The sequence below is a fragment of the Paenarthrobacter sp. CC6 genome (assembly GCF_040560085.1).
Lineage (GTDB): Bacteria > Actinomycetota > Actinomycetes > Actinomycetales > Micrococcaceae > Arthrobacter > Arthrobacter nicotinovorans.
Genome location: NZ_JARDAN010000011.1, coordinates 111,353 through 157,065 on the forward strand (window position 1 = coordinate 111,353; position 45,713 = coordinate 157,065).

Here is a 45,713-nt window from a genome sequence, read left to right on the forward strand (position 1 = left end):
GGAGATGAATCAAACTCCTTAAGTGCACGCCGATGAACCGACTGTGCGAAGGAGTTGTCATTCAATGATGTACCAAGAAGATCCGATAACTGTCTGATCGTCTCAGTCAGCACGTGCTCTCGGAGGTCGGCAAGTGTAGTGCTAGAACCAAAGTCGATGTAGACGGTAAATGCCTGGGAAAAGAGTTCCACCGCGTCCACGTGTACCAGCCGTTGTATGAACGTGCTCTTACCGACGCCAACATCGCCGAGGAGGACGATAGGCCGACGGTTGGTTGCTGTGGCCAGCATGTCCCGGGTTAGCTGAGGAGCTAATCCCCTTTTTCCTTGAGCTGGGACGGCTTCTGTTGTGCCCTCATAGTCGAGCGCGGCGTATCTACTTTCGAGGATGTTTTTACTGATCGACGCATGTTGCGACAGAGCACCGCTGGTGGCATAGCAGTCCCGAAGGAACTGGTCTCGCATGTCCCCAATCTTTGCCAAGTCCTCAAGGAATAAATCCCCAAGTATTTCCAGGTCAGCCTGCAGCTCGTTCCTTCGCTTCATTCCTGGATAAACCGGAAGACGCGCCGACAGAGGCAGCGGGGGTTGGCTGACGGTCGTTACGAGGCGTTGAAGGAGTGTTCGATTGTCGATGCCCTCTGGGCTGGCAGCATCCCATAAAGCCCGAAAGTTCGTCCGCATGTCCTCGAGGCTCGTAAACACCAACGCCTTGCCATCGGACTGCGGGACACCGTCGACCCTGGCTCCGATGAACAATATGAGTTGATGTCCGTTGGAGACACCGGCGATTTGTATGCCGTTAGAACTGGCATACTCCATCGCCTGCTGCACGGCATCAGAAAGTGCTTTGGCTTCCGCTCCATGTGTCAGGGATTTCAAGCTATGCACGCCGTGCTTTACCCCGGCAGGAAGACTGAAGGTTATGTTCTCCCGCTTTGCTTCTATAAGAAATTGCCGTGCAGGAAACCCCAGCGCATAGTCGATACGCCCAGTGCCAGCTTTGTCTTCGCACACCACCGCATGATCGTCCCAAGTCAGGACATCCCGGACGATGGTGTCGATTACTTGGTAGCGAGTGGTTGCTTCATTTCGATCCGTGGCTTGGCGCTCGTTCTCAGCATCAATGAGCGCGGTCAGAGCCTCAAGGCCAGCGTCAAACTTGTCGGACACTATTTATCCCCAATTTTTAGGTCGAGCGGTGATGTCGCTCCAACCAACCCGGAAGAAGGTTGTTCCCAGCTAATCCGTTGGATCCTAGCATTGAAGCTTGCGCCTGCCGTTGAATCAGGCGAGAGAACCGAAAGCCACGTCTGGCATCCAAGGAAGGTGAAACTGCAAGTCATTTGCCGAGTTGCAGTTGGGGGACCTCCACCACCTGATCAGTCGTGCGGGGCTTTCGGGCTCCTCGACTCCTACCCGGGCATGGGCAAGTGCCCGAAATACCTGCGCCCGTTGATCGACCCCCTTTCGCGCTGAACGATGCGCCAAACAGCGCCGCAAAAACACCGCCATTTATCGCCGCGAGTCACAATGGAACACAACACCCCGGACACCGATGCGGTCCGGGGTGTTGTGTTGTGAACGGCCGTTATCGGACGGAGCGGCGCAACTAGCCTCACTTGGACAAGTAGCGAGCGTATGAACTGCTTAGGCTAGAGATTTGCTGCTTCGGTCATCCGCGAGATCTTTGCCTTCGTTTCTCGGTAGAGGTCGATGTTTCCGGGGTTTGGTACCGGGATCCAAGGAATGTTCTCACGCGCCGCTATGCGCAGAGCTACAGCCTCCGCTTCCTTGATCTGGTAGGTGACGCTCTTTCGTTCCGGCTCGGTGATTTTGAAGAGTGCCCGCTTGTTCTCGTATCCCCAGCTCCAGGTGAGCATCTTCTTGTCCTCCAACTGGTCCAAGAAGTCTCCCAAGTGCATTTGCCGGTGGACTCTGTACGGATCCTTCAGCGCCATGTTCTGCTCCATCGTTTGGTTGCTCCGCCACCGCATTGTGTCGGTCGCGCTCTGCCAGCGTATCGACCGGCAGCCGTGGCCTGTTGCCCGGATACGCAGTCTCCGTGCCGTTCGTGGCCGCGCCGGCACGCAGAGAATCAGGGATTCAGATGCAGCGGGGTGTCCCATCGCTCGTAGCCCTCATCTACTGAGCCCTGCGCATATAGGGTGCTGCGCTTGGGGATTTTCCTTCTGAGCCTGTCCCACAAGCCATGTTCTTTGTACACAATGGTGATTGTCTCAACGCTGCTGGAAGGGCTAACGGAGACGAGTTCTGTGTCCCCCCTGCGATACACCTTCATAGGAAAGCCGGCTGCACTTGCAACTCCAAACTGGAGCCCAGAGCACATCTGGCCGTACTCAAATCGCCGTATCTGCGCTGGCTTTCGGTGGATGCGCTCCAGTCTCCAGTAGCCTCCGCCGACGGCCGTAAACGTCCATGGCGATTCCATACCGACTTGACGCCAGTCGAGATAGGCCACCGCCAGAGCAGTAAGGGCGATTCCGGTTCCGAAAATGCTCACGATCAGCGCCCACAGCGCGAGAATGTCTCCAGTGTCTGTCACAGTTCAAGCGATTCCATGTTGGTTCCTATCCATCATTGCCATGACCGATGTCTACCTAACTCCAGCGTTCTAGGTGGGCGCTCACGGTCGGCGCTCCTTTTGCCAGAGCGGTTCGGTAGTCGAGAGCCTTATCGCGTTGCAGTCTCCCGAGTACAACCACTGGATGAACGCCTATCCGCTGCGCAGTGGAATCGATCCACCCCCTACGCACGGCTGCTGGCGGGGCAGGGAGCCCTCCTGGAATTTGCCATTCGCCAGCTTTCTCGTCGGCCGCCAGCTCCGTCGGTTCCCTGGATGACTCTTCGTCAATTACGAGGTGTTCGGGTGTCACATGCCCTAGGACGATGTGTGCCACCTCGTGAAGCAAAGTGAAGAGGACGACATCGAGTCGTTTTCCTCGGCCTGATAGAGCGATTACCGGTTGTCGGTTGTCGTCGTCAAGAAGAAAAGAGGCACCGTTCAGCTTGCTTCCAGGGAATGCTTCGACGTAGACGAGACGTACTCCAACGGCAGCGAATTCAGCAGGAAGTTTTGCGAAATTATCTGGGACCGAAACCAAGGCGGACACTCGTTCGGCCAGCTTCGTGAGTCCTTCTGCGTCGTATTCGCTGACCGCAAGCTTTTGCGCATGCTTTCGAGCACAGGCCAGCCATGCCTTTTGAGTCGGGGTGGGTTCTTCATCGCGGTTAGAACGACGTGCTGCTGCAAGAAAGCGCGGAGTGTCTTCAATGTGTTCGATCTGGAACAGATCGATCAGTTCACTTTGCTGCTCGGCCAAAGATCTGCCAGTCAGGATGCCGCGCTTAAGAAGTAGAGACACCGGGGCCAGTTCGTTCATCCGAGCACGGAGCTTTACCTCATCCAAGTCCTTGCGGGTGGCGACATTCTGAGACTGACTCCACAGAAGATATGAATTCTGAAGGTTTAGCCAGTACTCCGGGCCAGTGCCAAGAGCTGCCCCGATCTGAGCCGCAGACTCTCGGGTGATTTCCTTCTTGCCGGCAATTATCTCCGAAACGAACTGCGCCGGGCGTCCGAGAATTTGGGCGAAGTCGTTCTGGGACCAATGACGTGCTTCAAGCTCCTCGGAAAGAAAATCCCCAGGAGGGAAAGCTTCAATTAGCTCGGGGGCCATAGCTATCAGTCCTTCAGTGGTAGTCAACGGCTTCAATGACGATGGCTATTCGCCCGCCATCCTGCGTCTGGAACCGAAGAATAAGCCGGTACTGCGTGTCTATTCGAATCGACCATGTTCCAGCACGGTCACCCTTCAGCTTCTCTAGGTGGAGGGACTTCAGTGCTCTCAGATCTTGATCAGTGACCGCCGCATGCAGCTGTTGAATCCGTCGCCTATAAGCCTTCGTAACGTTTGGGGCCCAACGTGTAGTGCGGTGGTCTGGCTCGTAAGCGAGTCTCCGGAGATCCTCGTCCTCGTAGTCCACCTGCATTCCGTAAGCCGTCCTTCACCCCTGATGTGAATAACACCCTACAGGAAGTGCTTAACTCGTAAACAACACTATACTCCACTTCTCGACACAGCACATCACCCTTGCGCCCTAAGAGTGATGCGACTAGGCTAATTTTTGTCGGATAGCCCGACACGTGAAAGGGCGGACCCGTAACAGCGGATCCGCCCAGCAACTCGAGGTCAGGACCGCAAGCTCCATGGTTAGTGGTAGTAGCGATTCTAACGGAGTCCACGGCAGCCAAGAATGGCGGCCCTCCCCCTCGGATGAGTGTTCTGAGGAGGACACCATGGCACGATCAGTTAGCCGCAGCGCCCGGACCGGACGGTTTGTCACGAAAGCTGCTGCCGCACGATCTCCGCGCACGACAACGACGGAGAGGGTAGGCAGCGGAACAGGGAATGGACGCAGCGTGAATCGCTCGGCCGCAACGGGCAGGTTCGTCACCGACGCAACTGTGCGACGGAACCCCAGCGGAACGATCACACAGCAGGTCTGACGCCCAGGGGCGGAATTCGGCATTCCGCCCCTGCTTGCCCCCGCGCTAAGTGGCTCGGGAAGTACGCACGCGAAACACCCGACAAAACTAGGAGTAAAGCCATGGCGGTAAGAATCACCCACGTACGCATTGAGGGATTCCCGGAAGATCACCAGCACATCACCAGCTACAAGTGGATAAACGAAGCGGACAACGGCACTGGGACCAGTAACAAGCCGACGATGGTCGAATGGATTGACGTGAAAAAGGGCCGGGCATATGTAGGGACCGGCTCCTCGAAGGTGGAAGTGGGTGTGGTCCGCCCCGAAAACGCGGCTCCATACCTACGTACCTATGCCGATCGCCAATGGAACAACAACCTGCTGGCCCTGCCCAGGTTCTAGATACCCCGCGAGCCACACTTGTGAGGTCGCTGCGTCATTGACGCAGCGACCTCACCTTCTTGCGCCATGGCATCTGGCAGGGTGCACCATCTGCGCCAGCCCCAGAGGTCGCCGGGCGTCCCAATCTCCCGATTGAGGATCCATACGAGATACCAGCGATACCAGACAAGCACATGAACCGTGTCCTCTAGCTATGTATGGGATGCGCCCGTTGCGCAACGGAAGCATGACTACCGTCAGTGAGACGCCGGAACCTCTAGGCAAACCGCGGCCGAAGGATAACCCTTCTCTCCCTGGCCGGGTGCTTCTCCTGCAACAAAAGTTCGGGGTGGTTCCTCGGTGGTGTAAAGGGTATTGAGTTGGCGATAGAGGGTACGGGCGATGTAGCGCTTGAGGGATCTGCGGATTTCGCGGTAGCTGCGACCCTCTTGGGTGCGTTTGGCAACGTAGTCCCTTGTTCCGGGGTCGTGGACCATCCTGGTCATGGTGATGGTGTGCAAGGCTCGGTTTAATCGTCTATCACCGCCCCTGTTGAGCCTGTGCCGGACGGTGTTACCGCTTGAGGCAGGCAAGGGATTCACCCCTGCCAGAGACGCGAAAGCGGCTTCGCTGCGTACCCTCCCTGGATGCGACCAAGCTGTCAGGACGGTCGCGACCGTGACAGCGCCAGCCCCCACTATCTCCAACAACGGCGCAGCGGGGCTTTGCTGGATCAGCTCTGTCATGCGCTTCTGGTTCGCAGAGAGCTGAGTGGTCACCTCGAGAACGCGGCGCGCCAACCGGACTGCTTCCTCGCGCGCAATCGATAGTTCAATCGGTTCGTCCCGTTCCCGCCATCTACTGATCGAGGCGATCTGGGCGGAAACCAAAGGTTTACGAGCGTCGGTTCCAAGGTCATGTGCCCGGAGTAAGGCGATGAGTGCATTGACGTTCACTGTTCGGTCCCGGGTCAGCTGATCCCGGGCCGCGTTCAGGATCCTAAGCCCTGCACGGATTCCTTCATCCCTGCGCGGAGTCCGGAGCTGGGAGACCTCAAGGCCCAGGACTGCGGTTCCGATGGCGGCGGCGTCCAGCGGGTCGGATTTGCCGATCCCACGGCGAACTCGGGCGTTCATCCGTGGAGCTTCGGCGACATCGTAGCCGGCGTCGGTTACCGCTTTGGCCAAACGTGCCCCATAGGAGCCGATGCCCTCGACGGCCCATAAACACGCCATATCGCCATCTGTCCTTCGTCCTACCCAGGCAAGTGCGCGCGAGATCCCTCCCGGGGTGGTCGGGAACTGCTCGCATGCGACCTGGCGCTTGGTGTTGGCCTCGATGATGGCGTAAGTGTGTGTGCGGGCGTGACAGTCCACGCCAATAACGAACGGGCGGGTCTGCGTAACGAAAGTCAACGCGGCCACCCTCCTTCCTTTCGAACGGGCAAGACAGGCCGCTTCACGACCGGCATTGAACCTGGGAAGAGTCACCTCGAGGCAAAACTGTGATGAGCCACAACCAAAAAGGCTGGGCAAGCTTCTAATCAAGCCATCGACGTGGGACAGATCAACGCCGGCCGCTCCACCCGGCGCGGACAAATCGGGGGAAACGCACCCACCAGGGGCAATTGTTTTTTCGAGTCACACGCCAGGCAGAACGACCGGCACCAACACTGCCAGCTAGTCCCAGACCAACCATTGCAAGACTCACAGTTGTTTTTTGGCTGCTGGCGAAGCCTGCGGAGCTGTGGCCGACGGAGGCCTGTCTACCCGCAGGGCAAGGGGCGGGAAATTCCCGGAGGAAATAAGCGACGCAGGAGCGCCGGAGGGACATTTCCTGCGCCGCAGGCCCCGGAGCCTGCGGAGGGGCTAGACGGGGTGGAGCGGACACGTACAATCCGAAGGACAGCAGCCAAAAAACGTCGTAGACACAAAAGGGCCAGGGTGTCCGGAGCTCTGCGACGGCGCGCCCTGGACCCAACAGCCGGCCATGGAGCGAAGCGGAATGGACGCCCAAAAGGGGTGCGAGCCCTGCGAGCATGCTTGTTCCCTGAGGCTTGTCCGGCTGGGTTGGTACGGTAGGCATGTCCCGCCTGGTTTCTCCCAATCCCAGGCGGGACACTTGTGTCAGAAGGAGTGGTGGCAGTGGGACTGAGAAACTTTCTGGGCAGGCGCCGCACAACGGCGGACTCTTCCGACCTGCAGGCGGCGTGGGCTGAGCTGCGGCAGACTGTCGATGAGTCCAAGGTGACGTCGTTCCAGGCTTGCAGCCGCAACGGACGCTCTTGGGTCGAAGACCCGGAAGCGGTGCGGGCGATTGCTGAGACGATCGGGCGCATCATGAAGGACACGGCTGACGGTCCGAAGGACACCCCGGCCCGGTAGGGCGGGCCGCCGTGTGGCAGCCCGCCCCGGATCCGGCTAGCTGCCGTCTTCCTTGGGGACTTTGGAGGTGGCGCGGTACGCCCATGATCGAAGCGCCCAGTGCTGTGAGTGAGAGAACGAAGTTCACGATGGTCAGCGGTTCCATGAGGTTTCCTTATCGGTGAGTAGGACTTAGTCTGAGAAGGAGCCGGTGGCCGCAACCAAAGCGGTCACGACCACCGGGTTTCGTAGCTACACCTACTTCCTTGCTTTACGCTTACGCTTCCGAGTTGCACCTCGGGAGCGTTTGCTTGTTAAGCGCTCGTTCCGCATGGAGAGTAGAGCGATGACAGCTGTCATCAAGCTCACGACCGAAGTCGCGAGCTTGATCGCTTCGTCGATGCTCATGTAGCCACCTCCTTCCTGCCCCGCCGTGCGAGGCCCCCACTGGTCCAGCCGGTCGAGGGTGGCCCCCGGACGGCTACGATCAGTGGCCTTGCACGGAGAACAACCCAGCCACATGTAAGGCAAAAAGAGGCTTTTGCAGTCGTCCGCGGAGCGGACGCCCGTTGTGGTCCTTGGTGCTGACGTCGAACTGCCACCGCATCTCAAGCAGGTAACCCTGCCCGTCGCGTGGACGGGTTGTGCCCACTGGGGGCAAGGTGGAGCCCTCCGCACAGCTCAAAGCTGTCCCCGATTGGTGTGCAAGCCGTCCACGCCGCCCTTGGGCAGTACTGGCGGACCTCCATGTAGCATTCCAACGAATGGATCGGATTTCACGGTTGCGCAGAGGCTGGTTTGTGGAAGACTCTGAGCGTCCGGCGTCACGAGTCAGCGGACCACATGCGGTACGGGAGCATATGTTGAGCCGATCGCATCGAGGACGTGCTCGGCGTCGTTTCCTACGCCGCGCAACGTTGCGGACGCGAACGTTCGTTGGTGTTCCATCCCGACGTAACCAAGGCCCGGGATGGTGGTGGACACGCCACGGGAATGATGTGGGAACCCCGCCGGGTCCACTGCCTCTGCTGGCAGGAAGGGCGTATCGGGCACGAATCCTGTGGCGAGGACGATGGTGTCTACGTGCTCGTGCGACCCGTCAGCCCAGATGACACCGTCGTTAGTGATATGCGTGAACATGTGCCTGCGATCGGGCCTACCGGCGCGTACCGCTGCCCGGTACCTGCCGTCGTCAACGACGGGCGTTCCGCGTTGTGTCAGGAGCAGCCCGGCCCGGGAGCGGTCGAGGCCGGAGCGATCCAGCCACCAGTGGAAGTCTTGTCCCAGGATCCGCTGGGCCTGCCACCGCAGTGAGCGCCGGGTTGCGAGGCTGACTGTAGCTGTTGCAGCCAGCTCGACGGCGATCTGAACGGCCGAGTTCCCACCGCCGACCACGATGACCCGGTCACCGGCGACGTCGTCCGGTCGAAGGTAGTCGGCGCTATGGAGGATTTGTCCGGTGAATTCGTGCAGTCCGGGCAGGGTGGGGATAAAAGGTTTCCCGAAGCCTCCGGTGGCGACGATGATCTTCTCAGTCATGAACGTCGCTCCGTTGGCCGTCTCCACCGCAAAGCCTTCATCGTTTGTGGCGAGGGTCTGGACGCGTTCGTTGTGTCGGATCTCGGCGTCGAGGTCTCGGGCGTAGGTAGCCAGATAGGCGGCCGCTTCGTCGCGCGAGGGGTAACGGTCGGGGTCACCGGGGAAGGGCGTGCCTGGCAGGGCCGAGTACCTGGCCGGGGAGAAAAGTTTCAGGCTCTCGTAGTAGTTCGGCCAGGAGCCGCCAGGCCCTGTGGAGGCGTCCAGGATGAGAGGGTGCAGACCCATGGCCAGCGCATGGTGTGCGGTGGCCAATCCGGCTTGTCCGCCGCCGATGATGATCAACTCTGCCGTGTTCATGCCCTGAACATATCGTCATATCGCGATATTAAGAAATGACACGGTAGGCTGGATTCATGACCGAGTCGACAGCACTCAACGATGGCACCCAGCGCTTCCTGAAAGCCTTGGCCAGCGAGACCCGCCAGCAGATCATGCTCGTGTTTGCTGGCGGGGAATCACTGACGGTTGGCGAGGTCGCGACCCGGTGTGGCTTGGGACAGTCGACGGCGTCCGAGCAGCTAAGTCTTCTGCGTCAGGGCGGGCTGCTGACGGCGGTCAGACAGGGCAAGAGTGTTTACTACCGGGCAGATACTGAGGCCATCCGGGCGACTCTGGAGGATCTGCAGGGCTATCTGGGGAGATGCTGCTGATCCAGCCCTCGGGTCAGCGGACCAGGGAGGACCTGCGTTCGAGGAGAATGGTGTCGCGCCAGTGCCCCGCGGCGGGCCCATGGTCCATGCGGGCGATCCGGGTCCTGCGTCCGATGACCGTGAAGCCAGCGGTTTCGTGGATGCTGAGGCTGGAATGGTTTTCCGGGAAAACGCTGGACTGGATCGTCCAGATTCCTGAATTTTCGGTGGACTCGATGAGCGCCTGCAGGAGTGCTTTGCCCAGACCGAGCCCGCGGGCTTCGGCAGCAACATAAACGGAGTGTTCGACCACCCCGGCGTAGGCAGGCCGGGAAGACACCGCGGAAACGGCCGCCCATCCCAGAACGCCATGCTCGGGCGTTGCGGCAACCAGACGGTGACCTGGCAGCCTGGTTTGATTGAACGTCTCCCAGTCGGGCGCCCTTGTCTCAAAGGTCGCATGCCCGGTGTCGATGCCTTCCTGGAAGATACGCTGCACGGCGGGCCAGTCGGCCGGCTGCATGGGTCGAATGTCGAACGTGGTGGTCACAGGGCGGCCAGGATTCCGGCGACCTCATCCAGAGCGCCTGGAATGAGTGAGTAGTAGGCCCAGGTTCCGCGCTTCTCGCGGTGCAGCAGACCTGCTTCGACGAGGATCTTCAGGTGGTGGGAGACCGTTGGCTGGCTCAAGTCCAGGGGTTCGGTGAGGTCACAGACGCAGGACTCCCCCGACTCCCCGGCTTTGACGATGGACAGCAGGCGGAGCCGGTTCGGATCGGCCAAAGCTTTGAAGACGAGGGCTTGCTGTTGCGCTTCCTCGGCACCCAATGCCGGCTTCTCGGCCGGCACGCAGCAGGAAGCGTCCACTTCGGGCTCAAGAGTTTGCAGAGAGTTCATGTCTCCCATTATGCACGCAAATTGACAACCATCGATATAGCTGGGAATACTTCATATCGATCCTCATCAATTTACCGCCGAGATTCACAGGAGACCCGTGAGCACCCGGACCGATACACCCCTGCTCCGTCAGGACGCTGCAGTCGTTGGCAAACTTTCCACCCTCGACCGGTTTCTGCCGGTGTGGATCATCGCCGCCATGGCCCTGGGTCTGCTTCTGGGCAGCCTGATCCCTGGGCTGAACACCGCCTTGGAGGCGGTGAAGATCGGCGAGGTGTCGCTGCCGATCGCCGTCGGACTGTTGGTGATGATGTACCCGGTCCTGGCGAAAGTCCGCTTCGACCAGGCGCACCGGGTTCTGGCCGACCGGAAGCTGATGATCACTTCGCTGGTGATCAACTGGGTTCTGGCGCCGGCGTTCATGTTCGCTCTGGCATGGATTTTTATCCCGGACCTACCCGAATACCGGACCGGTTTGATCATCGTGGGCCTGGCCCGCTGCATTGCCATGGTGATGATCTGGAACGACCTGGCCTGCGGGGACCGCGAATCCGCCGCTGTTCTGGTGTTCATCAACTCCGTGTTCCAGGTCGTCGCATTCGGCGCCCTGGGTTGGTTCTACCTTCAGTGGCTGCCATCCCTCCTGGGCCTGCCTACCACCAGCGCGGACTTCTCCTTCTGGGCCATCACGCTCTCGGTCCTGATCTTCCTGGGCATCCCGTTGCTGGCCGGCTTCCTCACCCGCACCATTGGCGAGAAAGCCAAGGGCCGGGACTGGTACGAGAACAAACTCCTGCCAAAACTTGGCCCTTGGGCTCTCTACGGCCTCCTGTTCACCATCACACTCCTCTTCGCCCTGCAGGGCGGGACCATCACATCGCGGCCACTGGACGTGGTCCGCATCGCGGTGCCGCTGCTGGTCTACTTCCTCGTGGTCTTCGGTGTGGGCATGGTCCTTGGAAAGCTCCTCAACCTTGGGTACGCAAAGACGACGACACTGGCATTCACCGCGGCCGGCAACAACTTCGAGCTAGCCATCGCCGTTGCCATCGGCACCTTCGGCGTCACGTCCGGACAGGCCCTCGCAGGCGTCGTGGGTCCGCTGATCGAGGTCCCGGTCCTCGTCGCACTGGTATACGCCGCACTCTGGGCCCGCAAGCGCTTCTTCACCCACGACGTCACTGAAAATGTTTAACCGGCACAAGGGATAATCAGGTTGACTAGGTGATTTAGTTCAGTCAAGATTGACTCAATGAATATTGAGCAAGATAAGACGTTTCAGGCCAGAGTCGCCAGGTACGCCGCCCTCGCCGACCCCGCACGGCTGCGCATCGTGGACCTGCTGACTTTGGGGGACTTGTCCCCGAAGGAGCTGCAGTCGGAACTGGGAATTCCTTCGAATTTGCTGTCGCATCACCTGCGGACCCTGGAAGGGGCCGGGCTGGCGGTGCGGCAGCGTTCCGAAGCTGACAAGCGGCGCAGCTACTTCCGACTGGCGCCCGCAGCCCTCGAAGGACTGGTCCCCGGTCGCGAATACGATGCACGGCGGATCCTGTTTATCTGCACCCGCAACAGCGCCAGATCCCAACTGGCAGCCGCACTGTGGCGCAACGTCAGCGACATCCCCTCAGCATCGGCCGGAACGCACCCCGCGGAGCATGTGGCCAAGGGCGCCATTGAGGTAGCGCGCCGCAATGGCCTCGATCTCGACGGAACCCTGCCCCGCCAGATCAACCAAGTAGCCCTCGATGAAGACCTCGTGGTCACCGTCTGCGACAACGCCCACGAGGAACTCCCGGGCCTACGCGGCATCCACTGGTCGGTGCCGGATCCACTCCGGCTGGACAGTGAAGATGCCTTCGAGAACGCCTTTGCGGACATTTCGCGCCGCGTGCTCGATCTGGCCCCCCGCCTCCGGGCAGCCTAACCTCCACGAAATATTGACAATCATCAATCTATAAGCCGATACTCAATACATCGATGAAGATCAATGTGATTCATCCCGGTATTGGTTCGGTACGACCATCCAGACCAAGCAACTGATTCAGGAGCACCCGTGAGCACCGAAACCGCCAAGAAGCCTTCCGTCCTGTTCGTCTGCGTCCACAACGCCGGACGTTCCCAGATGGCCGCAGCGTTTCTGACAACCCTGTCCGAAGGGGCCATCGAGGTCCGCTCCGCCGGCTCGCAGCCCGCAGACAAGGTCAATCCGGCCGCCGTTGAGGCCATGGCCGAGCTCGGCATCGACATGTCCGCCGAGATCCCGAAGGTCCTGACCACCGAAGCCGTCAAGGAATCCGACGTCGTGATCACCATGGGCTGCGGCGATGAATGCCCGTACTTCCCCGGCAAGCGCTACGAGGACTGGGTCCTTGAAGACCCCGCCGGCCAGGGCGTGGACGCTGTCCGTCCGATCCGCGATGAGATCAAGACCCGCATCGAGGCCCTGATCGCTTCGCTGGTCCCGGCCGCCAAGTAACCCATCTTTTTTCGAGCACCAGGAGAGACTTCCGTGAGCACCGACGTCCAGACAGAACAGCTGATCATCATCGGCTCCGGCCCGGCCGGTTACACGGCCTCGATTTATGCAGCCCGGGCCGGGTTGAACCCGTTGGTCCTGGCCGGTTCGGTCACCGCCGGGGGTGCGTTGATGAACACCACCGAGGTGGAGAACTTCCCGGGCTTCCCGGGCGGCGTTCAGGGCCCTGAGCTGATGGATGGGCTCCAGGAACAGGCCGAGAAGTTCGGCGCCCGGATCGTGTTCGACGACGTCACCGAGGTTGATCTGACGGGTCGCCTCAAGCGCGTGGTCACCGGCGCCGGCGAGACTCACGAGGCACCTGCGGTTATCCTCGCCACCGGCTCGGCCTACAAGGAGCTGGGCTTGCCGGAAGAGAAGAAGCTCAGCGGCCACGGCGTGTCCTGGTGTGCCACCTGCGACGGGTTCTTCTTCCGCGAGCAGGACATCATCGTCGTCGGCGGCGGCGACTCAGCCATGGAGGAAGCGACCTTCCTGACCCGCTTCGCCAGGACCGTCACCGTGGTCGTCCGCAAGGACGAACTCCGCGCCTCCCGGATCATGGCCCAGCGCGCCAAGGACAACCCCAAGATCACCTTCGCCTGGAACTCCGCCATCACCAAGATCCACGGTGAGACCAAGGTCACCGGCGTGACCCTGACGGACACCCGCACTGGGGAAACCCGCGAACAGGCCGCCACCGGCATCTTCGTCGCCATCGGGCACGTGCCCCGCACCGAACTGGTCACCGGGCAGCTCGATCTGGACGCTGAGGGCTACATCAAGGTCGACTCACCCACCACGGTCACCAACCTCTCGGGTGTCTTCGCCTGCGGTGATGCGGTGGATCACCGCTACCGGCAGGCCATCACCGCCGCGGGCACCGGCTGCGCCGCCGCGTTGGACGCCGAACGGTTCCTGGCAGCGTTGGAGGATGCCGACAGCATCGCCACCGCCTTGGTTGAAGAACCAGCCCACGCCTAACCACTCAGTAACGGGGAGGGGTGAACCGGATGCTGCACCGACACGGGCTGCTGCGACGAGGACGATCTGGACTGCTGCTGAACAGCACGACCCCCGGCCTGCCGGCCCCACAAGGACCGGCAGGCACCCCCGCAACCAACCGCACAAACGGACAAGAACAGAGGACAGCATGGATTCAGTGAAGAACCTTCCCGTCGCCGTGATCGGCGCAGGACCCATCGGTTTGGCCACCGCGGCACATTTGCTTGAGCGCGGCCTCGAACCGGTCATCTTCGAAGCCGGACCCACCGCCGGTGCCGCCATTGAACAATGGCGCCACATCCGGCTGTTCTCCCCGTGGCGGTTCAACCTCGACGACGCCGCCGTGCGCCTGCTCGAACCCACCGGCTGGAAGTCCCCCCGCCCCACGGCACTGCCCTACGGCGGCGAACTCATCGACAACTACCTCACCCCGCTGGCCGCCACCCCGGCAATCGGCTCCCGGCTCCAGACCGGCGCCCGCGTCCTTGCCGTCACCCGGCAGGGTATGGACAAAACCCATGTCCGGGACCGCGACACCACCCCGTTCGTCGTCCGCGTTGAACACGACAGCGGCGAAGTTCGGGACCACGTGGTCGGTGCTGTCATCGACGCATCCGGGACCTGGTCCACGCGCAACCCGCTCGGCACCTCCGGTCTGCCCGCCATCGGCGAGACCACCGCAGCTGACCGGATCTCCTCACCGTTGCCCGACGTCGTTGGGCGGGACCGTGCCGCGTTCGCTGGCCGCCGCGTCCTCGTCGTCGGTGCTGGCCACTCGGCTGCGAACACCCTGATCAACCTCGCCGACCTGGCCAAGGAAGAACCCACCACCACCATCCTGTGGGCGGTGCGTGGCGGGTCAGCGGAAAAGGTCTACGGCGGCGGTGACGCCGACGGCCTGCCCGCACGCGGCCAGCTCGGATCCCGGCTCCGCCGCCTCGTTGAAGCCGGAACCATCGAACTGCACACCAGCTTCGGCATCGCCGCCCTGAAAACCCTCGACACGCACGTCACGGTCGAAGCCGTGGACGGGCGCACCGTCGAGGCCGACGTCATCGTGCCCTGCACCGGGTTCCGGCCTGACCTCGATGTCCTGCGCGAACTGCGCCTGAACCTGGACCCGGCAGTGGAAGCACCCACCGAATTGGGGCCGCTGATCGACCCTGAGTTCCACTCCTGCGGAACCGTCCCAGCGCACGGCGCTAAGGTTCTGGCCCACCCGGAGAAGGACTTCTACATCGTCGGGATGAAGTCCTACGGCCGCGCCCCGACCTTCCTGCTGGCCACAGGCTACGAACAGGTCCGGTCCGTGGCCGCCGCTCTCGCCGGCGACCAAGCAGCAGCAGACACCGTCCACCTGGAACTGCCCGAAACCGGGGTTTGCTCCGCGGACGCCGGCACGAGCTGCGACGTCCCCGCCGCAGCCACCACCCCTAAGACATCGCAGGAGCCTGAGTCCCAGGGTGGCTGCTGCGCCGCGCCGGAACCAGCGTTCATCGGGTTCCCGACCGGGCTAGCCCACGGCCGCTCCTCCGACAACTAACCCACCCAACCCACAGCGCCAGTCATCATCGAGCCGGACCCACCCCTAGGGAGTACTGCCATGACCGATCACCAGGAAACGACGCTGGGACTGCAGGACAACACCGAAGTCCTGCACCGGATCAGCAACCGCCTCGCCGACCGCTACGCGGGAACGTTCGCGGCCGAAACGGTCGAACGCTACGTCTTCGAGTCCTACACCGCCCTGGCCAGGACCGCGAAGATCAGCGCCTACCTGCCCGCGACCACTGAGCATTTCGCCAATGACAGGCTCCACGCCCTGGCCAAGTCCAAGGGCGCCATCGTCTCGGACGTTCCCGAAGTGTTGTTCGTCTGCGTCCAGAACGCCGGCCGGTCCCAAATGGCCGCGGCGCTGCTGAACGTCGAGGCCAAGGGCAGGATCCGGGTCCGCTCCGCCGGCTCCCTCCCGGCCTCTGAACTGGACCCGACCGTCGTTGCCGTGATGAACGAGATGGGCCTGGACCTGGGCAAGGAATACCCCAAACCCCTCACCGATGATGTCGTGCGGGCTTCCGATGTCGTCATCACCATGGGCTGCGGTGACTCCTGCCCGATCTACCCCGGAAAACGCTACGAAGACTGGGAACTGACAGACCCCTCCGGCCAGTCCCTGGAGACCGTTCGGGACATCCGCGACCAGATCCACGACCGGGTGAAAACCCTGGTCGCCTCCCTCACGAAAGAAGCAGCACTCTAATGACAACCGAACACCCCGCGGTCCTCTTCGTCTGCAGCAAGAACGGCGGCAAGTCCCAACTCGCCGCCGGTCTCATGCGCGACCTCGCCGGGGACAACATCACCGTCTACTCCGCCGGCACCAAACCCGCCGAGTCCTTGAACGGCCAAGCCGTGGAATCACTGACGGAGCTGGGAATCGACGTCACCGGTGAATACCCCAAACCCGTCACCGACGAGGTCCTGAACCTCGTGGACGCCGTCATCGTCCTCGGCACCGAGGCCAAGCTCGACGCACCTGCCGGGAAACGCTTCGAGATCTGGGAAACCGACGAACCCTCCACCCGCGGCATCGAAGGCATGGAACGCATGCGCCTGGTCCGGGACGACATCAAGACCCGCGTGCAAGCCCTCTACACCGACCTCACCGACGGCACGAACTGATCCACTCCGCAAACATAGAGGCGTTGGCCAGCGGAGCGTATGCCCCGGGAACAGCATGATAGCGAGGCATGCCCTTGTTCCGTGTTGGAAACTTGCCGGGTAGCTTTTGAACGAATAGCCCCGTCGCATTTTGTTGCCTGATGCAAGAGACATCGCACGGTCAGCCCGGCCGGTGTCTCTTATAAATCCTCTTGATCAGCCTGGGTTCAGGTGCTGGTGGCGTCCAGTACTTCACCGCGAGGTTGTCAGAGGTAGCTGCAGATGCGTCCAGGGTCGCAGGTTTCATTTCTCCCGGCAGCGGCGACGGCGTGGAGCCCGGCGACGACGGACCGAAGCGCCACCAACTCGGCGATCTGGTTATCAATGGCGGCCAACTGCCCAGCGAGTAGATCCTGAACGTGGGCGCAGGGCGCGTCTCCGGCCTCGCGGACGGCCAGAATCTGCCCAATCTGTGCGAGAGTCAGACCCGCTGTGCGCCCGCGGCGGATAAAATCAAGCCTTGTCACGGACTCCTGGTTGTAATCCCGGTATCCGTTGCCGGAACGCTTTGCCGCAGGCAGCAGCCCGCTTTCTTCATAGAAACGCAGAGTCTTCGCCGTCATGCCGGCCGCTGCCGCAGCCTCACCAATACGCAATTTGAACCTCTGTCCGTGGAACAGCGAACCTGCCTGCCCGCCTTGACATTCCAGTGTAGGGGAAGGTTGAGAATGAGAGGCAATCATCTGATCTAGTGAGCAGCCCGGGGCAGAGCCCTACTTCGCTGGGGCTGCTGCATTGAGGACAAATGGAGGTTTCATGACCGGGGAATCGGTTCTTGATTATGATCTGGCCATCATCGGTTCCGGAGGCGGGGCGTTCGCCGCGGCGATACGCGCTACGAACCTGGGCAAGCGGGTGTTGATGGTCGAACGCGACACGATCGGAGGGACATGTGTGAACACGGGCTGCATTCCCTCCAAAGCTCTGCTGGCCGCAGCCGAGGCCCGGCATGTCTCCTTGGACGCGTCCAGGCGCTTCGCAGGCATCCGCACTTCCGCCGCACCAGTGGAGATGGCCGATCTGATCGAAGCCAAGAGGTCCCTGGTGGAGACCATGCGGGCGGAAAAGTACGTGGATCTGGCCGCCGATTACGGTTGGGAGATCCGGCAGGGCACGGCCGTGTTCGCCGGCACCCCGTCCGATCCTGTCCTGGAGATCAACGGACCCGAGGGTGCCGGCACGCGGGTGAGCGCCGAAAACTATTTGGTGGCCACCGGCTCAGCCCCCTGGATCCCTTCGGTCCAGGGGCTGGCGGATGTGGAGTACCTGACGTCCACCAGTGCCATGGAACTGGATGAGGTGCCCGCATCCATGCTGATTGTTGGCGGCGGGTACGTGGCGCTGGAACAGGCTCAGCTTTTTGCCCGGTTGGGAACGAAAGTGACCATGTTGGTTCGTTCCAGGCTGGCCTCGGCCGAGGAACCCGAAGCAGCCCATGCCCTGATGGGGGTTTTCACTGATGAGGGAATCCGGGTCGTCCCCGGGGCAACCGTGTCCTCCATCCGTGTCGACCCCGCCAGCGGGGACGTGGTCGCGGCCGCTGCCGTATCCGGAGGACAGGAGGAATTCCGTGCCGCCCGGGTGCTCATCGCGACAGGGCGGCGTCCGGTCACCGGGGCCCTGAACCTGGACGCCGTCGGCGTCCGGACCGGGGACCGCGGCGAGATCCTGGTCCAGGCCACGCTTCGCAGCACCAACCCCAGGATCTGGGCCGCCGGGGACGTTGTCGGCCACCGTGAGTTTGTTTACGTCGCCGCCGCCCATGGAACTCTGATGGTGGAAAATGCTTTTCGAGGTGCCGGCCGTGAGGTGGACTACCGGCACCTGCCCCGGGTCACGTTCACCGGCCCCGCCCTAGCGGCCGTGGGGATGACCGACAAGGAAGCGAACCAGGCAGGCATCCGGTGCATGTGCCGGGTTCTGCCGCTCAAATTTGTCCCTCGGGCCTTGGTGAACCGTGACACCCGCGGCTTCATCAAGATCGTCGCGGACGCGGACACTGACCGGATCGTAGGGATCACTGCCGTGGGTAAGGAAGCCGGGGACATTGCTGCCGCCGGGGTCTACATCCTCGAGGCTGGCATGACTGTGGAGCAGGTCGCGAACCTGTGGAGTCCCTATTTGACCATGGCCGAAGGCATCAAGATTGCCGCGCAGTCGTTCAACACCGACGTCTCCAAACTTTCCTGCTGCGCTGCGTGACCTTTGGCTGAGCTGGGCGGGACGCTTGACCCGGACAGAGACCTTTTGCTCACGGACCCGGCAGGTTCGGTCAGGTCCATCCATCCCCTAGCGCCCAGTCTGGGCGAGGGGGTGGCGGCGAGCAGAAACGTGGGGTGCTGGGGTTAGTCGTGGGTGGGTTCACCGGTGACCTGGTGGTCGGCGTGGTTGATGGTCTCCTGGATGAGGCGGAGCAGGTGCCCGTCGTGGAGGGAGTAGATGACGTGCCGGCCGTCTTTGCGGGTGTCGACCAGTCCGCTGAGCCTGAGTTTGGCCAGGTGCTGGCTGACGACCGTTCGGGGAACGAGTGCTTCGTCGACGAGTTCGGTGACGGTCTTCGGGCCTTGGGCGAGCTGCCAGAGCAGGTGTAGGCGGGTCGGTTCGGCCAGCATCCGCAATGTTCCGGCAGCGCTCTCGAGCAGCTCGGGGCCGGGGGTGACGGGGTGGAACAGGGAACGCGTCCCAGGAGCGTCAGGGAACGGGCTGCGCGGTTGGCTGCTCAACGCTTGGCTCCTTCATGTCGGGTTGCCCGGCGCCAGCGGGGGCGTGCCGGGGCCAGGACAGAAATGCTCCTGCACTGCCTAGTATCGCAAGAATTGTCAGCGCTGCCGCCGCCCAGCCCAAACCTGCCGCGGCTCCGAGCCACCCAGCCAAGGGGTAGGCAACGATGTAGCAGGCGTGCGAGAGCGAAAACTGTGCCGTGAACACATAGGGCTGGGTTTGGTCGGTGGAGGCGTCCCGCAGCAACCGTGAGGATGGAGTGAGAATAGTGGAGTTGCCTGCGCCGAGCAGCAGCCACAGCCCCAGCAGCCACCACCAACCGGACTCCGGTGCAGCAAGGATAATTACAGCCGTTGCGCCGGCGAGGGCCGCCGGGATCAGCGCCGCGCCGGTGAGCATCACCGCCCGGTCCCCGAACCGTTCCAGTACCCGCGGAACCGAGATGGCCACGATCATGGACCCAATCCCGAAACAGACCAGAGCCAGGGCAAGGTCGGTCTCTGGCCGGTGGAGAACTTCGCGGACGTAGACCACTGAGTTGACGAGCACGAGCGCGGTCGGGGCGGCCACCACCACGTTCAAGGCGAGCAGGGACCGCAGGCGGCGGTTGCTCCAGAAAATCCGGACACCCAAGGTGGTGCGGTGCCGGAGCGACCCCGCCGTTCCCGCGCCCGTGGCGGTCTGGGGAAGGGCGGTGATGGCAACGACGCCGGCCGAGAACAAGAACCCGAAAACGGTGCCCAGGAACAGATTGTTGTAACTGACCACTGTGAGCAACATCGCCGCGGCTGCGGGACTGACCAGCGCCTCCATGTCATAAGCCAGCCGGGACAAGGACAACGCTTGTGTATAGTCCCGTTCGTTCTTGAGCACCGTGGGGATCAGGGACTGGAACGCGGGAGTGAACGTCGCGGACGCCGACTGCAGCAGGAAAATCACCACGTAAATCTGCCAGGTCTCCGTGATGAACGGCAGACACAAAGCCATGGCCGCCCTGACCAGGTCCGCGGCGATCAGGACCGGCTTCTTCGGCAACCGCGCGACAAGGGCGTTGATCACCGGGGCGAAGCCCACATACGCAAGCATCTTGATCGTCAGCGCCGTTCCCATCACCGCACCCGCGTTGCTGCCAGCCAGATCAAACGACAAGAGACCCAGCGCGACCGTCAACAAGCCCGTCCCCGTCAAGGCCACAACCTGGGCGGAGAACAGTCGCCGGTACGACTTGTCCCGCAATACTGACAGCATGTCCAAAACACATCTCTCCCTATAAGTGCATATGTGCATGCATCTGCACCTAAAGACTATACATGCTCCCGTTACGCCCCGCTACGGGTCCTGTTGCTGTCAGACCGGGCCCTCAAGCCCGTTGTGCAACTCCGACAGAGCCTTTCAACGGCCGGCGCGACCCTGAATGGTTGCAGACGCGGAAGGCTCCTTCCCCAGCTGGCCGCTGCGGCGTTGTAGGCCCGTGCGCCGATTGACCGGCCTTGGAGAGGACTGGGAAACAACCACCGAGTGTCCTCGGTCCGATCGCCGACCCTTGTAACGATTCTGCTCTCGACAGCCTGGCGGGCATACTCTTCAAGTTCGGGGTAGCGCAGGGAGGCATGACCCAGACTCCGGCGGCGTCAGCCACGATGCCGGACACGGGCGAGACCGCAATTAATGGCTTCTGAATCCGTAGATGACGACCAGCCCGGAAGCCACGCGTAACCCTGGTCCGAACTTCTGATTCGGATCAAGAATCCGTCCAAGAGCGGCCAGCCTGTCGTTCTCCGGAATGAGGAAGACCGTGACCACCGGGTTGGCTACTGGCATCCATCAGCTAGTGCGAGCTGACTTGTGCCGCTCCGCCGTCCAGGCGCATGTGGGAACGGATCCGGGAGGAGTTCACCTTGCCGGCCCTGGTCAGTTCAGGGAACGGCGTTCTGCCGTGCACGATGATCCCGAACCGATCATGCGGCAATTTGGTCTGCGTCTTCTCGATGAGGTGACGTACCGTCCTGGTTTCCACATCCAGCCTGATCTGTCCCTCAACTTCGTCATTGTGGATCTGGCGGCATTGAAACGCTCCTTGGCGGCGTTGCGGTCTGGGGATACGGGCGGCCAATGTGAACTTGGCCGTAGAAGCCGACGACGACCAGTCACGTCGACGCCGAAGGCGACACGTACGAGAGATAAAGACAAGCCGCCGCCGGAGCCTTGATCCTCAAGGCTCGAAAGCAATCGCAATCCGCACAGCACCGGGCGGCAGCCAACCCTATGTAGGTTCAAGAACCTTGGATTGCAATTGGACATTTCCGTCTCACCCTCCCCCTCCCCGCGCTGGGTGGCTGCACCCGGTCGCGGTCGGGTGTCGGCTGGCACACGCTTGGGCGGCCCGGACGGTTGCTGGTTCAGTGCCCGGGAGCCGTGCACCGTAAAGTTCAACGGGTGAGGTTGAACTTTTGATGGGCCATGGACATAGCCACTCCCCTGCCGAGCCGGATCCGACGCCTGAAGCCAAGGCCCTTCGGCGGCGCGCAAATCGGTTGTTATTGGCTGTTCTGGTACCTCTGACTCTGCTGACGCTGACCGCCATGGTCTTGATGTGGCCCTCGGACGCCAGGGACGGCATCACCCTTACCAGCCCATATTCCGGCGCGCCAGGTGCGACCTTTGAGAGCGGAAAGATCCAGAGCGTAGTTCAGGAAAGCTGTACGCAGGGGGCGAGCCAGAACACCCAGGGACCGGGAGCCCCCGACTGCTCTTTTGCGTTCACCGAACCGGATAAAGGCGGCAGCCCAGTCAAGGTGATCATCAATCCGGACGTCGCAAAGTCCCATCGGATTAAAGCCGGAGACAAGATCAGTTATTTGGATTTGGCTGCATCCCCGGGCGCTGCAGCCAGCCAAACGACACCCCAATACATCTTCGTGGACTTCGTCCGTACAGTGCCAATCTTGCTGCTGGCCATCCTGTATTCCGTGGTGGTGATCGCCGTCGCCCGCTGGCGTGGGCTCCGGGCACTCATCGGGCTCGTAGGTGCCTTTGCCGTGTTGGCCGGATTCGTGCTTCCCGGTTTAGTGGAAGGCAAACCCCCGCTGCTATTGGCACTCGTGGGATCCACAGTGATCATGATCGGCATGCTGTACTTCGCACACGGTTTTTCCGCCCGCACATCCACGGCCCTGCTGGGCACCATGTTCGGGCTGGGCATCACGGCGGTGTTGGCAGCCTGGTCCACCGATGCCGCGAATCTTTGGGGCGCCGGGAGCTCCGAAGCCTCGACCCTGTCCAACATTTCGGGCAACATCTCCATCTCGGGCATCATCCTGTGCGGGCTCGTCATATCCGGACTCGGGGTGCTGAACGACGTGACCATTGCGCAATCATCGTCCGTGTGGGAACTCTACGAACTCGCACCCGAATCATCCGCGCGCAAACTCTTTACTTCTGCCATGCGTATAGGCCGCGACCACATCGCTTCCACGGTCTACACGATCGCGTTCGCCTACGCGGGCGCCGCTTTGCCGATCATGATCCTCGTAATGCTTCACAACCGGCCCCTGGGGGAGGCGCTGACCAGTGCCGAAATGTCGGAAGAGGTGGTTCGGACCTTGGTCGGCTCCGTAGGACTGGTACTCGCCATCCCTGTCACAACCTTCCTCGCCGTGCTGGTTGTCAAAGCAACCGGCACCCGCAACCCTGTCCTGCCTGCCGCTCCCAAAGGCATAACCGGGCCCTGATCGCAGAGGCCGCTACACCCCTGCCCGAACAGAGCGACACGCGTCCAGGGCCCTCATGAGCACCCATCCGGCTTCGCTGAACGAGCCGGATGTGGTCGAGGTGTTACCGACGTCGAGTAGTCCGGCAGGTCGCGGGCGACCACCTTCTCTTCTACGCACATGTTCCGGGATTGGACCCAAACGAGTCTCGTCCCCGTGTAGAGCGAGATGAACTTCTCAGTGGGAGTGCCCAACGTCGTGGTGGTCATGGCCGCCGGAAATTCCTGCTCTTGACGCAAGATGAATCCAGCCCGCGTCGCTTAGCGCGTGGTAGGCGATATGGAGTTCCTTCGCTGGATCAGCGACAGCGCTGATGTCCCGCCGTTCCAGGGCGGCGATAAGTTCTTCGGCAGCCGCGGTAAATCTATCGGCGGCGGGCCGGAGGTCCTCCGGCCAAGCAGTAACAGCTACGGCGATGCGGGCATTACGTATTAAGGCCGCCCAGTTCCGGTCAATCTTCGGCTCGGCCCCGGTGAGAGTTGTGGCGATGCCATGGAACCCGACCGTGTCGATGTGGGTCATCGCCGCGAGAATCCCGGCAAGTTCCGGTTCCTTGCCTAAGTCCAGATGCTCCACCCGTGCCTCCCCTTCAAGTCTTCTCCGTCGTTTCTTCGACTGCTTCAAGAGTGACCCTCCCCGCCATCCTGTTCAAGATCTCTCCCGTTCAGATTTTGAAGCTGTAGACCCTGACCTACTTGCCTAATATACCCCCCGGGGGTATATTAGGGGTGTTGTCAGTGAGTGGTATGTCGCGGAGGTCCATTTGGTTCCCTCTTTACAACCGTTCAACCACAGCACCATCTCATCCTCTTCAATGAATGGAACTGACATGCAAACACCATCACGCACCGAGCTGCCCTTGACTGATTCCTCGTCCGGATGCGGTTGCTGCTCCACCGAAGCCAACCCCACTCCGCCCACCGAAGCGGGCGTTGAGTACGGCGTGGAGGGGCTGACCTGCGGTGGCTGCGTGGCCAACGTTGAACGGGCCGTCAAGGCCGTTGACGGCGTCGACACCGCGGCCGTTGGACTTGTCCCCGGCGGGGTCTCCCGCCTGATCATCACCGGTTCTGCGGGGCCTTCTGCGGTCCGGGATGCCGTCACGTCGGCTGGATACAGCCTGACCAGCAGCTAGTCCAAGCACGTTCGGAGCCGCGGCGCCTCGGGCGATGCCGCGGGCCGCACCTGGAGGAGCACACCATGACAGAGCACACACATCACCACGATCATCAGCCTTCGCCGGTCACTGAGGCAGACCCCAACCAGGGAGCATCTCACCGGCCTCCCGCCACACCGGCATCAGCAGATCAGCACCACGCTCCCGCTCAGGGGCACGACGACGATCACGCCGTGCACAGCCACGGCCAGCACGCCGGACACAGCACTGTCATGTTTAAGGACAGGTTCTGGCTAACTCTGGCCTTGTCGGTCCCGGTCGTGTACTTCAGCCCGATGTTCGGGCACCTTCTGGGGTACACGCCGTTAGAGTTCCCGGGCTCGGCCTGGATCCCGCCCATCTTGGGCACCGTGATCTTCCTCTACGGGGGCATGCCCTTCCTCAAAGGCGGCCTGAACGAACTGAAGTCCCGGCAGCCGGGCATGATGCTGCTGATCAGCATGGCCATCACCGTCGCGTTCGCCGCGTCCTGGGCCACCAGCCTGCGGATCGGGAACTTCGATCTGGACTTCTGGTGGGAACTGGCGCTCCTGGTGGCCATTATGTTGCTCGGCCACTGGATCGAAATGCGCGCTCTCGGCTCAGCCCAAGGCGCCCTCGACGCCTTGGCGGCCCTGTTGCCGGACGAGGCCGAACGAGTCACAGACACCGGCGTCGAAACGGTGCCCGTCACCGAACTGCGCTCCGGGGATATTGTTCTGGTCCGGTCCGGGGCCCGGATGCCCGCCGACGGCACCATCACCGATGGGCAGGCCGAGTTCGATGAATCCATGATCACCGGTGAATCCAAAACGGTGCTCCGCGCCGTGGGTGACCCGGTCGTGGCTGGAACTGTGGCCACCGACAACACCGTTCGCGTCACCGTGACGGCCGTCGGAGACGACACGGCCTTGGCCGGTATCCAGCGTCTGGTCGCCGAAGCGCAGGCCTCATCCTCGAAGGCCCAAGCCCTCGCGGACCGGGCGGCTGCCTTCCTGTTCTACTTCGCCACCATCGCCGGTGTCATCACCTTCATCGCCTGGATCCTGTTGGGCAGCCTGCCCGAAGCCGTCACCCGCACGGTGACGGTCCTGGTGATCGCCTGCCCTCACGCCCTTGGGCTGGCCATTCCTTTGGTGATCGCAATCTCCACCGAACAGGCTGCCCGGGCCGGGGTGCTGATCAAGAACCGCATCGCTCTGGAACGCATGCGCACCGTCGACGTCGTGCTGTTCGATAAAACCGGAACCCTGACCAAAGGCGAACCCGAACTGAGGGACGCCTCAGCCGTGCAAGGGACCAACGCGGAGACGCTGCTGGCGCTGGCAGCAGCGGTAGAGTCAGACAGTGAACACCCCGTGGCCCGGGCCATCGTCCGGGCAGCACAGGGCCAAGGCCTCAAGCTCCCGCAGGCGACGGGTTTCACGTCCATGACCGGCAGAGGTGTGCGCGCCACGGTCAATGGCCGGACCGTTCAGGTCGGCGGCCCGGCACTGCTGCGCGAACTCGGACTCGCCGAACCCGAAGCCCTGGCCGACTCGACCCGGGAATGGATGGGCCGCGGCGCTGCCGTGCTGCATGTCATCGACGGGGACCGTGTCCTGGGAGCGGTCAGCCTGGAGGATGCCATCCGGCCCGAATCCCGGCAGGCCGTGGCAGCCCTGCAAAGCAGGGGCATTAAGGTCGCCATGATCACCGGGGACGCCACTCAGGTAGCCAAAGCCGTGGGTGCAGAGCTGAACATCGATGAGGTGTTCGCCGAAGTGCTGCCCGCGGACAAGGACAAGAAAGTCGCCGAGTTGCAGGCACGCGGCCTGAAGGTTGCGATGGTCGGGGACGGGGTCAACGACTCCCCGGCGCTGGCCCGGGCGGAGGTCGGCATCGCCATCGGCGCCGGGACTGATGTGGCTATGGAATCGGCCGGGGTGATCCTGGCCGGTAGCGACCCGAGGGCTGTGCTGTCCATGGTTGACCTGTCTAGGGCGAGCTATGCCAAGATGTGGCAGAACCTGGTGTGGGCCACCGGATACAACGTCATCGCCGTGCCCTTGGCCGCGGGCGTGCTGGCGTTCGCGGGGATCGTTCTGTCACCCGCCGCGGGTGCGGTCCTGATGTCGGTTTCCACGATCGTGGTTGCCCTCAACGCCCAGTTGCTCCGCCGGGTGAAACTGAACCCCTCGAAGGATCGTTGACCATCTGAGGCCAATCGGTGCCGGCTCAACGCATCCCTTGATGCCGCGCCGGTGTCAGTGTCTGGGACAGCGCAGCGTGCAGGGGCGAGAACGTCATTACAGCGCCAGGGGCGGAGCCGCCAGGCCAACACTGTCGGGCACTGGTGCGGTTAGCCAGCCCAAGTCACTTCATGGGTCTAGGACTGGTCCCGTTGCCTTCTTTGGGAGAAGAAGAATCCGGCACCGGCAATGAGCAGGATCGCCGCGACGATCGCGGCGACCAAAGGGGCATTGCCGTCGTCCGGCCCGATGCTTTCCGGAGCTGCTGGCTGTGATGCGGTGCTTGGCTGCGGTGACGGAGGAGTCGTCATCTGGGTGAGCCTCCGATCGCTGAACACTCCCCTCTGGCTCTCAGCTGGTTCAGCGAGGCTCAGGCTGGCTGAGTCGGGGAGTAGGGGCGCCGTCCGGTGCAAAGCTATGGTGACGATGGTCTCCTGTGCCGTCACCATGCTCTGCGGCGGGTAACCCGCTTGGGCTGGAGACGCTGCCAGGGCGGGAAACAGCGCTGCGGCGGCGAGGGCGAGGGAGAGGCTGACCCGTCGGGTTTTGATAGTCCTGGTGGGGGTGGGCTTGTGCATGTCGGCTCCGGTAGATGGGGATGGAGGGGGCGGGTGGCGGGCTTGACCGGTGGTGTCTATTTCACCGCTTCCGCTAGGAGCTGGCGGAGCTGTTCTTTGGTCTCCAGCGGGATCTTCGTACCGTTGAGGAAGAACGTCGGTGTGCCGGTGACTCCAAGGGCGGTACCGTCTGCGATGTCTTCTTTGACCCGTTCTTTGGTCCTGTCATCGGTCACGGTGTCGTCGTAGGCCGCCAGGTCCAGACCGAGCTCCTGGGCGAACGTGCGGAACACCAGGGCTTGGGACTCTTGCTTGTTGCCCCATTGCGGCTCGGTTTCGAACATCTTCGTATACATCTGCTGGTACTTTCCCTGCTGGGCTGCGGCTTCGACGGCGAGGGCGGCTGCGGCGGAGTTTCGATGCGCAGGCAGAGGGAAGTAGCGGTGGATGAAGGTGACCCGGTCTCCGTATTCCTTCTCCAGTTCCTCAATGATCGGCTGCGCGGTGCGGCAGGCTTCGCATTCAAAGTCCAGGAACTCGACCAGTTGGGCCTTTTCCGTGACCGGTGAGGTGGTGCGGTGGCTGTCCTCTCGGACCAGTTGGGCCTCCGCGGCCGGTCGGTCGGCCGTGGGCGCGGGTTTGCCGAGCGTGAATACGCTGTACCAGATCAGGCCAAGGCCGATGAGGACTGTTAACAAGACCCAGATGAAGATCCGGGTCTTTTTGGCGGTGTCGGGAAGTGAAGGGGGAATACCGGGGCGCGTCTTCGGTGGTTGTTGCTTTCTTGCCATGGGGTGCGCTCGATTCTGCGGTGGCTTCTTTGACTATGAGTGTGCGTTCCGGGCCCTTGAAGAACCGCTCCCGCCGGGCCACGGCGACCTTGGGTGGGAACCGCAGTCACCTGTGGTCGGTAGCCTGAAGGACGCGAGTGATTCAAGGGAAGACGACGGGCTATCGGCCGCTTTCGTCTCCGAAGTGGGTCAGCCAGGATGGTCTTTGTTGTTCTCAACGGTGACCGGGTTGCGCGCAGGCTGATGGCATGTACGAATGTCCGGGGAAAGCACCGGGCTATGGTTCGGCCGCTGCGCCGGCGACGAGGGATTTGAGGATGCTCTGGTCGGCCAGGCCCAGGATCCGTGCCGCTACCCGTCCTTGCTTGTCGATCACGAGCGTTGAGGGAACGGCTTGCGGTGGAATGTACTGGGTCAAGGCCAGCAGGATGCCTCCGTCCTTGTCCTGCATGCTGGGGTAGGTGACGCCGAAGGTCCGTTCGAAGGCGACAGCTGTTGCTTCTTCATCGCGGACGTTGACGCCGTAGAACTGGACCCCCTTGGCTTTGAACTCTTGCGCGGCGGTTTCGAGCCGCGGGGCTTCAAGCCGGCACGGAGCGCAGGCGGCGTACCAGAAGTTCAGGACGATGACCTTGCCCGGCCAGTCGCTGGAGTCAACTGCCGTGCCGTCGTACAGCTTTCCCTTCAGGATCACCGGTTGTTTCCGGTCGGCGGCTGCGTATTCGGTGACAGATCCATCACCTGCGACGTAGTTTTTGTTATCACCGGCCTTGGCCTGCTGTGCCAGGGTGTCGCCGGTTCCGCATCCTGTTAGGGCAAGCGCACCCAGCCCGCCCATAAGCGCCGAGGTGATGAGCCGGCGGCGCGAAAGGGGCGAGTGTGGTGGACCGGCTTCTCCGGTTGCCGGGATCCGGGGCGCGTGCTGGGGCATGGGAATCCTTAGATAACGAAATTGTAACTTTTTGATTTTTTGGTTAGGGTTGGTGCGTACATACCCGTTCGGGGTATGCGTTGACCGCTCCGCCAAACCCCGTCGGCGGTCATGAGTATCCAGTTTCAGGCGGGGGCGGAGGACCCAACAACGGTGCATGCTGCGCCTTGGGGTGAAGCCGGCCCTGCGACGCCCAATCTTGGGGTCAGAAGCGGGGCGGGCCGGACAGTCCACTCGTCCGAATCCGACAGCTAACTTCGCCGGCGCCGAGAGGACCCCCACCTTGCCTTCCCAACCCCAGCACGGCCGTCGCCGCGCCTTCCCCACGTCAGACACGGCCAAGCGCCGCCCTAAATCGGTCTTTCCTCCGACTCCACTACGGGAACGGAGCCCACGTTTTGGTGCGGCCGCCGCCGTCACCGGGCTGATCGCCATGAGCGTCCTGTCAGCCGCCCAAGCGGATCCAGGTCGTGCAGGAGGGGGCCAGAACCTTGCCCCCACAGCGCAGGCCCCGGTCGCTGCCCAGCCGGTGATCAACGCCGAGGCCGGCGCTTCTCTTGCCTTTGACCGGCCCGTGGTCGGGTCGAAGGCGGCCCCGCCGGTCACCGTGGCTCCGCCGGCCGCAGCTGCCGCGTCAGCGGTAAAGACCAAAACAGAAGCGGTGGTCCCTCCTGCTCCGGTTGAGACGACACCCGGCCTGAAGGCTCCCATGGCGTCGATCAACGTCAGCTCGCCCTTTGGGCTCAGGGTGAACCCCTTGACCGGGGCAACTGGGGAATGGCACACCGGGATCGACCTGACCGGGGCCTGCAGCACTCCGGTTTTCGCGGCCGGTTCCGGCACCGTTGTGGAGGCCGGGTGGAGCCAGTACGGTGGCGGAAACAGGATCGTCGTTGACCACGGCAATGGCCTAAAGACCACGTACAACCACCTGGCCAGCATCGGCGTTGCCGTTGGACAGGCCGTGGCGAAGGGAGCCCAGATCGCAGGAGTAGGATCGACGGGCAACTCGACAGGATGCCATCTGCATTTCGAGGTCATGGTGAACGACAAGACGGTGGATCCGGCCACCTTTATCTGAGACGCACGGCGTGTGCCGGGTCCTGTGTGGTGTGCGAGTGATTGCTTAAGCATCAGGCACCCGGCCATGGGGGCCTTGGAGGTGTTCCCGGTTCAGGGCCTCCAGTTCCTCGTCGGTGAGTTCATCGAAGGAGCGGGCTTCGCGGCGGTCGCTGCGGGCGAAACGGACAAACATCAGGATGATCAGTGGCAGGTCCACGATCTCGGCGAGGAACCACAGCAGGTCCCCGGCCAGTTGCTGGTCCCGGAGCGGGTTCGGCAGCCAGGATGGGTGGCCGGTCAGGGCCAGAGTCGCCCCATCCAGGACCTGCGGGCTGATGCGCATCAGCACTCCGGGCACGGCGTCGGCGACCAGTTCAATGAAGACGTAAATGAACTCCACCACGATCAGGGACGTCACGTCTTTGGTTGAGCCGTCCTCAATGATGGGCACGGCCATCAGCATCCCCGCCAAGGGGACGAGGACTGTCAGTGCCGCGTCCCATAACGGGTCCGTTCGCAGCGGGTAAAACAAGGGGGTCAGGAACAGCGTAAACATGGCCAGGCCCAGCAAAGCAGCGACCACCGTGTTGCTCAGCGACCTGATCACCCGGTGGTCCAGGAAGGCCTGAAGCCGTTCCTGCCCCGCTCTCCCCAATACGGACCGTGCCAGCGTCAGGGGCCGGCCGGCTGCGACGAGCAGCGGGACGATGAAGAGGTACGAGGTGACTTTCAAGGTGAAGGCCCAGCGAAGATCGTGGCTGTACACGCCCGTGAACCCGAAGCTGAGCACGGCGAAGCTGCCCAAGCCAAGAAGATAGAACGTCGCCGACCGCCACCACGGCCATGCGACGCCCCGGCGCGAGGCCGCGTGCAGGCCCCGGCCGTAGAGGATGCCTGCTGTTGCCACGATGGCCGCGGCCGGCATGTTCAGTGTCCAGGAGGACAAGACGGCGTCCCAGGGAGGCATTGTCAGCGCTTCTTGGTCTCGGTCCGGCCGGCCAAAAAAGCTCCGGCCAGGAACAGCAGCCCTGCGGTGGGGTATCCGGCGTAGAGGTCCAGGGCAAGGCTGGGGGCCTGCCCTGCCGGTGCCAGGTGCAGGATCCAGTGCCAGATGCCAATCGCCGCCCCTGCGGCCATGATTACCTGTCCGATGCGGACCAGCCGACGGTGCCTGCGGTGGCGGGCCTCGGGATCTTCTTTGTCTTTGGGCTTGTCGTTCTTCATGGGGATGTCCTTCGGTGGTTCGGTGGTCTTAGCCGTTGCTTCCGCCGGTGCACGCGGCGCCGGGTTCAGGGGCTTTCGTGGATTGGGCGTAGGCGCTGACGAACGTGGGGATGCGGGAGTCCTCGGCGTCCTGCACGGCCAGCTGGGCTCCCCAGGCTGTGGCGGTGACCGGTTCGTTCTGGTTGGCGTCCGGGCTGAGCAGGATATAGGGGTTGGCCTTGGCCAGAGCGGTGAGTTGGTTGACTTCGGCCGCGGGCAGGTCTGGTTTGTAGCTCAGCCACACGGCTCCGTGTTCCAGGGAGTGAACGGCCCGTTCTTCACTGACAGGTTGGGTGTAGACACCGCAGTTGGCCCAGACGGCGGCGTGGTCGCCTCCGACGCCTGGTTCCTGGGGATAGGAGACCGGCGTTTGGACGTGGTTGCGGGAGAGCCCGGAGTAGATCTGGACGCCGTCGATGGGTTTCTTTGCGGCCTCGGCCGCGGCGTTCTTTTCCTGGACGGCTCCGGTGACCACCACGGCGACGGCCGTGGTGATGGCAGCCAGCAGGAGGCCGAAGCCTCCGTAGACGAGGATGTTCCATTTGCGTTGTTTGGCCTTTTGCCGTGCCCTGATTTCGGCGAGGACAGCCTCGTGCTCGGCACGGCGTTTGTTGGCGTTGCTCATGAGGTTTCTTCTGTACGTGGGAGGGGACGGGCATCGGTTGGGGTTTGGCCGGTCAGGACGAAGGAGCGTGGCCCGGAGCGGAGGATCAGGAACAGCAGTACCCCTGCAATGAGGAGAAGCCCGGAAACCCAGGTGTTTACCCGCAGGCCAAGGATGGTGTTGGCCGGGTCCGAGCGCATCAGTTCGAAGGCGAACCGGCCGCTGGTGTACAAGACGATGTAGGCGGCGAAGACCGACCCGGCGCCGAGCTGGTATTTACGGTCCAGGAACATCAGCAACGAGGCTGCTGCCAGACACCAGAGCGATTCATACAGGAAAGTGGGCTGGAAGTAGCCCAACACCTCCGGCGTTCCATCAGCGTTGGCCACGGCTTGGCCGGTGACGGGGTTCATGGCATGGATCTGCAGTTTCCATGGCAGGTCCGATGGTGCGCCGTAGAGTTCGTTGTTGAACCAGTTGCCCCACCGGCCCAGTCCTTGGGCGATCAGCAAACCCGGGGCTGCGGCGTCGGCAAAGACTGTCAGGCTGATCCCGGCCCGCCGGGCGCCGATCCCGGCCCCGACCAGGCCCAGGGCGACTGCACCCCAGATTCCCAGGCCGCCCTCCCAGATCCGGAAAGCACCCCAAGGGTCTTTGCCCGGTCCGAAGTACAGCTGGTTATCGGTAATCACGTGGTAGAGCCGGCCTCCGACGATCCCGAAGGGAACCGCCCACATCACGGTGTCTAGGGCCTGGGCGGTGGTGCCGCCACGGGCGCGGAGGCGTCGGGCGGTTAGCCAGACGCCGAAGATGATCCCGGCAAGGATGCATAGGGCGTAGAAGCGGATAGTCAGCGGCCCCAGTTGAAGGGCACTGACCGTAGGCGAGGGGATGAAAAACTCCGTGGGGGGCAGGGTTCGCACGGCGGGGCTCACTTAATGTAGGAGAAGAGGGCCATCATGCCCCGCTCGGCGTGGAAGGCGTTGTGGCAATGGACAAGCCACTGGCCCGGGTTGTCCGCATCGAAGAACACCCTCACGCTCTGTTTCGGGCGGACGATGACGGTGTCTTTGCGGGCCCCATCGGCACCGACTTGGAAGGTGTGTCCGTGCAGGTGCATTGGATGCCACATGTCGGTGTCGTTGACGAAGTCAACCTGGACGCGTTCGCCGGCCTTGATCTCGAAGGCGTGCTCGAACGGTTTGTCCATGGCGAAACTGTTCCCGTTGATCCCCCAGTCGTATTTGTCCATCCCGCCGGTGAGTTTGAGCTCGTGGGTACGATCAGGGGCCTTGACCGAGAGCGTGACGGCGGGGTCTGCTTTGAGTTGGCCGCCGTCCATGACGGTTCCGCCCAGACTGTCCGGCAGGACGGCCGGCAAGGGTTTCTTGCCGGTGCCGGTGCCGATGAATCCGAGGGCTTTGCCGGTTTTGCCTTCGGGCAGGGCCAAGACGGGGGTGAATCCCTCGCCTACGGTGACCAGGGCATCGATGCGTTCGCCCATGCCAAGGACGACGGCGTCGACGTCCTGATGTTGGACCGGGAAGCCGTCGGTGTGGATGAGGGTGAGCTTTCGTCGTGGAATGCCGACCCGGTAGGCGGTGTCTCCGGCTGCGTTGATGATCCGCAGCCGGACAACTTCCCCGGCGGTGGCTGCAAAGACCTCAGCGTCGTCGGGGGCCTTGGCGTTGAACAGGTGGAACGGGTAGCTGACGTCTCCGGCGTCCCCGCCCAGGAAGTCGCTGCGGGAACCCATGAGCATGTGCTTCATTCCCATGCCCATGGCCCCGCCCGAAGGCCCGGGCGAGGAACCCATCGAGCCGTGGTCCATGCCGCCCATGGACATGCCCTGGGACAGTTCGGCCAGCACGTCCTCGGGGGTCCCGGTGATTCCGTCCATCCAGTCATCGAGGATGATCACCCAGTCCTTATCGTAGGTGAGCGGCTCCTCCGGGTCCTCCACGATCAGCGCCCCGTACAGGGCGCGTTCGCGTTGGAGTTCCACGTGGGAGTGGTACCAGTACGTCCCGGGATGGGCGAGTCGGAAGTCGTAGCTGAAAACGGCACCGGCAGCTACCGGATCCTGGGTGATGTGTTGGACTCCGTCCTGGTCGTTGCGCAGGGCCAAGCCGTGCCAGTGGATGGAGGTCTCCTCCGGCAGGCCATTGGCCAGGTCCACGTTCAAGCGGTCCCCGGACCGGGCACGGATGACCGGGCCGGCCAGCATCGCGTTGAAGCCCCAGGTCGTGACAGTTTTACCGGCCACCGTTGCGGTGAGGGAAGCTGCGTTCAGTGCCTGCTTCACGGTGCTACCGGAGTCGGGACGTTGGGATTCGGTCTCGGCGACCGCGGGGTCGGTGGGCAGGAGGCGTTCGGGTCCCGTTGCTGCGGGGTCGGGGGTGGTGCATGCTGCCAGCGCAGCGGCTGCGGCACCGGCGACCGACAGTGCCAGGAAGTGGCGTCTGTTCAGTTGGTTGTTCATGGGAAATATCCTTTTGGTCTGCGGAGCAAGGGTCCGGCAGGTATCAGATGGGAGTGAGGAAGGTTCCGGAGAGGTTCTGCAGCTGGTAAATCCACTGCACCCAGACCCCTGTGACCATGAGAACGCCGAGGATGATGAGCATGGCTGCCCCGGCGATGTTGACGATCCGGATGTGCCGGCGTACCAGGGCCAGGGCGGAACTGACCCACCCCAGGCCCATCGCCGTCAACGCGAATGGAATACCCAACCCGAGACAGTAGGCGAAGGCCAGCAGTGCACCGCGTCCGGCGCTGCCGGTCGTGACGCTCAGAGACAACACGGCGCTGAGCGTCGGGCCCATGCAAGGTGTCCAGCCCAGCCCGAAGACAACGCCCAGCAGCGGTGCGCCGCTCAGCCCGGTCCGGCGTGCGAGGCTGACCTTCCGGGTCTGCTGCAGCCAGGGCACCAGCCCCAGCAGTGCCGCGCCCATGAGGATCACAACAATTCCAAGACCGCGCATGAGAGCGTCCTGCCAGCGCAGCAGCCAGGAGCCGATCGCCCCGAACGCGGCCCCGTAGAGGGTGAACACCGCGGCGAAGCCCAGCACGAACAACCCAACACCGGCCAGGACCCGGCGCCGGTTACGTGGCTGGCCGGGGTCGGTGAGCCCGGACACGTAGCCCAGATATCCCGGGACGAGCGGAAGGATGCACGGGGAGAGGAATGAGACCAGCCCAGCTGCCATGGCCATCGGGATGGCGATGAGCAGGGCGCCGGAGATCACGGTGGAGGCGAAGAAACCACCAACGTCCATGGCCTTAGTCCGCGTCGGCGGGACGGAACGTGACCCCGCCATCGGTGGATACGGCCAGCCCTGTGGTGGTGGCCGCCCAAATCCAGGGCCTGCCCTCGGCTCCTTCGGAGGCAGCGATGGCCTGGATTTCACCGTCGATGGTGCCGGTCTTGTTCCACACCGTGCCCGCGTCCGAGGAGATGTACACGGTTCCGTCCGGTGTGACACCCACGGCTTCGGTGGCGGTGGCGAACGCTGCAAACTGGAGGACCGGCGCCCCCACATTCAGAGCCCAGGTCTTCCCGGCATCGGCCGAGCGCTGGAGTCCCTGCGGTGTGGTGGCCAGGACGGTGTCGCTGTAGGGGTTTCCTGCCAGGACTGCGGGTACGAAACCGGCAGTTGCTGTTTGCCAGCTCTTCCCGTCGGTGCTGGTTTGCAGGGTTCCGTCGTAGGCGACAATTCCGGACTTGGTGGTGGCGAGGGTGTGGAAGTCGGACTCCCCCTGGCGGGAGAGCTGCTCCCACGTCACCCCGCCGTCTGTGGACCGGAGAAGTCCCACAGGGTTGGGCAGGTCTGAGTCCTGGCCGGGGTGTCCGGAGGCGTAGAACACACCTTGGTCCATGGCGGCGGTGAAGCCCATGAGGTCGTTGGTCGGACCGATCTTGACGGCCGTGTTCTTGGAGACGTCGAACAAGCCTTCGTGTGTTGCCAGCAGAATCTGGCCGGTTTCGGAGTTGACGCTCAGCCCATGGACGTGGGTGCTGGGCAGGCCCTTCCCTGGTTCTGCGGACATGGAAATCGTTGGGGACGGACCAGAGGAGGCTGTGGATGAGCAGGCTGAAATGCCCAGGGTGAGTATGATCGCGGCCGTGGTGGCGGCGATGGCGCGTGGCTGGGTGAAGGTAGGGGTAGGCATGGGGGCTCCAGGAGAAGGGATGAGGAAAAGGGAATGCCCGGCACCGCCCGGGAACCGGGTGGTGCCGGCGGCCGTCAGAGTCCGGCCAGCAGGTCCTTCATTTCCTGGATTTCCGCTTCCTGGGAGGTCACGATGCTTTGGGCCAGCGCGACGGCGTCGGGGTTTTTGCCCGCTGCGGCCTCAGTCTTGGACATCGCAACAGCGCCTTGGTGGTGGGCGATCATCTGCGTCAGGAACAGTTTCGCGGCTTCAATACCCTGGGCTTGTTCCAGCTTGGTCATGTCCTCGGCGCTCATCATGCCGGACATCGTGTGTCCCGCGGCCATGGTCGCGGACTCGTTCCAGTTCTGCAGCCAGGTAGTCATCTTGACGATCTCCGGGCCTTGGGCTGTTTTGATTTTCTCGGCCAGGGCCGTGACGGTGGCGGGGATGTTCTGCTTGGCGAGGATCATGTCGCTCATGTCCACGGCTTGGGTGTGGTGCACGATCATGGACTGGGCGAACATGGTGTCATCGCCGCTGTGGTCGCCGACAAGCGCAGTGGAGCCCGAGGACATGCTGGAGCTGCCATGGTTCATGCCGGGCATGCTGCCGCCGCCGGCGGAGCAGCCGGCGAGGACAAGCCCGGCGGCGAGGCCGGCGGCGGAAATGGTTAGAAATTTCTTCATGGGAATCAGGGTCCTTCAACAGACATAGGGGCGCACGGCGCCGGGGATGGAGCACCGCCGCGTTGACCCGTTCGGTCCACGACAGTGCGTCCAGATAAGGGGCTGGCGCGGCCAGGAGGCCGCACGACAGCCCCGCCTATGTCCGGCTGATTCCCAAGTCCCCCGGTGAAGGGCTCGCAGCAAGGTATAACCGCCCCGCGGTGTGATCGGTGCCGATTTCCGCACGATACGCAAGGGTCGTTGTGCCCGGCATGGGAGCATCGAAAGACGTGTTTCCGGGGGCCGGAACGCATTCCTGGTTCATGGACCCCATCACCGGGCATGGGGCTGGGTTCAGGCAAGAGGAACCTGCTGTCACCGGGGTCGCGCCTTCGTCCATCGACGCAGTCGACGGTTGCCCTTCCAAGGGGCCGCCCGTGACATGACCGCTGTGCAGAACCGCGGTCTGGGAACCGTCTGCCGTCATGGGCATGTCATGGGAACCGGAGAGGATGTGCATGCCGAAGATCCCGGCAATAATGGCCAGCATCCCGGCAAGCATGCCCGCCCTGCGCAGGAACGCCGCGGCGTGGCGCGTGAAGGCAGTAGCCATGGTGTTCCTCCTTTGGGCAGGGTCGGCTTTTTGGATCAGCTCTTGGTTAAGGGTACCGGCTGAGCGCAATCCGAGTGCCCGCAGCCTGTTCAACGAAGCGATGCGTGTTCAGATTCATCCGGCCGGGACTAATGATGTCCGTGGCTTCCGGCAGGTGCTGCGCCCGACGCGGGCAGCCTGGCTACAGCGGGTGTTCATCGGGTCCCTGCTCCCTTCCGGAGCTGGGGTCGTTAACCGGAACTTGAACCAACGAATCCCCGCAGACCGGGAGCTGCGGTCCGGGCTGCAGGGGCAGCGCCCAGGCCAGTGCCAATGCTGGACAGGCGAGGAACGTTTGGGTGGCTTCTTGTTGGAGAGTGCCGGGGGTGGTTTGTACTGTGGCTCCGATTGGCCCGAGTGGTGCGGCCAGTGGGGCATGGTAACCGCGGGCTTCTTCGTGGTGCCGTTCATCCCAGGACTTACATGGGGTTCCTGCGGCCGGTCCGTGAGGCGGGACCGAGCACGAAAACCGTGCCGTACGAAATCAGCGCAGAGAGGATCGTAATTCCTGTCACCATTTCCGCTGACCACTGAACGTCTTTGACCGCGTTCGTGGCCAGGAGTTGACCGGGCCATAGCAACAGGGGCAGCGCCGAGGCCAGCACGAGTTCCTGCACGCGCAACGGTGCGTTGAAGCGACGCAGGATGAAAAGCACGACGTCGACCAGCGCCGACGCGGCCAAGGCTGCTAAAACGGTGCCCATGTTGCGGAAATCGACCAGGACTGCGGCCGACAGTGCCAAGAAACCAACGACGCCCGTCACGGTCCCCAGCCCTGCGATCCGGGATCGGACAAGAAACACCAGGGGAACCACCAGGATGAGCGAGGTGAGCACATAACTCGCCAGGCCAGCCGAGGCCAAGGCTTCTGCCACATTATGCTCGTCGGTACCTTCCGGGGCGTGGCCGACGGCAACCGTTGCATAGTCGGTAATGAACCCCGACAAGAAACTCAGGGCGAACGCCGCGATCCCAGCGATCCCAGCAACGGCCAGTATCGGCGGCAGCCGCCGCGCGTGCGACCCGTGGTCGTCCCGAAGCCGGAAGGCTCTGACCGGGCCTGAAAGCAGGAGGGCACCACCGACGAACAACAAAAGATGTGTGGGACTTAGCAGGGCATCAATTCCCGATTCCACGCCAAGTATTTGATGCCAGACCAGATCTGCGACGCCGCCGGCCAGAAAAAGCCCCGCACCAACCACGGCCAGCCCGTAGCCACCCGGTATGCGCGCCACCTTGCCAAGGCTGTGACGGCGTGCCGCAGCGCGGCTGATAACCGCCAACCACGCCAACAGCAGCAGCAGTCCCCCATAAAGGAACCCGTGCCAGGGCGTGAAGAAGGAATCCGGAAGGCCCAGAATGTGGGCGCGACCGTCGAAATAGACGGCCGTGACGATCACGAGGCCCAGGACCGCAGCAACCAGGTCTTCGGCAACGGTACTGGCCCCGGCTCCGCGTTGGATGCCGTCACCAGTCCAGGACCCCGGCTGCTGCGCATTCTTTCCGGTGTTCAACGTCATCGCAGGCCTCCTTGGCTCAGGGTCCGGGCCGGCCCGGGGTTCGCTGCAACCTGGACAGAGCAGCACGAAGATACTTCCGGCCCCGGAAGATGCCGCCTTGGCCGCGAGTATGTCAGGGGTGTAATCCCGGCTACGACACATCTGGGCAGAGTGTCCCCCCACAGCTCTGGGTGGCGGCCGGTCTCGTGCTTCACGGCATGCGCCTTGGTCGATGAGGTGGTGGCTCTCCTGAGGACCACCATCCTTATGAAGCCAGGTATCAAGGCAGCCCCCGTACGTTCGGTTGTTGATTGAAACGGCATCTAAGTCCTTTCCACATAGCTGGTCTGTTTCTTCGCGGGTCTCGCTTCATGCAGGTGGGCCAGGGCGGTTCGGTACGCCTCGGCCTGCAGGTCAGCGAGGCTGTCCCAGTTGTAGTCGACGGCAAATGCCCGACCACTGGCAGAAGCTTCTGCCAGTCCTGCCTGTGGGTATCTGTGTGAGATCTCCTCGGCGAGGGCCGTGACGTCGAAGGCGTCAACCAGCCAGCCGGCACCGTCCGGGATGATTTCCCGCAGGCACGGGATGTTGAAGGCAATCACCGGTGTCCCGGTGGCAAGTGCTTCGATGGCCACCAAGCCGAAGGTCTCATGCCGGGATGGCATGACCACCAGCCGGGCATCGCTCAATGCTTGGAACTTCCTGTCCCCCGCCAGCCACCCGAGCAGACGCACCCGTTCCGAGAGACCCGTGTCGTGGATGGCTGCGCGTAACCTGGGCTCGTCCGGCCCGGTGCCCGCGATGAGAAGGTCGCCGTCGATGCGCTCACAGCATTGCTGCCAGGCTTCCAGAAGGAGGTCCAGACCTTTGTGGCCGTATTCCAGACGTCCGATGAAGAGGATGTCCTGCCCGAGCCGGGGTTCGGGTTCCCACGCCCCGGGATCCACACCGTTTCCGATCACGTCGACATGGACGCCCGGATTCAGGGCCGTCAGGCGGTCTGCGATTCCCGCAGAAACGGCAATGAGCCTGCGGTGCTTCCGGACGCCCAACCGCTCTATCCATTGCAACGGCAACTTGTACTGCCTTGCCTTTTCCGCAGCGTGAAGCCATTGGACAATCCCAATAGTGGGCCGTTGCGTCCAGAGCGGTGCGGCCATGGTGGAGAACGGGGCAAAGAAGTCCTCCACCACGAGATCAGCCGCCGTCCGGCGTTTACGTGCTTCGAAGGGCAACCGAACCACATAGGCCAGCAGGCGGGTCAGCCTGTTCGCGCCCGAGCCAAACCCGATAGGCACATAGAGTACTCCGTCTTGGACCCTTTCCTGCCAGCCCGGATATCGGGTAGTCAGCACCGTCACTTGGAAGCCCGCTGCAGCGAGCCGACGATTGATTTCATGGGTCCGCACGGATCCTCCACCTGCTCCGGGCATTAGCGGGTCCTCAAAGCCCAGATGCAAGACTCTCATCGCAAACGGTCCGTCCCCGCGGCCTTCTGGAAGCACGCCACCGTTGTCTGAGGTCCCTGCTGCAAGATTGGCGGCTTCAGCCAAGCATGTGGTTGTTGCGGTAATGGCGTGGCCAACGGAAGTCCGTATCTGACGTCTCCTTGTGGAGAGTCCGAACGAATGACATCTGTTCCTTTGATATGCATGGGCGGTCCTTTGGTTCTGCGGGCCAGGATCCCGTAGGGGTGAAATAGGTTCCGGAGAGGTTTTGCAGCAGCTCACTGCCCCCACTCCGGTGACCATCCGGAGACGGACGAGGACGGATCACGGACGCTCACGATCCTGATGTGGCGGCGAACCAAGGCCAGGGCTGAACTGATGCATCGGCGGTTCAAGACGGCCGCCACGAACGGAATGCCAAAGACGGAGGCCTCCGGCGAGGGCCAGGAAGGAGACAACCCGGCCGCCATCGCCAGCGGAATGGCGATGAGCAGCGCGCCGGAGGTTACCGTGGAGGCGAAAAACCGCCAAGGTCCACGGGTCAGTTCCCCTTGGTGGCTTGGTTTCTGCACCGCCTCATATGGTGCCTAGCAACTTGCTGATTCGGTCCGGGGCTCATCGCCGACCATTTCAAATCCGAAGGACGGAAGACCTCGGAGCAAATCCAACCGTGCCTGGGATGACAGGTCATAGGCCGGGCTACCGGTGGCATCCCCGGCGGCGGCGGCGGTGTTGTGCTCGCTGCCGCGCTGCAGTGTGTCTTCTGCCGAATGCAGATCCTGGGGCTTGCTCTGCCCTGCGTCGGCGGCGAGGGTCGAAAGGGTCAATGACTTCTTCATGGAATCCGGGGTCCTTCTAAACATCGGGTGCGCACGCGCGCGCTTATGGGGACGGCACGGTCATCGGGCGCGGGTGGGCACCTGTGCGGCGCGTCGAGGTGAAAGAGGCTGGCGCAGGAAGAGATGGCCCGCGCGTCAGTGGGCTCTACGTCCGGCTGATGCCCAAGGTGCCCGGCGACGGGCCTGATGTCGAAGGTTCGTAGCAGAAACGGGGTCCGGCGGCGGTACCCATCCGGGAGGCCGGCAACGCCGCCCCGGGCTCAGGGGCCTCAAAGGCGGTACTGGCCGGGGCCGGGATGCACTCTTGCGCCGGCGCCGACATGGTCGGACATGTGGCCGGGTCCAGGCAGGCAGAGAGCACGTCGTAGACGGACGTCGCCGGTTCGGCCGCAACGGTCGTCAGTTGCTTGGGGGTCCTTTCCTCCACTCCGCCCCCGAACCCGTACCCGTCGAGCTGGGTTGCAGCTACCGGCGACGGGGCCGCCGCGTGCAGGTCATGGGCGCCGGAAAGAATGTGCATGCCGAAGATCCCGGCGATGAGGACCAGCATGCCGGTGAGCATCCCGGCCCGCCCAAGGAACACCCGCAGGCGCTGGCCAACAGCAGCGGTCATGATGTTCCTCCTTCCGGCGGGCTAGGCCCAACGAGGCTGATTCTTGATCTAAGGGTACCGGGCCGTGTGCGGTGCTGTAGCCCCGCAGCTTTCCAACGAAGCAGGGTGTGCATGAAGTTCCCCGAACATGGCGAAGGGCATAGCGGCCAGGCCGGAAGGTCTTGCCGTGTCTCGGCAGGAAGGCCTACACTCCCTCCCAAGGGTTGCTTGGGTGAAGTCAGTCCGGTGATCCACCTTTGGTCGGCGTACTGTGCGGCCGGAGTTGGATCCGGTCCCGTTTTCCGGAACGACTGCCCAAGGCAGTATGGGCGGCCCTTGACATTGTTCGATAACTGAACATCGGTTTGACCTGGCTGGGGAGCGGCAAACCGGGTCCGTGCGCCGCGCGGGCCCGCAGTTGCTATTGGCGTACCACTCCAGGAGTCACCGATGACCGGTCTTCCAGCCAAGAGACGACAGCCACTCGCCTACGGATGGCGTGTGCTTGTGGCCATCACCATGGTGGCAGCCCTGCTGCCCCTCAGCTCCACTGCAGCCGTTGCCGCGGGACCGTGCGACCCGGTCGTGAACGCTGTGGTCTGCGAGAATTCCAAACCCGGCAGCCCTCCGTCGGAGTGGGACATCAGCGGCCCCGGTGATGACAGTATTCAGGGCTTTTCGACCGACATCAGCGTCAACGCTGGGCAGCCCATCCGGTTCAAGATCGACACCACCGCGCCCAGTTACACCATCGCCATCTACAGGACGGGCTGGTACGGAGGCAACGGCGCCCGCAAGATCGCCGACGTGGTCCCTTCTTCGTTCCGCCAAAACCAGCCAAACTGCCTCAACGACGTGGCGACAGGACTCTATGATTGCGCCACGTGGGCGGTATCGGCCACGTGGCAGGTCCCGGCAACTGCCGTCTCCGGTGTCTACATCGCCCTCCTGACCCGCCCCGATACCGGCGCGCAAAGCCATATCACCTTCATCGTCCGCAAGGACGGCAACACCTCCGCGGTGCTCTTCCAAACCTCCGACCAGACCTGGCAGGCCTACAACTCCTACGGCGGATCCGATCTGTACCAGGGCGTGAACGGCCGCGCCTACAAAGTCAGTTACAACCGGCCCATGGCCACCCGCGGCGGCCCGGGCGGCAGGGACTTCTACTTCTCCAACGAATACCCCATGGTCCGTTTCCTGGAGCAGAACGGCTACGACGTCAGCTACATCAGCGGCCTGGACGCCGACCGCAGCGGTTCACAGCTGCTGAACCACAAAGTGTTCCTCTCCGTGGGCCATGACGAATACTGGTCCGGCCCGCAACGGGCTAATGTCACCGCCGCCCGGGACGCCGGGGTGAACCTGCAATTCCTCTCCGGCAACGAAATGTACTGGCGCACCCGCTTCGAAGCATCCACCGTCGACGGCACGGCTGGCCGGACCATGACTTGCTACAAGGAAACCTGGGCGAACGACAAAATCGACCCGACCAGCCAGTGGACCGGCACTTGGCGGGACCCCCGCTTCGCGTCCCAAGCCAACGGTGGCGGACTCCCCGAAAACGCCCTCACCGGCACCTTGTACCAGTCCAACTTCTCAGACCTTCCGGTCACCGTTTCCGCCGAGGAAGGCAAGACGCGCCTGTGGCGCAACACGGCCCTGGCAACATTGCCGGCAGGCTCGACGGCGGCTTTGGCCCCGCACACCGTGGGTTATGAATCCAACGAGGACCTGGATAACGGCTTCCGGCCTGCCGGGCTGATCCGGCTTTCAACGTCCACCGGGGCCGTCCCGCAATACCTGCAGGACTATGGCAACACCGTGGCGCCAGGAACGACCACCCACCACGTAACCCTGTACCGGGCCGCCAGCGGGGCACTGGTTTTTTCCGCCGGCAGCGTCCAATGGACCTGGGGCTTGGATGCCGTGCACGACGGTGACGGCGCCCCGGCTGACGCACGCATGCGTCAGGCCCAAATCAATCTCCTCGGCGATATGGGGGCCCAACCGGTAACGCTGGCGGCCGGGCTGGTCGCGGCCGCGCCCAGCAGCGACCGCACGGGACCTACCGCGGCCATCACGTCCCCTGCCAACGGCACCGCCGTGGCCCACGGCACATCGGTGACCGTCACCGGAACCGCAGCCGACACCGGCGGCGTCGTGGCCGGGGTCGAAGTTTCCACCGACGGTGGAACCACGTGGCACCCGGCCCAGGGGAAACAGAACTGGACCTACACCTATATCCAGAAAGGTCTGGCGTCCGCCACCATCCAGGTCCGGGCGATTGATGACAGCGCCAACATCGGCGCCGTCAGCACCCGGACCTTGACCTTGAGCGGCCCCTACAGTGTCTTTGGCCAAGTCGTTCCCTCCGTACAGGACTCCGGGGACAGCGGCGCGTACGAAATGGGGCTGCGCTTCACACCCTCCGTGGACGGGTTTGTCACCGGCGTCCGTTTCTACAAGAGCGCGGCCAACACCGGCACGCACACCGGCTCGTTGTGGAGTTCCGCCGGGGAGCGTCTGGCGACGGCCACCTTCACTAGCGAGACCGCGTCCGGCTGGCAGGCCGTCCTGTTCAGCCAAGCGGTGCCCGTGGCAGCCGGCCAAAAGTATACGGTGTCGTATTGGGCTCCCAACGGCCGGTACTCAATCCAGAACTTCCAGTGGGCAAGCTTCGGTTCGACCGATGCCCCACTGAAAATCGCCGGCGGGTTCGGGGCCGAGCCCGCCGGTGTCTACAGCTCGTCCCAGGGATTCCCGACGGCCAGCTACAACGGGGGCAACTACTTTGCCGACGCGCTGTTCAGTACGGTGGACACTTCTCCCCTGACGGTCTCCGGGCAGTCACCTTTCCCGTCGTCCTCGAGCATTTCGGTCAATACCAACGTCAGCGCGGTCTTCTCCAAATCCGTCACAGCTTCCACGGTCAGAATCACCTTGCAGTCGGCTTCGGGTCCTGTGGCGGGCGCTACGGCGTACGACGCCGCCACGCGGCGGGCGACCTTCACGCCTTCCTCCGCCTTGGCGTTCAGCACCCAATACACCGCCACCCTCGCGGGAACCGATGCGATCGGCGGGCAGGTGAGCGCCGGAGGCACGTGGTCCTTCACGACAGGGGCGACCGTGCCGGTTCCAGGGGCCTGCCCCTGCAGCCTCTTTGACGACTCAGTGACACCGGGAATAGCCGAGATCCGGGACGGTGTGCCGCTGACCCTGGGGGTCCGCTTCACGAGTGTCTCGGCCGGTCAAGTGACAGGCATGCGGTTCTACAAGTCAGCGGGCAACACGGGCATCCACACCGGGTCCCTCTACACCGCCGCGGGCCAGCAACTGGCCACCCTGACCTTCACCAACGAATCCGCTTCCGGGTGGCAGACGGCGATGTTCAGCCAGCCCGTCCAGATGGCAGCGAACACCGAATACATCGTCTCCTACAAATCCCCCACCGGCGCCTACTCCTACACCTCCCCCGGGTTCGGTTCGGGGCTCAGCGTCGGTCCGCTGCGCACCGGCCCGGACGCCGGCGCCTACACCTACAGCGGCGACTTCCCCGGCTCCCGCTCCACCGCCAGCTACCTCGTCGACGTCATCGTCACCATCCCAGCACCAGCGTTCACCCTCAGCTCCCAGACTCCACTGCCAGGAGCGTCCAGTGTCCCGTTGGGCACTGCGGTCAGCGCGGTCCTGTCCGAAGCAGCCAACAGCGTAAACCTGGTCCTGAAAAATTCCGCGGGGACCGTTATCGCGGGCTCCTCCAGCTATGACACGCAAACCCGCAAAGTGACGTTCACTCCCGCCACGGCCCTGGCCGCGGGCACCTCTTACACCGCCACGGTGAGCGCCACCGCCGTGTCCGGCCAACCACTCACCAGCCCCACTTGGTCCTTCACCACCATCCCGCCGCCATCGAGCCCGGGAACGTGTCCCTGCACCCTCTACCAGGACACCGTGACACCGGCCACGCCCTCGGCCAACGACGGCGTGCCCCTGACCCTGGGGGTCCGGTTCAGCAGCACCACCGCCGGACAAATCACCGGGATCCGCTTCTACAAAGCCTCCGGCAACACCGGCACCCACACCGGGTCCCTCTACACCGCCGCGGGCCAGCAACTGGCCACCCTGACCTTCACCAACGAATCCGCTTCCGGGT

The 45,713-nt window shown here is 63.1% G+C and carries 46 protein-coding genes, 1 pseudogene and 1 riboswitch (1 of these 48 cut by a window edge); of the genes and pseudogenes, 16 read left to right on the forward strand and 31 right to left on the reverse strand.

Annotated features, from left to right (window positions below):
- The 5 genes from PV760_RS13590 to PV760_RS13610 all read right to left on the reverse strand — a co-directional run.
- Positions 1-1,172 carry the 5' end (the start) of an AAA family ATPase gene (locus PV760_RS13590; RefSeq protein ID WP_354627998.1) on the reverse strand. Its footprint begins 1,252 nt before the window's first position, so 1,172 of the gene's 2,424 nt are visible here — the first part of the coding sequence; its start codon is at positions 1,170-1,172; its stop codon lies beyond the left edge, outside the window.
- Between the two features lie 482 nt (positions 1,173-1,654).
- Complete coding sequence (locus PV760_RS13595; RefSeq protein ID WP_069695271.1) at positions 1,655-1,960, reverse strand: hypothetical protein; 306 nt, start codon at positions 1,958-1,960, stop codon at positions 1,655-1,657.
- A 137-nt stretch (positions 1,961-2,097) separates the two neighbouring features.
- Complete coding sequence (locus PV760_RS13600; protein WP_069695272.1) at positions 2,098-2,565, reverse strand: hypothetical protein; 468 nt, start codon at positions 2,563-2,565, stop codon at positions 2,098-2,100.
- A 55-nt stretch (positions 2,566-2,620) separates the two neighbouring features.
- Positions 2,621-3,700, reverse strand: a complete 1,080-nt coding sequence (locus PV760_RS13605) for a HigA family addiction module antitoxin (protein ID WP_069695273.1) — start codon at positions 3,698-3,700, stop codon at positions 2,621-2,623.
- Between the two features lie 13 nt (positions 3,701-3,713).
- Positions 3,714-4,013: a type II toxin-antitoxin system RelE/ParE family toxin gene (locus PV760_RS13610; RefSeq protein WP_069695274.1), complete on the reverse strand. Its 300-nt coding sequence runs from the start codon at positions 4,011-4,013 to the stop codon at positions 3,714-3,716.
- A gap of 618 nt (positions 4,014-4,631) precedes the next feature.
- Here PV760_RS13610 and PV760_RS13615 point away from each other — a divergent pair.
- Positions 4,632-4,913, forward strand: a complete 282-nt coding sequence (locus PV760_RS13615) for a DUF3892 domain-containing protein (protein WP_069695275.1) — start codon at positions 4,632-4,634, stop codon at positions 4,911-4,913.
- Positions 4,914-5,263: 350 nt separating this feature from the next.
- Here the strand turns inward: PV760_RS13615 and PV760_RS13620 are convergent.
- Positions 5,264-6,307 (reverse strand): annotated as a pseudogene (locus PV760_RS13620) (IS110 family RNA-guided transposase); the annotation flags it as partial.
- Positions 6,308-7,036: 729 nt separating this feature from the next.
- Here PV760_RS13620 and PV760_RS13625 point away from each other — a divergent pair.
- Positions 7,037-7,276 (forward strand): hypothetical protein, encoded by a 240-nt coding sequence (locus PV760_RS13625; protein ID WP_285750082.1) that lies wholly within the window; start codon positions 7,037-7,039, stop codon positions 7,274-7,276.
- An 810-nt stretch (positions 7,277-8,086) separates the two neighbouring features.
- Here PV760_RS13625 and PV760_RS13630 read toward each other — a convergent pair.
- A complete protein-coding gene (locus PV760_RS13630; protein ID WP_354627999.1) occupies positions 8,087-9,151 on the reverse strand; it encodes a flavin-containing monooxygenase in 1,065 nt (354 codons plus the stop codon).
- Between the two features lie 56 nt (positions 9,152-9,207).
- On the opposite strand from PV760_RS13630, the gene PV760_RS13635 reads away from it, so the two are divergent.
- Positions 9,208-9,504, forward strand: a complete 297-nt coding sequence (locus PV760_RS13635; protein ID WP_069695281.1) for an ArsR/SmtB family transcription factor — start codon at positions 9,208-9,210, stop codon at positions 9,502-9,504.
- A gap of 13 nt (positions 9,505-9,517) precedes the next feature.
- Here PV760_RS13635 and PV760_RS13640 read toward each other — a convergent pair whose 3' ends face one another.
- Both PV760_RS13640 and PV760_RS13645 read right to left on the reverse strand, forming a co-directional pair.
- Complete coding sequence (locus tag PV760_RS13640) at positions 9,518-10,006, reverse strand: GNAT family N-acetyltransferase (protein WP_354628042.1); 489 nt, start codon at positions 10,004-10,006, stop codon at positions 9,518-9,520.
- Between the two features lie 23 nt (positions 10,007-10,029).
- Positions 10,030-10,380, reverse strand: coding sequence for an ArsR/SmtB family transcription factor (locus tag PV760_RS13645; RefSeq protein WP_354628000.1), 351 nt, complete (start codon positions 10,378-10,380; stop codon positions 10,030-10,032).
- Positions 10,381-10,477: 97 nt separating this feature from the next.
- On the opposite strand from PV760_RS13645, the gene arsB reads away from it, so the two are divergent.
- The 7 genes from arsB (at position 10,478) to PV760_RS13680 (ending at position 16,585) form a co-directional block, all read left to right on the forward strand.
- On the forward strand, positions 10,478-11,575 hold the full coding sequence (gene arsB, locus PV760_RS13650; protein WP_354628001.1) for an ACR3 family arsenite efflux transporter: 1,098 nt from the start codon (positions 10,478-10,480) through the stop codon (positions 11,573-11,575).
- Positions 11,576-11,632: 57 nt separating this feature from the next.
- Positions 11,633-12,307, forward strand: coding sequence for an arsenate reductase/protein-tyrosine-phosphatase family protein (locus tag PV760_RS13655; RefSeq protein ID WP_354628002.1), 675 nt, complete (start codon positions 11,633-11,635; stop codon positions 12,305-12,307).
- Positions 12,308-12,436: 129 nt separating this feature from the next.
- Positions 12,437-12,859, forward strand: coding sequence for an arsenate reductase ArsC (locus tag PV760_RS13660; RefSeq protein WP_354628003.1), 423 nt, complete (start codon positions 12,437-12,439; stop codon positions 12,857-12,859).
- A 33-nt stretch (positions 12,860-12,892) separates the two neighbouring features.
- A complete protein-coding gene (gene trxB, locus PV760_RS13665; protein WP_354628004.1) occupies positions 12,893-13,882 on the forward strand; it encodes a thioredoxin-disulfide reductase in 990 nt (329 codons plus the stop codon).
- Positions 13,883-14,051: 169 nt separating this feature from the next.
- A complete protein-coding gene (locus tag PV760_RS13670) occupies positions 14,052-15,446 on the forward strand; it encodes an FAD-dependent oxidoreductase (protein WP_354628005.1) in 1,395 nt (464 codons plus the stop codon).
- 60 nt (positions 15,447-15,506) lie between these two features.
- Positions 15,507-16,163 carry an arsenate reductase ArsC gene (locus PV760_RS13675; RefSeq protein WP_354628006.1) on the forward strand — a complete coding sequence of 219 codons (657 nt, stop codon included), beginning with the start codon at positions 15,507-15,509 and terminating at the stop codon, positions 16,161-16,163.
- On the forward strand, positions 16,163-16,585 hold the full coding sequence (locus PV760_RS13680; protein WP_354628007.1) for an arsenate-mycothiol transferase ArsC: 423 nt from the start codon (positions 16,163-16,165) through the stop codon (positions 16,583-16,585). Before PV760_RS13675 ends, PV760_RS13680 begins: the two co-directional genes overlap by 1 nt.
- A gap of 245 nt (positions 16,586-16,830) precedes the next feature.
- Here the strand turns inward: PV760_RS13680 and PV760_RS13685 are convergent, their stop codons facing one another.
- On the reverse strand, positions 16,831-17,220 hold the full coding sequence (locus PV760_RS13685) for a heavy metal-responsive transcriptional regulator (protein WP_354628008.1): 390 nt from the start codon (positions 17,218-17,220) through the stop codon (positions 16,831-16,833).
- A 160-nt stretch (positions 17,221-17,380) separates the two neighbouring features.
- Between PV760_RS13685 and merA the strand changes: the two genes are divergently transcribed.
- Positions 17,381-18,826: a mercury(II) reductase gene (gene merA, locus PV760_RS13690; RefSeq protein WP_354628009.1), complete on the forward strand. Its 1,446-nt coding sequence runs from the start codon at positions 17,381-17,383 to the stop codon at positions 18,824-18,826.
- A 143-nt stretch (positions 18,827-18,969) separates the two neighbouring features.
- Here the strand turns inward: merA and PV760_RS13695 are convergent, their stop codons facing one another.
- From PV760_RS13695 to PV760_RS13705, 3 genes are all read right to left on the reverse strand, one after another.
- A complete protein-coding gene (locus PV760_RS13695) occupies positions 18,970-19,347 on the reverse strand; it encodes an ArsR/SmtB family transcription factor (RefSeq protein ID WP_354628010.1) in 378 nt (125 codons plus the stop codon).
- Positions 19,316-20,593: an MFS transporter gene (locus PV760_RS13700; protein ID WP_354628011.1), complete on the reverse strand. Its 1,278-nt coding sequence runs from the start codon at positions 20,591-20,593 to the stop codon at positions 19,316-19,318. The genes PV760_RS13695 and PV760_RS13700 overlap by 32 nt, the downstream gene beginning before the upstream one ends.
- A 417-nt stretch (positions 20,594-21,010) precedes the next feature.
- Positions 21,011-21,166, reverse strand: coding sequence for a hypothetical protein (locus tag PV760_RS13705; protein WP_354628012.1), 156 nt, complete (start codon positions 21,164-21,166; stop codon positions 21,011-21,013).
- A 632-nt stretch (positions 21,167-21,798) separates the two neighbouring features.
- Here PV760_RS13705 and PV760_RS13710 point away from each other — a divergent pair.
- Positions 21,799-23,076 (forward strand): YibE/F family protein, encoded by a 1,278-nt coding sequence (locus PV760_RS13710; protein ID WP_354628013.1) that lies wholly within the window; start codon positions 21,799-21,801, stop codon positions 23,074-23,076.
- Positions 23,077-23,292: 216 nt separating this feature from the next.
- Here PV760_RS13710 and PV760_RS13715 read toward each other — a convergent pair whose 3' ends face one another.
- A complete protein-coding gene (locus PV760_RS13715) occupies positions 23,293-23,691 on the reverse strand; it encodes a hypothetical protein (RefSeq protein ID WP_354628014.1) in 399 nt (132 codons plus the stop codon).
- 253 nt (positions 23,692-23,944) lie between these two features.
- Between PV760_RS13715 and PV760_RS13720 the strand changes: the two genes are divergently transcribed.
- Together PV760_RS13720 and PV760_RS13725 are read left to right on the forward strand one after the other, a co-directional pair.
- The gene (locus PV760_RS13720) at positions 23,945-24,250 is read left to right on the forward strand and encodes a heavy-metal-associated domain-containing protein (RefSeq protein WP_354628015.1); all 306 of its coding nucleotides are present in this window, start codon (positions 23,945-23,947) and stop codon (positions 24,248-24,250) included.
- 65 nt (positions 24,251-24,315) lie between these two features.
- Positions 24,316-26,463 carry a copper-translocating P-type ATPase gene (locus tag PV760_RS13725; RefSeq protein ID WP_354628016.1) on the forward strand — a complete coding sequence of 716 codons (2,148 nt, stop codon included), beginning with the start codon at positions 24,316-24,318 and terminating at the stop codon, positions 26,461-26,463.
- Positions 26,464-26,639: 176 nt separating this feature from the next.
- Here the strand turns inward: PV760_RS13725 and PV760_RS13730 are convergent, their stop codons facing one another.
- The 3 genes from PV760_RS13730 to PV760_RS13740 all read right to left on the reverse strand — a co-directional run bounded on the left by PV760_RS13730 (position 26,640) and on the right by PV760_RS13740 (position 28,781).
- Positions 26,640-27,080, reverse strand: coding sequence for a hypothetical protein (locus PV760_RS13730; RefSeq protein WP_354628017.1), 441 nt, complete (start codon positions 27,078-27,080; stop codon positions 26,640-26,642).
- Between the two features lie 56 nt (positions 27,081-27,136).
- On the reverse strand, positions 27,137-27,850 hold the full coding sequence (locus PV760_RS13735) for a DsbA family protein (RefSeq protein ID WP_354628018.1): 714 nt from the start codon (positions 27,848-27,850) through the stop codon (positions 27,137-27,139).
- A 277-nt stretch (positions 27,851-28,127) separates the two neighbouring features.
- On the reverse strand, positions 28,128-28,781 hold the full coding sequence (locus tag PV760_RS13740) for a TlpA family protein disulfide reductase (protein WP_502921443.1): 654 nt from the start codon (positions 28,779-28,781) through the stop codon (positions 28,128-28,130).
- A gap of 80 nt (positions 28,782-28,861) precedes the next feature.
- Positions 28,862-29,059: riboswitch (cyclic di-AMP (ydaO/yuaA leader) on the forward strand.
- Positions 29,060-29,064: 5 nt separating this feature from the next.
- Here PV760_RS13740 and PV760_RS13745 point away from each other — a divergent pair.
- The gene (locus tag PV760_RS13745; RefSeq protein ID WP_354628019.1) at positions 29,065-29,862 is read left to right on the forward strand and encodes a M23 family metallopeptidase; all 798 of its coding nucleotides are present in this window, start codon (positions 29,065-29,067) and stop codon (positions 29,860-29,862) included.
- Positions 29,863-29,907: 45 nt separating this feature from the next.
- Here PV760_RS13745 and PV760_RS13750 read toward each other — a convergent pair whose 3' ends face one another.
- From PV760_RS13750 to PV760_RS13815, 14 genes are all read right to left on the reverse strand, one after another.
- A complete protein-coding gene (locus PV760_RS13750; protein ID WP_354628020.1) occupies positions 29,908-30,810 on the reverse strand; it encodes a cytochrome c oxidase assembly protein in 903 nt (300 codons plus the stop codon).
- Positions 30,811-30,812: 2 nt separating this feature from the next.
- Entirely contained in the window at positions 30,813-31,067 is a 255-nt protein-coding gene (locus tag PV760_RS13755) for a hypothetical protein (protein ID WP_354628021.1), read from the reverse strand.
- A 28-nt stretch (positions 31,068-31,095) separates the two neighbouring features.
- Positions 31,096-31,731 (reverse strand): thioredoxin-like domain-containing protein, encoded by a 636-nt coding sequence (locus PV760_RS13760; RefSeq protein WP_354628022.1) that lies wholly within the window; start codon positions 31,729-31,731, stop codon positions 31,096-31,098.
- Positions 31,728-32,633, reverse strand: a complete 906-nt coding sequence (lgt, locus tag PV760_RS13765) for a prolipoprotein diacylglyceryl transferase (RefSeq protein ID WP_354628023.1) — start codon at positions 32,631-32,633, stop codon at positions 31,728-31,730. Before lgt ends, PV760_RS13760 begins: the two co-directional genes overlap by 4 nt.
- Before the next feature lie 8 nt (positions 32,634-32,641).
- A complete protein-coding gene (locus PV760_RS13770) occupies positions 32,642-34,192 on the reverse strand; it encodes a multicopper oxidase family protein (RefSeq protein WP_354628024.1) in 1,551 nt (516 codons plus the stop codon).
- A 43-nt stretch (positions 34,193-34,235) separates the two neighbouring features.
- Positions 34,236-34,985 carry a cytochrome c biogenesis CcdA family protein gene (locus tag PV760_RS13775; protein WP_354628025.1) on the reverse strand — a complete coding sequence of 250 codons (750 nt, stop codon included), beginning with the start codon at positions 34,983-34,985 and terminating at the stop codon, positions 34,236-34,238.
- A gap of 4 nt (positions 34,986-34,989) precedes the next feature.
- Positions 34,990-35,880: a F510_1955 family glycosylhydrolase gene (locus PV760_RS13780; protein ID WP_354628026.1), complete on the reverse strand. Its 891-nt coding sequence runs from the start codon at positions 35,878-35,880 to the stop codon at positions 34,990-34,992.
- A gap of 74 nt (positions 35,881-35,954) precedes the next feature.
- Positions 35,955-36,548, reverse strand: coding sequence for a DUF305 domain-containing protein (locus tag PV760_RS13785; protein ID WP_354628027.1), 594 nt, complete (start codon positions 36,546-36,548; stop codon positions 35,955-35,957).
- Positions 36,549-36,684: 136 nt separating this feature from the next.
- Positions 36,685-37,140 carry a hypothetical protein gene (locus PV760_RS13790; protein WP_354628028.1) on the reverse strand — a complete coding sequence of 152 codons (456 nt, stop codon included), beginning with the start codon at positions 37,138-37,140 and terminating at the stop codon, positions 36,685-36,687.
- Positions 37,141-37,598: 458 nt separating this feature from the next.
- Positions 37,599-38,699, reverse strand: a complete 1,101-nt coding sequence (locus PV760_RS13795; protein WP_354628029.1) for a hypothetical protein — start codon at positions 38,697-38,699, stop codon at positions 37,599-37,601.
- A gap of 302 nt (positions 38,700-39,001) precedes the next feature.
- The gene (locus PV760_RS13800) at positions 39,002-40,087 is read right to left on the reverse strand and encodes a glycosyltransferase family 4 protein (protein ID WP_354628030.1); all 1,086 of its coding nucleotides are present in this window, start codon (positions 40,085-40,087) and stop codon (positions 39,002-39,004) included.
- Positions 40,088-40,404: 317 nt separating this feature from the next.
- Entirely contained in the window at positions 40,405-40,698 is a 294-nt protein-coding gene (locus tag PV760_RS13805; protein WP_354628031.1) for a hypothetical protein, read from the reverse strand.
- A gap of 15 nt (positions 40,699-40,713) precedes the next feature.
- Positions 40,714-40,965 (reverse strand): hypothetical protein, encoded by a 252-nt coding sequence (locus PV760_RS13810; protein WP_354628032.1) that lies wholly within the window; start codon positions 40,963-40,965, stop codon positions 40,714-40,716.
- Between the two features lie 145 nt (positions 40,966-41,110).
- Positions 41,111-41,578, reverse strand: a complete 468-nt coding sequence (locus tag PV760_RS13815; RefSeq protein WP_354628033.1) for a hypothetical protein — start codon at positions 41,576-41,578, stop codon at positions 41,111-41,113.
- A 429-nt stretch (positions 41,579-42,007) separates the two neighbouring features.
- On the opposite strand from PV760_RS13815, the gene PV760_RS13820 reads away from it, so the two are divergent.
- On the forward strand, positions 42,008-45,713 hold a 3,706-nt coding region (locus tag PV760_RS13820; protein WP_354628034.1), incomplete at its 3' end, for a DUF4082 domain-containing protein.

What these genes read in the sequence shown, in the direction of transcription:
- PV760_RS13810 (WP_354628032.1), bottom strand. Translation starts at nt 40,965, where the DNA reads ATGAAGAAGTCATTGACCCTTTCGACCCTCGCCGCCGACGCAGGGCAG.
- PV760_RS13610 (WP_069695274.1), bottom strand. Translation starts at nt 4,013, where the DNA reads ATGCAGGTGGACTACGAGGACGAGGATCTCCGGAGACTCGCTTACGAG.
- PV760_RS13730 (WP_354628017.1), bottom strand. Translation starts at nt 27,080, where the DNA reads ATGCACAAGCCCACCCCCACCAGGACTATCAAAACCCGACGGGTCAGC.
- PV760_RS13710 (WP_354628013.1), top strand. Translation starts at nt 21,799, where the DNA reads ATGGGCCATGGACATAGCCACTCCCCTGCCGAGCCGGATCCGACGCCT.
- PV760_RS13630 (WP_354627999.1), bottom strand. Translation starts at nt 9,151, where the DNA reads ATGAACACGGCAGAGTTGATCATCATCGGCGGCGGACAAGCCGGATTG.
- PV760_RS13780 (WP_354628026.1), bottom strand. Translation starts at nt 35,880, where the DNA reads ATGCCTACCCCTACCTTCACCCAGCCACGCGCCATCGCCGCCACCACG.
- PV760_RS13755 (WP_354628021.1), bottom strand. Translation starts at nt 31,067, where the DNA reads ATGAAGAACGACAAGCCCAAAGACAAAGAAGATCCCGAGGCCCGCCAC.
- PV760_RS13595 (WP_069695271.1), bottom strand. Translation starts at nt 1,960, where the DNA reads ATGGCGCTGAAGGATCCGTACAGAGTCCACCGGCAAATGCACTTGGGA.
- PV760_RS13795 (WP_354628029.1), bottom strand. Translation starts at nt 38,699, where the DNA reads ATGACGTTGAACACCGGAAAGAATGCGCAGCAGCCGGGGTCCTGGACT.
- PV760_RS13670 (WP_354628005.1), top strand. Translation starts at nt 14,052, where the DNA reads ATGGATTCAGTGAAGAACCTTCCCGTCGCCGTGATCGGCGCAGGACCC.
- PV760_RS13675 (WP_354628006.1), top strand. Translation starts at nt 15,507, where the DNA reads ATGACCGATCACCAGGAAACGACGCTGGGACTGCAGGACAACACCGAA.
- PV760_RS13740 (WP_502921443.1), bottom strand. Translation starts at nt 28,781, where the DNA reads ATGCCCCAGCACGCGCCCCGGATCCCGGCAACCGGAGAAGCCGGTCCA.
- PV760_RS13720 (WP_354628015.1), top strand. Translation starts at nt 23,945, where the DNA reads ATGCAAACACCATCACGCACCGAGCTGCCCTTGACTGATTCCTCGTCC.
- PV760_RS13605 (WP_069695273.1), bottom strand. Translation starts at nt 3,700, where the DNA reads ATGGCCCCCGAGCTAATTGAAGCTTTCCCTCCTGGGGATTTTCTTTCC.
- PV760_RS13635 (WP_069695281.1), top strand. Translation starts at nt 9,208, where the DNA reads ATGACCGAGTCGACAGCACTCAACGATGGCACCCAGCGCTTCCTGAAA.
- PV760_RS13705 (WP_354628012.1), bottom strand. Translation starts at nt 21,166, where the DNA reads ATGCCAGTAGCCAACCCGGTGGTCACGGTCTTCCTCATTCCGGAGAAC.
- PV760_RS13700 (WP_354628011.1), bottom strand. Translation starts at nt 20,593, where the DNA reads ATGCTGTCAGTATTGCGGGACAAGTCGTACCGGCGACTGTTCTCCGCC.
- PV760_RS13615 (WP_069695275.1), top strand. Translation starts at nt 4,632, where the DNA reads ATGGCGGTAAGAATCACCCACGTACGCATTGAGGGATTCCCGGAAGAT.
- PV760_RS13815 (WP_354628033.1), bottom strand. Translation starts at nt 41,578, where the DNA reads ATGACCGCTGCTGTTGGCCAGCGCCTGCGGGTGTTCCTTGGGCGGGCC.
- PV760_RS13770 (WP_354628024.1), bottom strand. Translation starts at nt 34,192, where the DNA reads ATGAACAACCAACTGAACAGACGCCACTTCCTGGCACTGTCGGTCGCC.
- PV760_RS13750 (WP_354628020.1), bottom strand. Translation starts at nt 30,810, where the DNA reads ATGCCTCCCTGGGACGCCGTCTTGTCCTCCTGGACACTGAACATGCCG.
- PV760_RS13760 (WP_354628022.1), bottom strand. Translation starts at nt 31,731, where the DNA reads ATGAGCAACGCCAACAAACGCCGTGCCGAGCACGAGGCTGTCCTCGCC.
- PV760_RS13680 (WP_354628007.1), top strand. Translation starts at nt 16,163, where the DNA reads ATGACAACCGAACACCCCGCGGTCCTCTTCGTCTGCAGCAAGAACGGC.
- PV760_RS13725 (WP_354628016.1), top strand. Translation starts at nt 24,316, where the DNA reads ATGACAGAGCACACACATCACCACGATCATCAGCCTTCGCCGGTCACT.
- PV760_RS13645 (WP_354628000.1), bottom strand. Translation starts at nt 10,380, where the DNA reads ATGAACTCTCTGCAAACTCTTGAGCCCGAAGTGGACGCTTCCTGCTGC.
- PV760_RS13785 (WP_354628027.1), bottom strand. Translation starts at nt 36,548, where the DNA reads ATGAAGAAATTTCTAACCATTTCCGCCGCCGGCCTCGCCGCCGGGCTT.
- PV760_RS13735 (WP_354628018.1), bottom strand. Translation starts at nt 27,850, where the DNA reads ATGGCAAGAAAGCAACAACCACCGAAGACGCGCCCCGGTATTCCCCCT.
- PV760_RS13655 (WP_354628002.1), top strand. Translation starts at nt 11,633, where the DNA reads ATGAATATTGAGCAAGATAAGACGTTTCAGGCCAGAGTCGCCAGGTAC.
- PV760_RS13775 (WP_354628025.1), bottom strand. Translation starts at nt 34,985, where the DNA reads ATGGACGTTGGTGGTTTCTTCGCCTCCACCGTGATCTCCGGCGCCCTG.
- merA (WP_354628009.1), top strand. Translation starts at nt 17,381, where the DNA reads ATGACCGGGGAATCGGTTCTTGATTATGATCTGGCCATCATCGGTTCC.
- PV760_RS13790 (WP_354628028.1), bottom strand. Translation starts at nt 37,140, where the DNA reads ATGGCTACTGCCTTCACGCGCCACGCCGCGGCGTTCCTGCGCAGGGCG.
- PV760_RS13640 (WP_354628042.1), bottom strand. Translation starts at nt 10,006, where the DNA reads ATGCAGCCGGCCGACTGGCCCGCCGTGCAGCGTATCTTCCAGGAAGGC.